Here is a 57305-nt window from a genome sequence, read left to right on the forward strand (position 1 = left end):
TTCGACGATCTGCCGGGGGCGTTGAGGCGGCTGGCCGACTTGCTGCGGCCGGGAGGCAGCCTGATCTTCTCGACCATGGGGCGGGGGAGTTTCGTCCGCTGGCGCGCGGCGCACGAAGCATGCGGGCTGATGGCGGGCATACCGGATTACCCGGATCTGGCCGCGTTGCGCGCCATCCTCGCCCCCTTCGGCGATGCTTTCGCCTTCGACGAGGATTATGCGCTGTCCTGCGGAGGCGCGAAGGGGCTGATCGCGCATCTCAAGGGGATCGGCGCGATCGTTCCCCATGAAGGAAGAAAACCCCTGGCTCCGAAGGATTTGCGGCGGGTGATGACGGCGTTCGAAGCGCAGGGCGGGAACGACGGCTATCAGGTGCTCTTCGGCAGGATCACGCGGCCCGAATAAAATCCCGCTCCATGGGGCGCATGGCGCGCCTTCTGCTGGCCCGCTCTTGCTACATCCCCCGCCAAGGGTGTATCATATTGATTATTGGTCATGAGGCGGCCCTCATGCCGGACTGCGCCAGAAGCAGAGGAATTTGCCGGACGCGGCCCGACGAAAATAGCAGAGGCCGATGCCTGCATGGCCGCCCTTCGGGAGAGCGACCATGGCTATAGTGCATCCAACTCCAATGGCGTCCGGCCGCGAGGATCATGAAATCCGCGACCTTGACCTCACCGACATCGGCATCGCGCTGAAACAGGGTTGGGAGGATTTTCAGGCCAAGCGGGGCGACCTGCTATTCGTCGGCTTCATCTATCCCATCGTGGTCCTGCTGGCGATCCTGTCGGTCGGCCGCGTGTCGACGCTGCCCTTCATCTTTCCGCTGGTGGCCGGATCGGTCATGCTGGGCCCCCTCTTCGCCAGCGGTTTCTATGAACTGGCGCGCCGCCGCGAAGCGGGCCTCGACATGCGCTGGCGGCATTTCCTGGATGTCGTGCGCGGCCCGTCCGCGCCTGCCTTGTTCGACCTTGCGAGCGTCACCGGCGCGCTGTTCCTGATATGGATCGGGGCGGCCTGGTTCATCTATCATGCGACCGTCGGGCAATTGGGACCGGATGCGGTCAGTTCGGTCGGCGCGTTCCTGAACTCGGTCTTCACGACCTCCGAAGGCTGGCGCATGATCCTCATCGGCAATCTGGTCGGCCTGTTCTTTGCCATCGCCACGCTGGCCGTCAGCGCGGTGTCCTTCCCGATGGTGGTCGACAAGCCGGTGAACTGGGGCGTGGCGCTGCGAACCTCCGTCCGCGTCGCCCGGCGCAATCCGGTGACGATGGCGATCTGGGGCCTGATCGTCGTCGCGCTGCTGGTGCTGGGCGCGCTGCCGGCGCTGGTCGGCCTGACCGTGGCGCTGCCGGTGCTCGGCTATGCGACCTGGCATCTCTATACCCGGGCGGTGGTGCGATAGGGATCAGGGCGCGAAAAAGCGGTTCTGCCCGGTTCAACGGGAACCGGGCAGCGACAGGAGGATAGGGCGCGCTTCCTCCAGCGCCCTCTGCCCATCGCCCGGATTGCCGTCGAACAGGGCCACTACCACATGCTTGCCGCGTTTCAGGACAATGGCGAAATTGCGCCTGAATAATCCGAAATGCGACAGGCCGTTGCGCGAAACTTTCCAGCCCAATCCATAATAGTTCGTGCCCGCATAGGATGGCTTTTCCAGGATATGCGGGTCGATGGGGCGGGCCGCGAAGCGCCAATAGGTCATCGCCGTCCCGGACCAGCCGCCCGCTGGCCCCAGCCATTCATCATAGCGCATGTCGCGCGTAGCCGGGATCAACCTGCGCGCCGCGGCGTCGAAGGGCATGCCGGTCCTCCGTTCGATCAGCGAACCCAATATGCAATAACCGATATTGGAATAAGCCTGCCGCGTGCCCGGCTCGAATTGCTTGGGCGGGGGCGGAATATCGACGCAGCGTTCGTCGGTCTTGCGCTGGGTCACGGGATCGCCCGCCACGGAACGGTCCCAACCGCCCGCATGATGCATCAGGTTCCGGGGTGACGTTCCCACCAACGGCTCGTCCAGCGACAATATGTGTCGGTCGGCCAGTTCCATGACCATCGCGGCGGTTATGGGCTTTGACAGGCTATAATAGGGATAAACTTTGGCGGGATCGGAATGGATGGTCAGCATGTGCGGCGTTGCGCCCCGGTCGCCATAAACGATGCTGGCCGATGTCAGTCCATGGCGGGCCATGAAAAGCTTTAGCCGTTCCTGCGTATCGAAGGCGCCGGAAAACAGAATGGCGGCATAGCAGAGCAGAACCAGCAACAGCGACAAGATGACGGGAAGGAATTTTCCGCCCGATTGTTCGCCCCCGCTTGTCATTGCTGCGGACAATCGGGATCGGGCGCTGCGAAGTCAAACGGAAAGAAGGAGGGCGCGACCTTGCAGCCACGCCCTCTATTGCCCGACAGCAATCACTTACGCCGGCAAACCCGTCAGACCGCCAGGAACATCTCCGGGTCCAGCGCCATCAGGCTGTCCGCGCCGCCTTCGATCTTGCGCCGCAGCGCGCCCGCGTCCGGCATGATCCGCTCGGCGAAGAAGCGCGCCGTCACCAGCTTGGCCTCCAGGAACCGCGCGTCCCCTTCGCCCGCGCCCAGCAATTCCGCCGCCGCCTTCGCCATGCGCAGCCACATGAGGCCGGTCGCCACGATCCCCAGGATGTGCATGTAATGATGCGCCGCCGCCCCTGCATTGTCGGGGTTCTTCATGGCGTTCTGCATCAGCCACATGGTCGCGGCCTGCAATTGCTGCACCGCTTTCTCCAGTGCCTCGGCAAAGCCCGCCAGCCTCTCATTCCCCTTGGCCTCCGCGATTTCGCCCGACACGATCTTGAGGAAAGCCTGCATTGCCCGCCCGCCGTTCATCGGCAGCTTGCGGCCCACGAGGTCCATCGCCTGTATGCCATTGGTGCCTTCGTAGATCTGGGCGATGCGGGCGTCGCGCACATATTGCTCGACGCCATTTTCCCAGATGTAGCCATGGCCGCCGAACACCTGTTGGCAGGCGACCGTCACGTCGAAGCCCTTGTCCGTGCCATAGCCCTTGATGACCGGCGTCAGCAGCCCGATCAGGTCGTCGGCCAGTTGCCGCTCCTCCTCGGTCGCCGCATGATGCGACAGGTCGACCTGCAAAGCGCCCCACAGGATCAGCGCGCGCAATCCTTCGGTCAGCGCCTTCGCCTCCATCAGCATCCGCCGCACATCGGGATGCACGAACAGCGTGTCGGCCTTCTCGTCCAGGTCCTTCGGTCCGGTGAGCGCGCGGCCCTGACGCCGTTCCCGCGCATAATGCACGGCGTTCTGGAAAGCGACCTCGCCCTGGCCCAGCCCTTGCAGGCCCACGCCCAGCCGCGCCGCGTTCATCATGATGAACATGGCGGCCAGGCCCTTATTCTCCTCGCCCACCAGCCATCCGGTCGCGCCGTCATAGTTCATGACGCAGGTGGCGTTGCCGTGGATGCCCATCTTGTGCTCGATGGAGCCGCAGGATACCGCATTGCGATCCCCCAGCGATCCGTCCTCCCGCACCATGAATTTCGGCACCACGAACAGAGAAATGCCCTTGGTCCCGTCCGGCGCGTCGGGCGTCTTGGCCAGCACCAGATGGATGATATTGTCCGACAGGTCATGCTCGCCCGCCGAAATGAAGATCTTGGTGCCGGTGATCGCATAGCTGCCGTCGCCATTGGGCACGGCCTTGGTCTTGATGAGGCCGAGGTCGGTGCCGCATTGCGGCTCCGTCAGGTTCATCGTGCCGGTCCAGCTGCCCGCGACCATGTTCGGCAGATAGGTCGCCTTCTGGGCGTCGCTCCCCTTGGCCATCAGCGCGGCGATCGCGCCCGCCGTCAGCCCATGATACATTTCGAAGGACTGGTTCGCCGACAGCACATATTCGTTGAAGGCCGTCGCCAGCACCGTCGGCATGCCCTGACCGCCGAACTCGACGGGGGCATGCAGCGTCGTCCAGCCGCCCTCGACGAACTGCGCATAGCCTTCCTTGAAACCGGTCGGCGTCGTCACGCTGCCGTCCGGGTGCCGCGTGCAGCCTTCCTTGTCGCCCACCATGTTGAGCGGGAACAGCACTTCGGCCGCCATCCTGCCGCCTTCGGTCAGGATCGCCTCGACCAGATCGGGCGTCGCACTCTCGAACCCCGGCAGATTGGCATAGCGATCCAGCCCCACGACATGATCGAGGACGAAACGGGTATCGCGGACGGGCGCGGAATAGCTGGGCATGATCTTCTCCGGACGGGTTCTGTTCTGTTGAGGGTAGGGGGTTCAGTCTCTGGCGATGGTGGCGATGAAGTCCGACAGTTCGGCGATGGCCGCGTCGATGTCGTCCTTCTGCCGGGTGAGCAGGTCGATGCGCGCCGTGCACTTGGCTATGGTGACGCGCCGCTGCGCTTCATGTTCCTCGTCGGCGTCATAAAGGTCGATCATCTCGCGAATGTCGGACAGGCTGAAGCCCACCCGCTTGCCGCGCAAGATCCACGCCAGCCGCGCGCGGTCGCGCCGTGAGTAGATGCGGGCCAGCCCCTGCCGCTCCGGCGAGATCAGCCCTTCATCCTCATAAAAGCGCAGCGCGCGCGCCGTGACGCCGAATTCTTCCGACAGATCGGTGATGCTGTATGTCTGCCGTTCGCTATGGTCCGGCAATTCGATGCCGGCGATAGTGGTGCGTTGATCCATGCCGGCTATCTAAAACTACTTTACGTTTACGTCAAGGTTAGTGCGTGGCGAACCTTGGGCAGTTTGTCCTGATGACAGGACGGCGCGTCTCCGCTAGGGCGCGGGCATGATGGGGGCGATCAGACAGTCGGACAATGCGCGGGGCCTGTTGGCTGCGCTGGGCCTGCTCGTCCTCGCTATCCAGTTGCTCGCGCCTTCGGGTTTCATGCCGGTGCGGACGGAAAAGGGCGTCATGGTGACGCTCTGTTCCGGAACCGGGCCGGTCAAGGTCATGGTCGACCGCGACGCCGTGGCGCAAGGCAGGATGAAGCAGAAGCACCAGCCCGCCGATGACGGCGCGATGCAGCAGCATTGCGCTTTCGCCGGAGCCAACGCCACGCCGACCGTCCCCCCGCTGCCGCTGGCGGACCTCCTGTTGCCCACATGGCAACGGGCTTTCGGCCCCATTGCCTTCGCGCTCAGGACGGGTTTCATCGCCCGTCTCGCCGCGCCGCCGCCGCCTTCTTCCGGACCCCCAGCCGCCTTCTGAAAATCCCTGCCGCCGCGCGTGAGGGCATGACCTTGCGCGCCGCTTCACGCACATGTTTTTCAGAAGGTTATCCTTTCCATGACTCCATATTTCGTCGCGCGCGGCGCGTCGCTCTGCGCCATGGCCTGCGCTCTTTCCGCTATTCCTGCCCTTGCCGATGAAGCCGATCCGCGCATCGTCGTCACCGCCAGCCCCATCATTCAGGAAGCCGCCGTCAAAGTCGCCCGCACCCCCGGCGGCGTCGATGTCGTCGCGGCGGAGGACTATGAGGACAGGCTCGCCGTCTCCCTGCGCGACACGCTCGCCTTTTCGCCCGGCGTCTATACCCAGCCGCGCTTCGGGCAGGAGGTCCGCATTTCCATTCGCGGTTCGGGTCTCTCGCGCGGCTATCATATGCGGGGCCTCACGCTGTTGCAGGATGGCATCCCGATCAACAGCGCCGACGATAATGGCGATTTTCAGGAACTCGACCCGCAGGTCTTTCAGCATATCGAGGTCTATCGCGGCGCCAACGCCCTGCGCTTCGGCGGATCGACGCTGGGCGGCGCGATCAATGCGGTGACGCCCACGGGCCGTAGCGCGCCGGGCGTCGACATGCGGATCGACGGCGGTTCCTTCGACACGGTGCGCGGCAAGCTGGCCTATGGCCATGCCGATGATCGCGCCGATGTCTGGGCGGCCGTCACGGCGGACAGCTCTGACGGTGGCCGCGACCATGGCCGCCGCAAGGCGGTCCATTTCAACGGCAATGCCGGTTTCCGGTTGAGCGACAGGGTCGAAACCCGCTTTTATGCCAGCGTCCAGAGCATCCGCCAGAAGCTGTCCGGTGCGCTCACGGAAAGCGATGCGCTCCATCACCCCGCCAAGGGCAATTTCATGGGCGATCAGGCGCGCGACATCGACTCGATCCGCCTCCAGAACCGGACGGCCATCCAGATCGGCGGCGGGCAGGTCGCTTTCGGGGCCTTCTACAACGCGAAGCAACTCTATCATCCCATCTATCAGGTGATCGACCAGAAGAGCGAGGATCGCGGCCTGTTCGCCAGCCTCGACTGGTCGGGCGATCTGGGGGGGATGCCCGTTGCGCTGACGCTGGGCAGTCAGGCGCGTTTCGGCCGGACCGCCGCCAGGCAGTTCGTCAACATTGCCGGCCATCGCGGCGCCCCCACCGCCTATGCGATCCAGAAAGCGGAGACGATCAACAGCTATGCCGAACTGCGCGCCGCTCCGTTGACCGGCCTCTGGCTTATCGCGGGCGGTCTCTACACCCATGGCGAGCGCAGGATCGACAACCGCTTCGCCCCGGAACGCAGCGGCAAGGCGACTTTCGACACTTTCGCCCCGAAAATCGGCCTGCTCTACGAACCGTCCGAAAGCCTGCAATTCTACGCCAACTATAGCCGCTCGGTCGAATTGCCCGGCTTCGGCGAACTCAGCCAGACCCCGGCGGGCGGCGCGCCTGGCTTCACGCCGGTGGGCGCGCAAAAGGCATGGACGGCGGAAATCGGCACGCGGGGCCGCATCGGCATCGCGGCATGGGACATCAGCCTCTACCGCGCCACGCTGAAGGGCGAGATGCTGCAATATAATGTGCTGGCCGGGGTCTATCCCGCCGCCACCTTCAACGCCGACCGCACTCGCCATCAGGGCATCGAAGCCGGGCTGGACCTGACGCTGACGCCATGGGCGACGCTACGCCAGATGTATCAATATAGCGACTTCCGCTTCCGCCATGACGCGACCTATGGCGACAATCGCCTGCCGGTGGTGCCGCGCCATTTCTATCGCGCCGAACTGAAACTCGGCACGGACCGCGCCAGCGTCTCGCCCTCGGTCGAATGGATGCCGCAGGGGGCGTGGGTGGACTATGCCAACAGCAAGAAAACCGGCGGCTACGCCATGCTGAACCTGGGCGCGCAGGCGCAGGTGCGGGAAGGCGTGACCCTGTTCCTCGACGCCCGCAACCTGACGCAGAAGCGGGCCATCGGCGACATCAGCGCCGTCGTCCGATATGGCGGGCAGGCCAGCTTCTATCCGATAGAGCGCCGCGCCATCTATGGCGGCCTGCGCGCCCGTTTCTGAAGGCAGAGCAGGGGCAGCCGGTTCCCTTTCCCGCGCGCATCCTTTAGGGGCCATCCCATGTTGCGCCTTTCGGGACTGAAGCTGCCCCTCGACCATCCGGACGAGGCGATGCCCGCCGCCATTTGCGAGCGCCTGGGTCTCGCCCCGCAGGAATTGCTGAGCCATGCCATCGTGCGCCGGGGCAATGATGCGCGGCGCAGGAACGCGATCCAGCTCGTCTACACGGTCGACATCGTGCTGACCGGCGAAGCGGCGGTGCTGGAACGCTTTGCCGGGGATCATGACGTCCGCCCGCGCCCCGACACCGACTATCAATTCGTGACGAAAGCGCCCGCGGGTTGGTCCGGCAAGCGGCCGGTCGTCATCGGCGCGGGGCCATGCGGCCTGTTCGCGGGCCTGATCCTCGCGCAGATGGGGTTCCGCCCGATCATCCTCGACCGGGGCAAGGTGGTGCGCGAACGCACGAAGGACACCTGGGGCCTGTGGCGGCGCGGCGATCTCAACCCCGACAGCAATGTCCAGTTCGGCGAGGGCGGGGCGGGCACTTTCTCCGACGGCAAGCTCTATTGCCGGGTGAAGGACCCCCGCTTCCTCGGCCGCAAGGTGCTGGAGGAATTCGTCGCGGCGGGCGCGCCGCAGGACATCCTCACCGAAGCGCATCCCCATATCGGCACCTTCCGCCTTGTCACCATGGTGGAGGCCATGCGCCGCCAGATCGAGGGGCTGGGCGGCGAATATCGCTGGCAGCACCGCGTAGAGGACATCGAACTGGAGCGGCAGGGCGATGGCGCGCATCGCCTGCGCGGCCTCCACCTCCATGACGGCAGCTTCCTCGAAGCCGATCATGTCGTCATGGCGGTCGGCCACAGCGCCCGCCCGACCTTCGAGGTGCTCCACCGTCGGGGCGTCCATATCGAGCCCAAGCCCTTTTCCATCGGCGTCCGCATCGAGCACCCCCAAAGCTGGATCGACCGCGCCCGCTTCGGCGCCTGCGCGGGCCATCCGATATTGGGAGCGGCGGCCTACAGCCTCGCCCATCACTGCGCCAATGGCCGCACCGTCTACAGTTTCTGCATGTGCCCCGGCGGCCGCGTGGTCGCCGCCACATCGGAGGAAGGCCGCGTCGTCACCAACGGCATGAGCCAATATAGCCGTGCCGAATTCAACGCCAATTCCGGCCTCGTCGTCGGCGTCGATCCGGAACGCGACTATCCCGAAGGGCCGCTGGCGGGCATCGACCTGCAACGCCGCCTGGAATCGCTGGCCTATGTCGCGGGCGGTTCCTCCTATCATGCGCCGGGCCAGACGGTCGGCGATTTCCTCGCGGGCCGTCCCTCGACGGCATTGGGAGAGGTCACCCCCTCCTATAAGCCCGGCGTGACCCTGACCGACCTGTCGCGCTGCCTGCCCGATTTCGTGCTGGAATCCTTCCGGGAGGCGCTTCCGGCGTTCGGCCGTCAGATCGCGAATTACGACCATCCCGACGCCATCATGACCGGCGTGGAGACCCGCACATCCTCCCCCATCCGCATCACGCGAGGCAAGGACTTCCAGAGCCTCAACGTCGCGGGCCTCTATCCGGCGGGCGAAGGCGCGGGCTATGCGGGCGGCATCCTTTCCGCCGCCATTGACGGGATCAAGGTCGCCGAAGCGGTCGCTCTCGCCATCGCCGCGGACTGATCCCGCGATGCCTCACCGGGGCAGCCGTCCCCCGGCGGCGCGATAGCGGGCCATCTCCGCCTCATAGGCGTCCTGCGCTGCTTTCACGCGCGCCGCCTCGGCTTCATAGGTTTCCCGTTCACGCTGATATTGTTCCCGCGCCCGCTGCGCTTCGGCCATCGCGGCGGCATAGCCATCCTTGTCCGCCTTGATCCGCTCAGCGTCGGACGCTGCCTTGGCGGCCATGTCGGCGTTCAGGCGCAACCGTTCCTCCCGGTCGGCATCAGGCGCGGGAGCGGGTGGCTTCGTCGTCGCGGCGGTCGCCGCCTTGCCCTTGCCCAGATCGTCGATGCCTTTCGCCTTGTCCCACAGCGCCTGCGGAATGGCGTCCGGGCATGGCGATGCATCGTCCACCGCGATCAGCCGAAGCATCTGCGCCACCTGCACGCCATAGGCGTCGGCCTCCTCCCCGCTGGCGAGGCTGCGCTTGAGCGCGGCGGCCGAACAGGCGGTCCAGCTTTGCCGATTGGCCTCGTCGCTGTTGGAAAGCGCCTGGTATTTGCGCGCGACCTCGGCATCGGTGCCTTCCGGCGGTGCGCCCGACGGGCCCGGATCGATCGCGCGGATCGGGCGCGCGGACGGCGGCCCGCCCAGTCTTTTCAGCCGCGTGGGGACATTGCCCTCCACATCCTTGAACGCCTCGATGGTCTGGCTGTCCACGCCCCGGATGCCATAGGTATAGCCGGTATTGTCATTGAAGAAGAGATAGGTGTTGGGCCGATCCGCCCCAGCGGGCCGATAGGGGGAATGCTTGTTCGGTTCATGTACCATGATGCCGCTGTCCGTCCGTTCGACGGAAATGCTGTAGCTCCCGCCCTCCAGCATATAGGTGCCGTCCTCCACAGGCGCGGATTGGCCCAGCGCGACGGAAATGCCGCCTGGCATGACGGTCATCATCATTCCGGCGATCATGCGGACAAATATTCTCATCGCTCCCCCTTCGCTCCAGCGCCAGCGAACCGTTGGGAAGCACATAGCATCCGGCGTTCGCTGCGTCAGTCCATGAAATAGAGCGATGCGCTTCCTTCTGCCCCCTCAATCCGCTCGTTCCGTGCCGCGCAGCTTGATCGCCTAGGATTTCAGGGCCTTGGCCATGTTGAGATGCTCCGTCACCACGGGCACAAGCTTGGCTGCGAACGCCTTGAGCGCCGGAACCTCGCCATTTTCGGCATAGGCTTTGAGCTTGTCGAGCGTTTCCTCATGGCCCTTGCGCTGCGCGGCAATATAGGCGGCGTCGAAGTCCGCGCCTTTCTTGTCCTTGAGCGAATCAAGGGCCTGCTGTTGTTCAGGGGTGAGCAACAGCTTGGGCACGATCGCGGGGGTGGCTTTGCCGGCGGCTTCCGTGAGTTCGGCGGTGGAATCCGTATGGGCCTTGATCATCGCTTCGGCGAACTTCTTCACCGACGCCGACTGGCTGTTGATTTCCGCCAGTCTGGAGCTTTCCACCTCGAACATATCGCTCGCCGCAGCCGCGTTGGCGAAGGCCTGGTCCGCATTTTCCGGGACGGGGGCGCTCTCGACGGCATTGAGGCCGTTCGTCGGGGCGGCCACGGTTTCATTGGGCACCGGTTCGCTTTTCTTGCCGCACCCTCCCAGAGCCAGGGCCGCCAATGCTATCGCGAATATGCTGGTTTGCGTCTTCATCCATCTTCTCCCGTTCACCAACCGTTCGGGAATCAACTCGCCTCGCCCAGGCTCGTTCCATGGAAGCCTCCCGATGATGGAGGCATCGCTCACCGAATTTCCTGTCTTTGTCGGCAGTTGGCCGCGAGGAACGCTTTCATCCCCTGTTGCAAATGACGCGCCCGTGACCCAGGAAGGGGGCATGACGGATGCCATCCCCCGACGCATACTCCTCGCCACCGATCTTAGTTGCCGGTGCGACCGCGCGCTGGACCGCGCCGTGCAACTGGCGCGGGAGTGGTCGGCGGAACTGATCGCGGCCACGGTGATCGAACCGGGGCCAGCCGATTTCCTGGAGCCGCGCGCCTCGTCTTGGCGGCGGCAGGCCAGCCCGGAAGAACGGATGCATCGGCGCCTGGCGCGCGATGTCGCCAGCGTCGCCGACAATATTCGCGTGGTGATTGAAACGGGCGACCCTGCCGCCAAGCTGATCGAGGTGGCGGAGCGGGAGAATTGCGACCTCATCGTCACAGGCATCGCGCGCGACGAAACGTTCGGGCGGATGATCCTGGGCAATACCGCCAGTCGGCTGGTTCGCGGCGCCGCCATTCCCGTGCTGGTGGTTCGCGATCGTCCGGCAGGTGCCTATCGCAAGATCGTGGTTGCGACCGATCTGTCCGAAACGGCGCTTCAGGCGACGCTCGCGGCGGGCGTTTTCTTCCCCACGGCGGCGCTCACGCTCTTCCACGGATATGACATTCCCTATGCCGGCTATCTCTCCGACCGCGATTTCGCGCCGGAATCGCATGCCAAGGCCGATGAAGTCAGGACGCAGCTTCGCCATGAAAGCCGCATCGGCGACGCCCTGTACGAAAGACTGGATGTCGTCGTGGAACATGGCGCGCCCGAAATCCTGATCGGCGATTATGTCGAGGACAATCATGCCGACCTGACCGTCGTGGGAAGCCGGGGCCGGGGCCTGTTGTTCGATGCGTTCATCGGCAGTATGGACAAGCGGCTCTCCGATGCGCTGGAGGGCGATCTTCTCATCGTTCCGGGCGTGGCGGAGAAAGGCTAGGCTGTCCCTGACCGCGAAGCCGTCCGTCGAAATATGCACGAAAAGGTCGGATGACGCCTTGCCCCGCCGCGCCAAGCTCTTCCATAAGGGGCGCGCGCCTTCGGGCAGCGCATCGGCCGATGGAGACTTTCCGCTAACTCATGCATGATCCCCGTTTCCTTCTGGCGGTTGTCGCCCTTCCATTTCTGGGGAGCGTGATCGCGGCGTTCCTGCCTGCGCGCAGCCGGAATCTCGCCTCGTCGCTGGCGGGCATGATCGCGCTCGTCGGGGCCGCGATCGTCGTGGCTTATTATCCGTTGATCGCGCAGGGCGAAATCGTGCGGCACACGCTGCCCTGGCTGCCATCGCTGGGGCTCGACCTGACATTCCGACTGGACGGCTTCACCTGGCTTTTTGCCGTGCTTGTCCTCGGCATCGGCGCGCTCGTCATCCTGTATGCGCGCTATTATATGTCGCCGGAAGACCCGGTGCCCCGCTTTTTCGCGTTTCTTCAGGCTTTCATGGGATCGATGGTCGGCATCGTCCTGTCCGGCAATCTGATCCAGATCGCCTTCTTCTGGGAACTGACCAGCCTCTTCTCCTTCCTGCTGATCGGATATTGGCACCATAATCAAAGCGCCCGCGATGGCGCGCGCATGGCGCTGATCGTCACCGCGGCGGGCGGGGTGTGCCTGCTCGTGGGCCTGCTGCTGCTCGGGCGGATGGCCGGCAGCTATGACCTGGACGCCGTGCTGGCCTCGCGCGCCGCAATTCAGGGCGATCCGGCCTATCTGCCCGCGCTCATCCTGATCCTGATCGGCGCCTTCACCAAAAGCGCGCAATTCCCGTTCCATTTCTGGTTGCCGCACGCGATGGCGGCGCCGACGCCCGTGTCGGCCTATCTGCATTCGGCGACCATGGTGAAGGCTGGGATTTTCCTGCTGACGCTGCTCTGGCCGGTCCTGGCGGGCACCGATAGCTGGTATCTCATCGTCACCACCACTGGCCTCGCAACGCTGCTGGTCGGCGCCTGGGCGGCGATCTTCCAGCAGGATATGAAGGGCCTGCTCGCCTATTCGACGATCAGCCATCTCGGCCTCATCACCTTGCTGCTGGGCCTCGGCAGTCCGCTCGCGGCGGTGGCGGCGATCTTCCACACGGTCAATCACGCCACCTTCAAGGCGTCGCTGTTCATGGCCACGGGCATCATCGACCATGAGACGGGAACGCGCGACCTGCGCCGCCTGAGCGGGCTTGCGCGCTTCATGCCCATCACCGCCACATTGGCCATGGTGGCGGCGGCGGCGATGGCGGGCGTGCCTCTGCTCAACGGCTTCCTTTCCAAGGAGATGTTCCTCGCCGAAGCGCTGGAGAGGCATGGCGGCACGATCATCGACGTGCTGTTGCCCTATCTGGCCACGCTCGCCAGCGCCTTCAGCGTCTTCTATTCGGTCCGCTTCATCCACCAGACCTTCTTCGGTCCGCCCCCGACCGGGCTTCCCCGTCAGCCCGCCGAAGCGCCGCCCTGGATGCGCCTGCCGATCGAGATACTGGTGCTGGCCTGCCTGCTCGTCGGCATCGTGCCCGCGCTCACCATCGGGCCGTTCCTCGCGAACGCCGTCGATTCGGTGCTGGGCGATCGGACGCCGATCTACAGTCTGGCGATCTGGCATGGCTTCACCATGCCCTTGCTGATGAGCGTGATCGCCCTGGTCGGCGGCACCACGCTGTATATCCTGTTCCGCGATCGATTGAACGCGGTGGAGCAATCGCCGCTCATCGGCCGGCTGAAAGGCCGCCGGACTTTCGAGGCGGTGCTGGCGATGATCGTCAATCTGGCGCGGGGCCTGCACGATCGTTTCGGCACCCGGCGCCTTCAGGTGCAGTTGCGCCTCATCATCGTCACCGCGCTGGCGCTTGGAACCGTGCCGTTCTGGCGATTGGGCTACAGCCGGGGACCGTTGCACGACACGCTGATCGATCCCGTCTTCGGACTCCTGTGGCTGCTGGGCGGCGCGTGCGCCGTCGTGGCGGCATGGCAGGCGAAATTCCATCGGCTGGTCGCGCTCGTGCTCGTGGGGGGAGCCGGGCTGGCCGTTTGCATCAGCTTCGTCTGGCTATCGGCGCCCGACCTCGGGCTGACGCAGTTGCTGGTGGAGATCGTCACCCTTATCCTGCTGCTCCTGGGCTTGCGCTGGCTGCCGAAACGTCTGCCCGAGATATGGCCTGATGGACGCACGCCGCCCATAGTCCATCTGCGGCGCGGCGGCGACCTGGCCATTGCCGTTGCGGGCGGGGCGGGGGTCGCGGCGCTGGCCTATGCGATGATGACGCGCCCTCTGCCGCACAGCATCTCGCGCTACTTCGTGGAAAATGCCTATGCGGGCGGCGGAGGGACCAATGTCGTCAACGTCATCCTCGTGGATTTCCGCGGGTTCGATACGCTGGGGGAAATCACGGTCCTCGCCATCGTCGCGCTGACCGTCTTCACCCTGCTGCGCCGCTTCCGTCCCGCGCCGGAAAGCATCGAACTGCCCGACCAGCAGCGGCGGCAGAACGCCTTTGACGAGGCGAGCGAGGATCATGCCATGGGCGACACGCTGGCCCATTATCTCCTCGTTCCGCGCGTCATCATGCAATGGCTGTTTCCCGTGATCCTGACCTTCGCGCTCTATTTGCTGATGCGGGGCCACGACCTGCCCGGCGGCGGCTTCGCGGCGGGCGTCGCCACCTCCATCGCCTTCGTGCTTCTCTACATGGCGAACGGCACGCGGCTGGTCGAGGCGAGCCTGAACGTCCAGCCGGTCCGCTGGATCAGCGCGGGCCTCGTCTGCGCCGTGGCGACCGGCATCGCCGCGTGGCTGTTCGGCTATCCTTTCCTGACCAGCCATTCGCGCTACCTGACCCTGCCGCTCATCGGGGATGTGCCGCTCGCCACGGCGCTTCTGTTCGACATCGGCGTGTTCGCGGTGGTTGTCGGAACGACCCTGCTGATGCTGATCGCCATAGCGCACCAGTCGATCCGTTCACCGCGAGCGAGGAAGCCCGCCCAGCCCGTTGCGTCCGAAGCGGAAGGACCGGCCTGATGGAACTGTTCCTCTCGCTCGCCATCGGGGTGCTGACGGCATCGGGTCTGTGGCTGCTGTTCCGGCCCCGGACTTTCCAGGTCATTCTCGGCCTGTCGCTGCTGTCCTATGCCGTCAATCTCTTCATCATCGCGGCCGGACGGCTGCGGAGCGATGCGCCTCCTATCATCGGCAAGGACCCCGCCTCCGCCGAGCCCGCGCTCTATGCGGACCCCCTGCCGCAAGCCCTGGTGCTGACGGCGATCGTCATCTCCTTCGCGACGACCGCCTTGCTGCTGGTGGTGCTGCTGGCTTCGCGAGGTCTCACCGGCACCGATCATGTCGACGGCGAGGATGGCGAAGCATGACCGGCTGGCTTCACCACCTGATCATCGCGCCGATCCTGCTTCCCCTGCTGGCCAGCGCGCTGATGCTGGCGTTCGACGAGCGCCGGCGTGTCCTGAAACGCTGGTTGAGCCTCGGCGCTTCCGCCCTGCTGATCGCCAATGCGGCGGCCTTGCTGTGGTTGACCAGCAATGCCGGTGCTGGCGTGGGCGTGGGCGGTCCTCATGTCTATCTGCTCGGCAACTGGGCCGCGCCCTTCGGCATCGTGCTGGTGGTCGATCGCCTGTCGGCGATGATGCTGCTTTTGACGAATGTCCTCGGCTTCACCTCGCTTTTCTACGCGCTGGCCCGATGGGATCGATCCGGGCCGCGTTTCCATGCGCTGTTCCTGCTGCTGCTGATGGGCGTCAACGGCGCTTTCCTGACCGGCGATATCTTCAATCTGTTCGTTTTCTTCGAGGTGCTGCTCGCGGCGTCCTACGGCCTGATCCTGCACGGCTCGGGCACCGAACGGACGAGCGCCAGCCTGCATTACATCACCATCAACATCGCCGCTTCGCTGCTCTTCCTGATCGGCGTGGCGCTGATCTATTCCGTGACGGGCACGCTCAACATGGCCGACCTGGCCAGCCGCATCGTCCGCACCGGGCCGGACGACCTCGCGCTGCTCGAAGCGGGGGCGGCGATCCTCGGCGTCGCCTTCCTGGTCAAGGCCGGCATCTGGCCGCTCAGCTTCTGGCTTCCCCGTACCTATGCCGCCGCGGCGCCGCCCGTTGCCGCCCTGTTCGCCATCATGACGAAGGTCGGCATCTACGTCATCCTCCGCCTGTCCTTCCTGCTGTTCGGCGAAGCGTCGGGCGCCGCGGCGGGTTTCGCCAATGACGGGCTGCTCTATGGCGGCCTTGCCACCATGGCCTTCGGCGTGCTGGGCATCCTTTCCGCCCGCCAGTTGACGCGCGTGGCGGGGAATTACGTGCTGGTATCCTCGGGGACGCTGCTCGCCGGGCTCGGCATAGGCGGGCAGGCGCTCATCGCCGCGCTGCTCTTCTATCTCGTCAGTTCGACGCTCGCCGTCAGCGCCCTCTACCTCATCATCGAGCCCGTCGAACGCAATGCCGACGAGGATGACATGATCGCGGGCGTGGCCGAACCCGTATTCGACGACGAATATGTCGGCGCGATCGAGAAGGATGAGGATGAGACGGGCGTCGTCATTCCGGGGACGATCGCCATATTGGGCGGCGGTTTCATCTTCTGCGCCCTGCTGCTCGCGGGCCTTCCGCCGCTGTCGGGCTTCATCGCCAAGTTCGCGATCATCGACGCGCTGCTGCTTGCGGGCGGCGTCGGCCCGATGAACTGGACCCTGATCGGCTTGATCATCCTGTCCGGCCTTGCGACCATGATCGTGATGACGCGCGCGGGTATCGACCTCCTCTGGACGCCGGGGGAGGAAGCGCCATCCCGCCTCAGCCTTGTCGAAGTCGTTCCCATCGGCCTGCTCCTGACGGTTTGTCTGGCGCTGATGCTCTGGGCAGGGCCGGTCATGGCCTATCTGGAGGCGACGTCATCGGCGTTGCACGATCCGGCCGACTATCTGGCGGCCGTGGCGCGTGCGGCCCCCGTGGGCGGAGGGCATCCATGAAGCGCTTCCTCCCCTTTCCGCTTCTGGCGACGGCCTTGTTCGCGATGTGGATATTGCTGACCGGCTTCTCGCCTGGCCATATCCTGCTGGGCGCGCTGGTGGCGCTGATCGTGTCGCGCACGATGCTGTCGCTCGCGCCCGAGCCGCCGCGCGTCCGGCTTGGCTGGGCCTTCGTCCGGCTCGCCGGACTGGTGGTGGTGGACATCATACGCTCCAACATCGCCGTGGCGAAGATCATCCTGTTCAATCCGCCCCACCGCCACTCGGATTTCATCGAACTGCCCACGGACCTGCGCAGTCCCTACGCTCTGGCCTCGCTTGCCCTGATCATCACCGCCACGCCGGGGTCGCTGTGGGTGCAGCATGACGCGAACCGGCACGTCATTCTGATCCATGTGCTCGATCTCGTCGATGAAACGGAATGGGTCACGCTGATCCGGGAGCGTTATGAACGCCTGCTGATGGAGATATTCGAATGACCTCCCTGCTTCTGGCGCTGGCGATCACCGCATCGCAGATATTGCTGGGCCTTGCGATGGGGTGCGCCGCCTTCCGCATGCTGCGCGGCCCGCGCGCGCAGGACCGGGTGCTGGGGCTCGACACGCTTTATCTGACGGGGATGCTGCTGCTGCTCACCTATGGCATCCAGACGGGGCGCACATTGTATTTCGAATCGGCGCTGGTCATCGCATTGCTGGGATTCGTGGGAACCGTCGCCCTGGGCAAGTTCCTGATGAGAGGAGAAGTCATCGAATGATGCAGGCGCCTGATCTGCCGACCTGGGCCGCGATCATGGTCGGCCTTCTGGTGCTCGGCGGCGCGATCCTGACGCTGGTGGGCGCGCTGGGCCTGTTGCGTCTGCCCAGCTTCTATGCGCGCGTCCACGCCACCACCTTGGGTGCGACGGCGGGCATGACGGCGATCCTTCTGGGTTCCATGCTCTGTTTTTCGATCCTGCAGACGCGGCCTGTCATCCATGAAATATTGATCGCCCTGTTCGTCACGCTGACCACGCCTGTCACGCTGATCCTGCTGGCCCGCGCGGCCATCTATCGCGATCGCAGCGAAAAGGCGCCCCAGGTGCCGTCCGATGGCCGGCCGCCGCGTCGGGAGAAGTGAGCGGGCTTCCCCGCTGAAGCACTCATCATCAAACTGGCCGCGTCCGCCCCGAGCGAGCCGCTCAGGGGCAGGACTCGTCGAACATATCTGCATCGGATCGTTCCGCCCACAAGGATGGGGTCCGGCTCAACCAGGCAAGTTGTGGGAAGGGCATGAGTATAGACTGGATGCCCGACGAGGATTCGAACCTCGATTGACGGAGTCAGAGTCCGTAGTCTTACCTTTAGACGATCGGGCACCAAGGGCGGGCATCGCCCGCATCGGAAGCGCGCAAATAGGCCCGCTTTCGCTATCGGTCAAGGGGATTTGACGCCGCTTTCCCAACGAACTTCCGTCCGGACCGAAAAAGAAAGCCCGCCGGAATGCATGGGCATCCGACGGGCTTTCCTGTCTCTTGAAGAGAAAAGGGGAGGGGCGCTCTACTCGGAAAAGCACCCCGCCTTCAATCGATCAGTCCATGTCCTGCGTGGTGAAGTCCTCACCCTGCACGACGGCCAGCGGGTCGTTGCCGATCGCGGCTTCCGGACCCTGCGCCAGTTCGGCGGCATGTTCCTCGGCCGCGGTCTTCGGCGCGATCAGGTCGACCTGGCTCGACGCGCGCAGGGCGGCCCGCATCGCCGCGTCGCGCGACGAGGCGGCGACGCGCATGCGGTTCATGCCCGCGCCCGTGCCCGCCGGGATCAGGCGGCCGACGATGACATTTTCCTTCAGGCCCACCAGCGTGTCCTTCTTGCCCTGAACCGCCGCTTCCGTGAGGACGCGGGTGGTTTCCTGGAAGGACGCCGCCGAGATGAACGAACGCGTCTGCAACGAAGCCTTGGTGATGCCCAGCAGCACCGGCTTGCCCTCGGCAGGCTGGAAGCCCGGCTGGAGCTTGCTGTTGATCTCGTCCATTTCCTCGCGGTCGACCTGCTCGCCCACCAGCAGCGTGGTGTCGCCGGACACGGTGATCTCGACCTTCTGCAGCATCTGACGAACGATCGTCTCGATATGCTTGTCGTTGATCTTCACGCCCTGCAAGCGATAGACTTCCTGGATTTCCGCCACCAGATATTCGGCCAGCGGCTCGATGCCGAGCACTTCCAGAATGTCGTGCGGGTCGGGCGAACCGCCGATCAGGTTGTCGCCGCGCTTCACGAAGTCGCCTTCCTGAACGTCGATCACCTTGCTCTTGGGGATCAGATATTCGACCGGCTCGCCGCCATCCTCGGGATTGATGGCGATCTTGCGCTTCGCCTTGTAATCCTTGAGGAACTGGACGCGGCCCGACACCTTGGCGATGATGGCGTTGTCCTTGGGCTTGCGCGCTTCGAACAGTTCGGCGACGCGCGGCAGACCGCCGGTGATGTCGCGGGTCTTCGCCGCTTCGCGAGAGACACGCGCCAGCACGTCGCCCGCCTGCACCTGAGCGCCATCGTCGACTGACAGCGTCGCGCCCACCGCCAGCATGTAGCGGGCAGCCTCGCCGGATTCATCGTCCAGCAGGGTCAGGCGCGGACGCAGATCCTCCTTCGTGCGGGCGGCGCCACGGAATTCCGTGACCACGCGCTGCGCGATGCCGGTGGCTTCGTCGGTCTGCTCGGTCAGCGTCTTGCCGTCGATCAGGTCCTGATACTTCACGATGCCCGGCTTTTCGGTGATGACCGGCATGGTGAAGGGGTCCCATTCGGCGAAGCGCTCGCCCTTCTTCACGGCGTCGCCATCCGCGAACAGGATGGTCGCGCCGTAAGGCAGGCGGTGCGTTTCGCGCTCGCGGCCTTCGCTGTCGATGATCGCGACTTCGCCGTTGCGGGCGAGGCTCAGGCGGCGGCCGTTCTTGTCGACGATGGTCGGCATGTCGCGCAGCTCGATCGTGCCGTCCGACATGGCTTCCAGGTTCGACGTTTCGTTGAAGTTCGCCGCGCCGCCGATATGGAAGGTCCGCATCGTAAGCTGCGTGCCCGGTTCGCCGATGGACTGCGCCGCGATGACGCCGACCGCTTCGCCGATATTGACCGGCGTACCACGGGCGAGGTCACGGCCGTAGCATTTGCCGCACACGCCCATCTTGCTTTCGCAGATGAGAGGCGAGCGGATCTTGACCGACTGGGTGCCGATGGCCTCGATCTGCGCCACCAGAGCTTCGTCGAGCAGCGTGCCGATCGGAACGATGACCGTGCCGTCCTTGCTGTCGACGATGTCCTGCGCCGTGGTGCGGCCCAGGATGCGCTCGCCCAGCGACGCGATGACCGAGCCGCCCTGCACGATGGCCTTCATCTCCAGCGCCTTTTCGGTGCCGCAATCCTCCTCGACGACCGTGCAGTCCTGCGACACGTCGACCAGACGGCGGGTCAGGTAACCCGAGTTCGCCGTCTTGAGCGCGGTGTCGGCCAGACCCTTGCGGGCGCCGTGGGTGGAGTTGAAATATTCAAGGACGGTCAGGCCTTCCTTGAAGTTCGAGATGATCGGCGTTTCAATGATCTCGCCCGAAGGCTTGGCCATCAGGCCGCGCATCCCCGCAAGCTGTTTCATCTGGGCCTGCGAGCCACGAGCGCCGGAGTGCGCCATCATGTAGATCGAGTTGATCGGCGCCATGCGGCCCGTGTTCGGGTCCTTCGGCTGGGCGCGGATCTCGTCCATCATGGCGTTCGCGACCTGATCGCCGCAGCGCGACCAGGCGTCGATCACCTTGTTGTACTTTTCCTGCTGGGTGATGAGGCCGTCCTGATATTGCTGCTCATAATCGGCCACCAGCGCCTTGGTCTCGTCGACCATCGTCACCTTGCTGTCGGGGATGACCATGTCGTCCTTGCCGAACGAGATGCCCGCCTGGAACGCGTGGCGGAAGCCCAGCGCCATGATGGCGTCGGCGAACAGCACCGTGTCCTTCTGGCCGGTGTGGCGATAGACCTGATCGATGACGTCGCCGATCTCCTTCTTGGTGAGAAGGCGGTTGACGACATCGAAGGGCACCTTGTGCGACTTGGGCAGGCATTCGCCCAGCAGCATGCGGCCCGGCGTCGTCTCGAACCGCTTCATATACTGGTTGCCGGCCTCGTCGGTCTGCGGCACGCGGCTGACGATCTTGGAGTGCAGCGTCACGGCCTTGGCATAGAGCGCCTGATGCACTTCCTGCATGTCGGCCAGCAACATGCCTTCGCCCGGCTCGCCTTCGCGCTCCATGGACAGGTAATAGATACCCAGAACCATGTCCTGCGAGGGGACGATGATCGGCTTGCCGTTCGCGGGGCTGAGGATGTTGTTGGTCGACATCATCAGCACGCGCGCTTCCAGCTGCGCCTCAAGGCTCAGCGGAACGTGCACGGCCATCTGGTCGCCGTCGAAGTCCGCGTTGAACGCCGAGCAGACCAGCGGGTGAAGCTGGATCGCCTTGCCTTCAATGAGGACCGGCTCGAACGCCTGGATGCCCAGGCGGTGGAGCGTCGGCGCGCGGTTCAGCATCACCGGATGCTCGCGGATCACCTCGTCCAGAATGTCCCAGACTTCCTTGCGCTCCTTCTCGACCCACTTCTTCGCCTGCTTGAGGGTCATGGACAGACCCTTGGCGTCGAGGCGGGCGTAGATGAAGGGCTTGAACAGTTCGAGCGCCATCTTCTTGGGCAGGCCGCACTGGTGCAGCTTGAGTTCCGGCCCGGTCACGATGACCGAACGGCCCGAATAGTCGACGCGCTTGCCGAGCAGGTTCTGGCGGAAGCGGCCCTGCTTGCCCTTGAGCATATCGGACAGCGACTTCAGCGGACGCTTGTTCGCACCGGTGATGACGCGGCCGCGGCGGCCATTGTCGAATAGCGCGTCGACGGCTTCCTGCAACATGCGCTTTTCGTTGCGGACGATGATGTCCGGCGCGCGCAGTTCCATCAGCCGCTTCAGGCGGTTGTTGCGGTTGATGACGCGGCGATAGAGGTCATTGAGGTCCGACGTCGCGAAGCGGCCGCCGTCCAGCGGCACCAGCGGGCGCAGTTCCGGCGGGATGACCGGCACCACGTCCAGGATCATCCATTCCGGACGGTTGCCCGATTCCAGGAAGCTCTCCACGACCTTCAGCCGCTTGATGATCTTCTTGGGCTTGAGTTCCGACTTGGTGGTGGCCAGTTCGTCGAGTAGCGCGACCTTCTCGCCCTCAAGGTCGAGGTCCATCAGCATCTGCTTGACCGCTTCCGCGCCGATTCCGGCGGAGAAGGCGTCCTCGCCATATTCGTCCTGCGCGTCGAGCAGTTCGTCTTCGGTCAGAAGCTGGAACTTCTCCAGCGGGGTCAGGCCCGGCTCGGTGACGATGTAGGATTCGAAGTAAAGGACGCGCTCAAGCTGCTTCAACTGCATGTCGAGCAGCAGGCCGATGCGGCTGGGCAGCGACTTCAGGAACCAGATGTGCGCCACGGGCGCTGCCAGTTCGATATGGCCCATCCGCTCGCGGCGGACCTTCGACACCGTGACTTCGACACCGCACTTCTCGCAGACGATGCCCTTATACTTCATGCGCTTATACTTGCCGCACAGGCATTCATAGTCCTTGATCGGACCGAAGATGCGCGCGCAGAACAGGCCGTCGCGTTCGGGCTTGAACGTGCGATAGTTGATGGTTTCCGGCTTCTTGATCTCGCCGAAGGACCAGCTGCGGATGCGCTCCGGGGAGGCCAGGCCGATCTGGATCTGGTCGAAAGTCTCCGCCTTCTGGACGGGGTTCGCGAAGTTCGTCAGTTCATTCATCTTTTCATTCCCTCATGAGGGCAAATGTCGTGGGGCGAAGGGGAAGGGAGCACCGCCTTGCGGAAACAGTGCTCCGAACCTCCCTTATTCCGCCGCCTGCGCGAAGCCGTCGTCGTCCTCGGCGACTTCGTCCATCGCGGCGAGTTCGACGTTGAGGCCCAGCGAGCGCATTTCCTTGACCAGCACGTTGAAGCTTTCGGGGATGCCGGCTTCGAACGTGTCGTCGCCCTTGACGATCGCCTCATAGACCTTGGTGCGGCCCACCACGTCGTCCGACTTCACCGTCAGCATTTCCTGCAAGGTATAGGCGGCGCCATAGGCCTGAAGCGCCCACACCTCCATTTCACCGAAGCGCTGGCCGCCGAACTGCGCCTTGCCGCCCAGCGGCTGCTGGGTGACGAGCGAGTAGGGGCCGATGGAACGGGCGTGGATCTTGTCGTCGACCAGGTGGTGGAGCTTGAGCATGTAGATGATGCCCACCGTCACCTTGCGGTCGAACTTGTCGCCCGTGCGGCCGTCATAGAGGTCGCTCTGGCCGGACGAGTCCAGCCCCGCCAGTTCCAGCATCGCCGAAACGTCGGCTTCCCGCGCACCGTCGAACACCGGCGTCGCCATCGGCACGCCGCGTTCCAGATGCTGCGCCAGATCGACGATCTGGTCGGCGCTGCGCCCTTCGATCTGGTCCGCATATTGCGGGCCATAGGTTTCGAGCAGCCGCGTCTTCACCGCATCGGGCATCTCGCCGCCTTGCGCGTTCGGATTGGCGTCCCGCCATTCCTCCAGCGCGTGCTTGAGCTGCTGGCCAAGGCCACGCGCGGCCCAGCCCAGATGCGTCTCGAAAATCTGCCCGACGTTCATGCGCGACGGCACGCCCAGCGGGTTGAGCACGATGTCGACATGCGTGCCGTCCTCCAGGAACGGCATGTCCTCGATCGGCAGGATGCGGCTGATGACGCCCTTGTTGCCGTGACGGCCCGCCATCTTGTCGCCCGGCTGCAGCTTGCGCTTCACCGCGACGAAGACCTTGACCATCTTGAGCACGCCCGGCGGCAGCTCGTCGCCGCGCTGGAGCTTGTCGACCCGATCCTCGAACTTGTCGACGATGGAGCGGACGGCTTCGTCATATTGCGCCTTGACCGCTTCCAGATCGCTCTGGACCTTGTCGTCCTCGACCGCGAACTTCCACCATTCGTGGCGCTCGACTTCGCTCAGCAGAGCCTCGTCGATGGCCACGCCCTTCTTGATGCCCTTGGGCGCCGCCGCGGCGGTCTGGCCCAGCAGCATCTCGCGCAGGCGGTTGAAGGTCGCGCGGTTGAGGATCGCGCGCTCGTCCTCGCGGTCCTTCGCCAGACGATCGATTTCCTCGCGCTCGATCGCCATGGCGCGCTCGTCCTTGTCGATGCCATGGCGGTTGAACACGCGCACCTCGACGACCGTGCCCGCGACGCCCGGCGGCAGACGCAGCGACGTATCACGCACATCGCTCGCCTTTTCGCCGAAGATCGCGCGAAGCAGCTTTTCTTCCGGCGTCATCGGGCTTTCGCCCTTGGGGGTGATCTTACCGACCAGAATGTCGCCCGGCTCCACCTCGGCGCCGATATAGACGATGCCCGCTTCGTCGAGGTTGCGCAGCGCTTCCTCGCCGACATTGGGAATGTCGCGGGTGATGTCTTCCGGCCCCAGCTTGGTGTCGCGGGCCATGACCTCGAATTCCTCGATATGGATCGAGGTGAAGACGTCATCCTTCACGATGCGTTCGCTGATGAGGATGGAGTCCTCATAGTTGTAGCCGTTCCACGGCATGAACGCGACCAGCGTGTTGCGGCCCAGCGCCAGCTCGCCGAACTCGGTCGAGGGACCGTCGGCGATCACGTCGCCCGCCTCGATCAGGTCGCCCACCTTCACCAGCGGACGCTGGTTGATGCAGGTGTCCTGGTTCGACCGCTGGAACTTCTGGAGCGTGTAGATGTCGACGCCCGACTGTCCGGCGGCGATGTCGCCGGTCACGCGGATGACGATACGGGCCGCATCCACCTGATCGACGATGCCCGCGCGCTTGGCGGCGATGGCAGCGCCCGAATCGCGCGCCACCGTGCCTTCCATGCCGGTGCCCACGAACGGGGCTTCGGCACGCACCAGCGGCACCGCCTGGCGCTGCATGTTGGATCCCATGAGGGCGCGGTTGGCGTCGTCATTTTCCAGGAAGGGGATGAGCGAGGCCGCGACCGACACCAGCTGCTTGGGGCTGACGTCCATCAGCGTGATGTGGTCCTTGGGCGCCATCAGGAATTCGCCCGCTTCCCGCGCGGAGATCAGGTCTTCCGTCAGCGCGCCGCTGGCGTCCACCTCGGCGTTGGCCTGCGCGATGGTGTGCTTGGCCTCTTCCATGGCGGACAGGTAGACGACGTCGTTCGTCACCTTGCCGTCCACGACCTTGCGATAGGGCGTTTCGATGAAGCCATATTTGTTCACGCGGCTGAAGGTGGCCAGCGAGTTGATAAGGCCGATGTTCGGGCCTTCCGGCGTCTCGATCGGGCAGATGCGGCCATAGTGCGTCGGGTGAACGTCGCGCACTTCGAAGCCCGCGCGCTCACGGGTCAGGCCGCCCGGCCCAAGCGCCGACACGCGGCGCTTGTGGGTGACTTCCGACAGCGGGTTGGTCTGGTCCATGAACTGCGAAAGCTGGCTGGAGCCGAAGAACTCACGCACAGCGGCCACGGCGGGCTTCGCGTTGATGAGGTCGTTGGGCATCACGGTCGACACGTCGACGCTCGACATGCGTTCCTTGACCGCGCGCTCCATGCGCAGCAGGCCGACGCGATACTGGTTCTCCAGCAATTCGCCGACCGAACGGACGCGGCGGTTGCCGAGATTGTCGATATCGTCGATCTCGCCCTTGCCGTCCTTCAGGTTCACCAGTTCCTTGACCACGGCGAGGATATCCTCGACCCGCAGCGTCGTCACCGTGTCCTCGGCGTCGAGGTCGAGGCGCATGTTGAGCTTCACGCGGCCCACGGCCGACAGGTCATAGCGTTCCGGGTCGAAGAACAGCCCGGCGAACAGCGCCTCGGCGGTTTCCTTCGTCGGCGGCTCGCCGGGGCGCATGACGCGATAGATGTCGGACAGCGCCTGGTCGCGCTCCTCCGCCTTGTCGGCCTTCAGCGTGTTGCGGATCCACGGACCCGTGGTCACATGGTCGATGTCCAGCAGTTCGAGGCGGTCGATGCCCGCCTTGTCCAGCTTTTCGAGGTTCTCCGGCGACACTTCGTCACCGGCCTCGATATAGATTTCGCCCGTCTTCTCGTTGATGAGGTCATAGGCCGAATAGCGGCCATAGACTTCCTCGGTCGGGATCAGCAGCGTCTCAAGCCCGTCCTTTTCCGCCTTGTTGGCGGCGCGGGGGCTGATCTTGTGACCGGCGGCGAACACGACTTCGCCCGACTTCGCGTCCACGATGTCGAAAGCGGGCTTCTGGCCGCGCCATGCCTCGGCGACATAGGGGATCTGCCAGCCGCCTTCGCCCCGGACGAAAACGACCTTGTTGTAGAAATAGCCGAGGATTTCCTCCGCCGTCAGGCCCAGCGCATAGAGCAGCGCGGTGACCGGCAGCTTGCGCTTGCGGTCGATGCGGACGTTGACGATATCCTTGGCGTCGAACTCGAAGTCCAGCCACGACCCGCGATAGGGGATGACGCGCGCGGCGAAGAGATATTTGCCCGACGAGTGGGTCTTGCCCCGGTCATGGTCGAACAGCACGCCCGGCGAGCGGTGCATCTGCGACACGATGACCCGCTCGGTTCCGTTGACGATGAAGGTGCCGTTCTGCGTCATGAGCGGCATGTCGCCCATATACACGTCCTGCTCCTTGATGTCCAAAACGGAGCGGGTTTCGGTGTCCTGGTCCACCTCGAACACGATCAGGCGCAGCGTAACGCGCATCGGCGCGGCGTAGGTGATGCCGCGCTGACGGCATTCCTCGACGTCGTACTTGGGGTCTTCCAGCTCGTAATGGACGAAGTCCATTTCCGCCGTGCCCGCAAAGTCGCGGATCGGGAAGACGGAGCGCAGCGTCTTTTCGAGGCCGGAGACATAGCCGATCTTGGGATCGGAGCGCAGGAACTGTTCGTAGCTCTCCCTCTGGACCTCGATCAGGTTCGGCATCTGCACCACTTCGTGGATGTCGCCGAACACCTTGCGGATGCGCTTCTTCGCGCCGGTGTTGCTGATGGGGGGAAGAGCTTTGGTCGCCATGCGTATCCTGCCTTTTGTTCGTCGCATTTTTTCGCATCGCAGCGAAAATTCAGCCTGGCGAGGCGAGTTTTCGAGCCGGATTCAACTCGATTCGCCACGCAAAAAAGTGCGGGCCGGGACTGTCCGATCCGCACTGCCAGCGTCTTGTGCACCCGCCAAACTCACCCAATTCCGCCGAAAACCGTGCGCCACGCGATTTCGGACCCCGGTGAGGCCGTGGGCCGATCCTCTCGCCTGACATGGCGGGACGACCGGATTTCCAAAAAGCCATATAGGACCGCCGACCCCGCTTGTGAAGGGGGGCGACTCTCTTTCAGGGATGAACGGTGGGAGCGACCTTCACCGGCGGGGGAGGGGCGATCTTCACCGTCTCGAACCGCTCCTTGCGCCTGACGCCTTCAAGGCCGCCGGCGGCCTCCGCCCTGGCCGGGGCCACCGGCACGCGCTGCACCATGCATTCGGCCGCATTGGCGCGCGGCGACTGCGCGCAGTTCCACCGCGCCCGCTGCAACCCCGTGGCGGCATTGTGGATATAGGCGAAGGTCATGCTTTCCATCTGGTCGCCCGTCAGCGGAAGGGCACTGGGACCAGTCCCCGCGCGCCAGCCCATGATCCGGCATTCCGGTCGCCCGGCGCAGAAAGTCCGCGCCATGGCGGGCCAGCTGTCCGGCGCGCTGTCCCGCGCCATTTCGACCAATATGCTCCTGCCGCCCGGCGCGACCAGCACCACCCTGATACCCGGCATCCCCTTGTCGTCTATCGCCTGCTGCGGTTGCGCGGCGAGTTCCGCCACCGTCCCGCCCGCGAGCTGAAGGGGCGGCGCGCTTGCCAGCTCCTCTCCCGTCCCGCCCCGGTGCGCGGTGGACAGGCGGGCGATCCGGGCGATCAGGGGTTCTCCCGTTTCGCCCGGCTTGCGAAAGGCGGGCGGCGTGCCCCACCATCCCTTCCAACGGAAGAACAGATGCGTGCCCACCGCCGTCACCTTGTCCAGGCTGCCGCTCCAATAGGGCACCACCCAGTCGGTATGATAGTGGGTGGCATAGCCCACCGGCTTGAACACCTGGCCCGCCAGCGCCCGTTTCGCGATCTCCCGCGCCCGTTCCCATGCCGCCGGGCTATAGGTGCGGGCGAGCGCCCCGTCGCAGGTGAAGGTGAACTGGCATCCCGTCGCCCGTTCCTGACCCTGAAAGACGACGCCGCAGACGGTCTTGGGGAAGGCGGGATGCCGCACCCGGTTGAGCACCACCTGCGCGACCGCCCGTTCGCCCACCGCATCGTTGCCCGCCTCATAAAGCTGCGCGGCGGCAAGGCAGTCCGTCGCCCGCGCCAGATCGTCTTGCGATCCTTGAAAGACGAAGGGCCGCGCCGCCGGATTGGGCGCGCGGGAAAAGGGCACGGCGGCATTGAGCGCCCGCGCCTGACCCGCGTCGAGGTCGTAGATTTCCACCGGCTCGACCGGCGGGGGAGGGCTGGGGGGCCGGATCGCCTGGCCCGCAGGCGCGGCGGCGGCCGGGCGCGGGGCCGCCGGAAGCCGTTCCCGCGCTTCCCAGTTCGCGACCGCCACCGGCAGGCCGACGAACAGCATGAACCAGAGGAGCCACATCGCGGGATGCGGCTCCTGGCGATGGAGGTTTTCCGTCATGCCGCTACCGGCTGCTCTTATTCCGGCAGGAAGTCGGGGACGGACAGATAGCGTTCGCCGGTGTCATAGTTGAAGCCCAGAACGCGGCTCCCGGCGGGCAGTTCCTTGATCTTCTGCGCAATCGCCGCCAGCGTCGCGCCGGAGGAGATGCCCACCAGCATCCCTTCCTCGCTCGCCGCGCGGCGGGCATAGTCCTTGGCGTCGGCGGGATCGACCTGGATCACGCCGTCCAGAAGCTGCGTGTGCAGGTTCGCCGGGATGAAGCCCGCGCCGATGCCCTGGATGGAGTGCGGCCCCGGCTGCCCGCCGCTGATGACGGGGGAGAGGGTGGGCTCGACCGCATAGACCTTGAGGTCGGGCCACAGCTTCTTGAGCACCTCGGCCACGCCCGTGATATGCCCGCCGGTGCCCACGCCGGTGACGATGGCGTCGATCGGCGTGTCGGCGAAGTCGTTCGCGATCTCCTGCGCGGTGGTGCGGACATGCACGTCGATATTGGCGGGGTTCTCGAACTGCTGGGGCATCCACGCGCCCGGCGTCTGGTCGATCAGCTCCAGCGCGCGTTCGATGGCGCCCTTCATCCCCTTCTCGCGCGGGGTCAGGTCGAAGCTGGCGCCATAGGCGAGCATCAGCCGCCGCCGCTCGATCGACATGCTTTCGGGCATGACGAGGATCAGCTTGTAGCCCTTGACCGCCGCGACCATGGCCAGGCCGACGCCGGTATTGCCCGACGTGGGCTCGATGATGGTGCCGCCGGGCTTCAGTTCGCCCGACGCCTCCGCCGCCTCGATCATGGCGAGGGCGATGCGGTCCTTGATCGACCCGGCGGGGTTGGCGCGTTCCGACTTGATCCACACCTCCGCGTCGCCGAACAGCTTGTTGACGCGGATATGCGGCGTGTTGCCGATGGTTTCGAGGATATTCGCAGCTTTCATGAGGACTTCTCCTGGCTGATGTCCGCCTCCCTTATGTCGGGTGGGTCGAATGTGCGTGCAAGGCGCAGTTCGGGAAAGAGCCGCGCCCAGGCAAGGGTGATGACGATAGCGCCGATTCCGCCGCCGATCACGGCCGCAATCGGCCCGACCAGCGCGGCGAGGAAACCGGACTCCGCTTCCCCCAGTTCGTTGGAGGCGGAGATGGTGAGTTGCGACAGGCTCGACACGCGGCCGCGCATGGCGTCGGGCGTGTGAAGCTGGATCAGCGATTGCCGGACATAGACCGATATCATGTCCACGCTGCCCAGCCCGATCAGGGCGGCGATCCCCACCTCCATCGCGATGCTGCGCGGCATGAAGGCGGTGCAGCCGAAGAGGATGGTGGCAAGCCCGAACAGGATCACCGATCCCAGCATTTTCAGGCCCACTTCCTTCTTCATCGGCCGGAAGGAGAAGTATAGCGCCGTGATGCCCGCGCCGATACCGGGCGCCGCGGCCAGATGGCCCAGTCCCTTCGATCCCACATGCAGGATGTCGCGCGCATAGATCGGCAGCAGCGCGGTCGCGCCTGCCAGCAGCACCGCGAACAGGTCCAGCGTGATCGTGGCCAGCACCAGCCGGTTGGTGCGGACATAGGCGAAACCGTCGACCATTTGCCGGATCGGATGGCGCGTGGTGTCGCGCGGCGGCTGCGGCACCGGCCCGATCAGCATCATGCACACGAGCGCGACGGCGAACAGCGCCGCCGCCAGCGCATAGGCGCCCCACGGCTCCATCGCATAGGCATAGCCGCCCAGGGCCGGCCCCGCGATCATGCCGGTCTGCCAGACCACGCTGGAAATGGCGATGGCGTTGGGCAGGACTTCGCGCGGCACCAGATTGGGGGCTAGCGCGCTATAGGCCGGGCCGTTGAAGGCGCGCGCGATGCCGACGACGGCGGCGATGCTGAAGATCAGCGGCAGGCTGACCCACCCCTCCCATGTCGCGACCGCCAGCAGCCCGGCGGAAAGCGCCAGCAGCAACAGGGTGATCCGCACGATCATGCGCCGGTCGAAATGATCGGCGACCCATCCGCTCACCGGCGTCAGGAAGAACAGCGGCACGAACTGGGCGAGCCCGATCAACCCCAGTTGCGCCGCCGCGCCCGATGTGCTCATCGTCTCGCGCGCGACATTATAGGCCTGCCATCCCAGCACGATCATCATGCTGTACTGGGCCAGCACCGCCGCGAAACGGCCCGCCAGATACGCACGGAAATCGCGAAAGCGCAGCGGATGCCGGGACGGGGCGGGGGACGTCATGCGCTCTCCTTAGCCGGGCTGCGTTGCAAACGGCAACCATAGCGCGCGCAAAGGCAGGCAGTTATTCTTGCCGCTTCCATGCTCCGGCTATGGCGCCGGCGAAAACCGCCCGCACAGCGCGCCGCCGAGCGGTCCGGCGAGGCGGTTTTGGGTGGATAGCGGACGGTCTGCTTTCCTGACTCCGTTCGCCCTGAGCAAAGTCGAAGGGCACGGCCGACCGTAGGGAGGCCACTTCGCTCCGCTGAGTGGAGGGCTTCGACAAGCTCAGCCCGAACGGGGTGAAGGAACGGCAACAACTGCCCGATTTTGACCCCTTGGCCGAACCCAGCCTCTTCGCCCGGCCCGAACGGAGGAAGGGACGATCCTCCAGGCCGCTATTCCCCGCGCCGCAACAGGATGCCGGTCACCGAACCGTTGCGTACCGAGCAGACGAACGGGACGGAATCGGACGTAGACCCCACCATGCCTTCCACTTCCCAGCCGGTCGACATGGTGCTTGCGCTGGGCGTGCCGAGTATCCGCGCGCCCATGCCCGCTTGCGCGAGTGCCTTTTCCGAACAGGCGTCGCGCGCGGCCCCCGCCGTCGCGATGGAGCCATAGCCGCCGGGCGAGGCATAGGGCTGGCGTTTCGCCTCCCGCTCCGCCTGCCGGTCGGCGGCCACGTCGCTCAGGATCGCGGCGTCCACGGCGCGGTGCAGGTCGCCATGGCTTTGCGCGAAGGCGCCCGGACCGGCCATCAGCCCGACTGTCAAAGCCGTTATCGTGAAAATCCCGCGCCGTGCCGACATGCTGCCGTCCTCCCTGTCTGAACCATTATGATACCGTCATCATCGGCGCGGGGGAAGGGACCATTCGCCGCCATGGGCAGCTATTTGAAGAGTCCCCCCAATATGCCCCGCACCAGCTTGCCCGCGATGCCGCCGGACGATTTGCGGCTCGACCCGCCGAAGACGGCGCGGCCCAGTTCATTGGCGACCTGCCGCCCGACCGAGGAAGCGGCGGAGCGGGTGGCGGACTGTACCGCCTTGTCGAGCGCGGACGGCTTGGCCGCTTCCCGCGCGGCGGCGGCGTCCCGGCGCGCCTGCTCCTTCAACTCCTGCTCGCGCTGCTTCGCCTCGACCTTGGCCTGCGCGGCGGCGGCCTTGTCGGCTTCCGCCTGCGCCTTGGCCGCTTCGGCGGCGGCGGCCGCCGCCTGTCCGCGCGCGGCGAGGATTTCCTGCGCCGATTCCCGATTGACCGCCGTGTCATATTTGCCGGTACAGGGCGAGATGGACTGGATGATCGCCCGTTCCTTGGCATCCACCGGACCCAGCCGAGAGCGGGGCGGGGCGATCAAGGTGCGCTGCACGATGCCGGGCGACCCATCCTCCTGAAGCAGCGAGACCAGCGCCTCGCCCACCTTCAGTTCCGTGATGGCGGTTTCGACGTTTAGGTCGGGATTGATGCGGAAGGTGTCCGCCGCCGCCTTGATCGCCTTCTGGTCGCGCGGCGTGAAGGCGCGCAACGCATGCTGCACCCGGTTGCCAAGCTGTCCCGCCACCGCTTCGGGAATGTCGATGGGGTTCTGCGTCACGAAATAGACGCCCACGCCCTTGGATCGGATCAGGCGCACGACCTGCTCGATCTTGTCCTCCAGGGCGGGGGGCACGTCGTCGAACAGCAGATGCGCCTCGTCGAAGAAGAAGACCAGCACCGGCTTGTCCGGATCGCCCACTTCGGGAAGCGTCTCGAACAGTTCGGACAGCAGCCACAGCAGGAAAGTCGCATAGAGCTTCGGGCTCTGCATCAGCCTGTCGGCGGCCAGGATGTTGATATAGCCCCGGCCCTTGTCGTCCACCTTCAGGAAGTCGTGGATGTCGAGCGCAGGCTCGCCGAAGAAATGCGCGCCGCCCTGGCTTTCCAGCTGGAGCAATTGCCGCTGGATCGCCCCCACGCTGGCCTTGGTGACATTGCCGTAGCGGGCCGACAGGCTGTCCGCATTCTCCGCGCAATAGGCGAGCATGGATTGCAGGTCGCCCAGATCGAGCAGCAGCAGCCCTTCCTCATCGGCATATTTGAAGGCGATGGACAGCACGCCTTCCTGCGTGTCGTTGAGGCCCATCAGGCGGGAAAGCAGCAGCGGCCCCATCTCGCTGACGGTGGTGCGGATCGGATGGCCCTGCTCGCCATAGAGATCCCAGAAGATCGCCGGATTGTCGGCATAGCTGTAATTTTCGAGGCCGATTTCCCTGGCCCGCTCGACCAGCTTGTCCGCATTCTTCGCGGTGGGCGATCCGGCCATGGAGATGCCCGACAGGTCGCCCTTCACGTCGGAAAGGAACACCGGCACGCCCAGCGCCGAAAAGCTTTCCGCTATGCCCTGCAACGTCACCGTCTTGCCCGTGCCGGTCGCCCCGGCGATCAGGCCGTGGCGGTTGGCCCGCCGCAGATTCAGATATTGGGGCAAGCCGCCGTCCTTTTCCGGCGCGCCCAATCCGATGAAAATGCCGTCGCTCATTGCCCCATGCTCCTACAAAAGCATTGGGCCGCGCTTATCGGTCAGTCCGCAACAGACCTCCCGATAAGCGCGGCCCATCATGATCCGCTTATCCTATCCCGCCTTATTTGTCGCGCAACCGCACCGGCAGGAAGATCGGCGGCTGTCCGCGCCGCAATACCTGCAACAGGATCGCGGCCCGGCCCTGCGACGATACCTGCTTCACCGCCGCGTCCAGTTCGGCCTGGCTGGCGACCGGGCGGTTATTGGCGCTGATGATGACATCCCCGCGGCGCAGGCCCTTCGCGCCCGCATCGGTGGAGGCGTCGACCGCCGTGATGGCGATGCCGCGCGTATCGGCCGGAATGCCAAGCTGGCGGATGATGCCGGGGGTCAGCGGGATGGCGGAGATGCCGAGCGACTTCTGCGCCGCCTGTCCGTTGTCGGGCTGGCTGTTCTGCTGGCCCAGTTCGTCATCGTCCTGCGGCGCGAAGCTGTTGAGCTGGTCCTCGGGTGGCCGCTCACCGACGATGGCGGTCACATTCTGCCGCTGGCCGTTGCGGATGATGACGATCGGCACGCGCGCGCCGATGGCCTGGTTGGCGACGATGGATGACAGATTCTGGTCCGGCGTCACTTCCTGGCCCGCCACGCTGACGATCACGTCGCCCGCCTTGATCCCGGCCTTGTCGGCGCCCTTGCCCGGTTCCACGCCCTGCACGAACTCGCCGCGATTCTTGGCGAGACCGAGCGAATCGGCCATGTCCTCGCCCAGCGGCGTGATCTGGATGCCCAGATAGCCGCGCTTGACCGACTGCCCCTTGCGCAGCGTGTCGACGATGGGGGCTGCCTGTTCCGACGGAATGGCGAAGCCGATGCCGACATTGCCGCCCGAAGGCGACAGGATCTGGCTGTTGATGCCGATCACATTGCCGTTCATGTCGAACATGGGACCGCCGCTATTGCCCTGGTTGATCGACGCGTCGGTCTGGATGAACTTGTCGTAGGTGCCGCCAGTCCCGCGATGCAGGGCGGAGATGATGCCCGCCGTCACCGTGCCCGAAAGGGCGAAGGGGTTGCCGATCGCCACCACCCAGTCGCCCACGCGGGCGCGGGTGCTGTCGCCGAACTTGACGAAGGGCAGCGCCTTTTTGGCGTCGATCTTCAGCACCGCGATGTCGGTCGCGGGATCGCGGCCCACCAGCTTCGCGGAATATTCCTCCCGGTTGGTGAGCGTCACCGTGATCGAATCGACGCTCGCGCCTTCCGCGCCCGCCGACACCACATGGTTGTTGGTGACGATATAGCCGTCGGGCGAGATGATGAAGCCCGAACCCAGCGACTGCGCCTGCCGCGTTTGCGGCTGGCCGCCGCCGCCGCCCTGCCCGAAACCGAACAGGTCGCCGAAGGGCGTGCCGGCGAAGGGGTTCTGCACCTGCACCCGCTGCTTGGTCGAGATGTTGACCACGGCGGGTTGCAGTTTTTCCACCATGTCGGCGAGGCTGGCGGGCGCGCCCGCCGGGGCGGCGGCCTGCATCCCTTCATTCTGCGCGGTCTGCGCGCCGACATTGGAGCTTGAGGTGACGGCGATGGCGGTGCCGCCAAGCAGCAGGGCGCCGGTAATGGCATAAGCGTAACGCACTCGTGACGGTCCTCTCATGATCTTCGAGAATGGAAGGGCGGGACTCTTGGGGAATCCTCGATGCGCCGCCCCGCCTTAACCCATATTGAATGGCACTGGTTCCGTAATGACCTCATCGACCCTGGAATTGCCGCAGGAATTCGTTGTCTCGTGACAGGATCATGTTGGTCTGCCCCTGCCGATCCGTCGCGAAGGTATAGCGGTAGGACTGCATCGCCCGATAGAAATCGTAGAACTGCGGGTCCTTGCCGAAGCTTTCGGCATAGATGCGCGCCGCATTCGCGTCGGCTTCGGCGCGGATGATCTGCGCCTGCTTGGCGCCCTGCGCGCGGATAGTGAGCGCTTCCTGCTCGCGCGCGGTGCGCATCCGGGTAAAGGCGCTTTCCAGCGGCGTGCCGTCGGGCAGGTCGGCGCGCTTGATGCGGACATCGACGATCTCCGCGCCATATTGCCGCGCCACGCGGTCCAGCCCCGCCTCGATATTCTGCATCACCTGGCCGCGCTCGGGACTGAGCAGCGCCGCGAAGGGCCGCTTGCCCAGTTCGTTGCGCAGCGCCGATCCCAGGATCGGGCGCAGCGCGTCGGACACGCGCTCCTCGCTCCCCGCCGCGATATACATGCGCAGCGGATCGACGATGCGGTAACGGGCGAAGGCGTCCACCTGCAAGCGGAGCTGGTCGGTCGACAGCACCTGCTGCCGCTCCATCTCGACGGACAGGACGCGCTTGTCGATCCACACGATCTGGTCGATGAACGGCCAGCGCAGGATGATGCCCGCCCCGGTCTTGCCGAAGCTTTCGTTGGGCCGGAAACGGTTGATGATCGCCTTGGGATCGCCGAAGCGGACGACGACGCCCTGCTTGGTTTCCGGCACGATGGCGACGGTGCTGCCGATTAGCAGCAGCGCCGCGATGACGATCAGCGCGATGGCGATGGGGTGGCGTTGGAACGCGGGCATCAGCGGTTCCCCTCGGCCTGCGTCGTGTCGCCCTGCGTCGGCGCGGCGGCCTGCGCCCGTTTCTTCAGTTCCGGCAAAGGCAGATAGGGGGTGACGTTGCCGCCCTCCACGATCGTCTTGTCGACGTTGGACAGAACGCCCTCCATGGTTTCATAATACATGCGTCGGCGGGTCACTTCGGGCGAGAGCCGGTATTGCTCGTACACCTTGTCGAAGGCCGCGGCCTCGCCCTGCGCCTTGGCCGTCACCTGCTGCGCGGCCGCGCGCGCTTCGTTGAGATAGGTCTGCGCGGTCTGCTGCGCGGCGGACACGGCCTTGAACGCGTCGTTGACGGCGGTCGGCGGATCGGCCTGCTTGATCGCGACGCCCTGCACCCGGATGCCGGACTTATAGCCGTCCAGTATCTCCTGCATCCGCAGTTCGACCTGCTGCTCGATCTCCGTGCGCCCCGCGCCCAGCGCATCGTCCAGGCTGACGCTGGCGACCACCGAACGCATCGCGCTTTCGGCGACTTCGCGGACGGACGTGTCGGGATCGGCCAGCTGGAACAGATAGAGTTCCGGATTGCGGATGTTCCAGCGCACCGAATAGGCGAGGTCGATGATGTTCTGGTCGCCCGTCAGCACCAGATTCTCGCTTTCCGCGCTCGCCGATCCGATGTCGATGGTGCGGATTTCCTCGACATCGACGGTCTTCACGCTTTCGAACGGCGCGGGCAGCGTCAGGCTGATGCCCGGCGACAGCGTACGGCTATATTTGCCCAGCAGCGTGACGACGCCGCGCTCCTGCGGGCCGACGCGATGGAAGCAGGTCAGCGCCAGCCACAGCAGGATCAGGATGCCGATGGCAAGCGGCCAGAGCGCCTTGCCGTTGGGCCGCTGCGGCAGGTTGCCGAAGCCGCCGCCCCCGCCGCCGCCAAAGCTCTCTCGGCTGCGGCGCAGCAATTCCTCGATCGCGGAGGGGCCTTTCTGCCCTCCCGATCTGCCCGGCTGCGTCCAGGGATTGCGCGGGCCGCCATCGCCCCCGTCGCCGCCCTTGCCCGGTCCGTCCTTGCCATCCGGCCCGTCGCTTTTCCCGCCCCATGGCCCCTGAGCCATGCCGCTCGCGATGCCGGGCATCCACCCGAAAATTCTCTTCATGCCCACTCTATAGGAAGGCTTAGCGACGAAAAACAGTGCCCTTTGTCGGTTATATTGTTTGAAAGCGTTTCCGGCGAAATCGAAGCCGCCGGGCAAAAGGGCCTTTCCGCCCCCCGTCCAAAGGTTCTAGGACGGCGGCCATGACCGATCTCGACAGCTTCGCCGCCCGGCTCCGGGCCCTGACCGATGGACGCGCCAGCGCGCCGCGCGTCAAGGACGGCGTCATGACCCTCGTTCTGGAAGTAGGCGGCCTGACCGCCGACCGGCGCGACGCCGTTTCCGCCGCCATCCGCGAAGGCGCGCTGACCGTGGAGGGGGTGAACGACGTGCGCATCGCCCTGACATCCGAACGCAAGGGGCGCAGGATCATTGCCGTCGCCTCGGGCAAGGGAGGGGTAGGCAAATCCACGCTCTCGGCCAATCTGGCGGTGGCGTTGAAGCGCCTCGGCCATCGCATCGGGCTGGTCGACGCGGACATATACGGCCCTTCGCAGGCGCGCCTGATGGCGAGCGAGGACCAGAAGCCGCAGGCCCGCGACAAGCATCTGATCCCCGTGCAGGGTCCGCTGGGCATCCCGATGCTCTCCATGGCGCATCTGGTGGAGCCGGGCCGCGCGCTGGCATGGCGCGGGCCGATGGTCAGCAATGCGCTGGGGCAGCTCATCGACGCCGATTGGGGCGATGTGGACACATTGATCGTCGACATGCCGCCGGGCACCGGCGACATCCAGCTTTCGATGATCCAGAAGCACAAGCCCGCGGGCGTGGTGATCGTCTCCACGCCGCAGGACCTGGCGCTGATCGACGCGACCCGCGCGGTCAATCTGTTCGAGCAGGCGCATGTGCCCCTGATCGGCCTTGTCGAGAATATGGCGGGCTATGCCTGCCCCCATTGCGGCGAGGTTTCCGATCCCTTCGGCGCGGGCGGCGCGGAAGCGGCGGCGAAGGAGATGGGCATGGCCTTCCTCGGCCGCATCCCCCTCGCCATCGACATCCGCCGCCGCTCCGACGCGGGCGACCCCCCGGCGGCGGGCGACGACGCCTTCGGGCAGTCGTTCCGCGCCATTGCGCAGAAGGTGGCGGAGGGGATCGCCGCGAAGGGTTGATGGCGGTTGGGGGTGGCTTATGTGCCCTCCAGCCGAAACCCGCTATTACATGACTCCGAACCGTAACAACCCCGGCCGTACTGTCACCCCTCCAGCAAAGCGTCGATCGCCGCCGCCATGTCGGTGTCGCGGCGGGACAGGCCGCCTGCGTCATGGGTGGTGAGCGTGATGTCGACGCGATTATAGACGTTCGACCATTCGGGATGATGATCCGCCTTGTCCGCCAGCAGGGCGACGCGGGTCATGAAACCGAAGGCTTCGTTGAAATCGGCGAAGGCGAAGCGGCGCCGGATGCCGTCCGGATCGCTGACCGGCGTCCATCGGGGGAGCGCCTCCAGCGCCCGTGCCCGCTCTTCGCCATCGAGTTTACCAACCATTTGACTATCCTCGCAATCTGCTTTCGCTTATGTCGCAGCCATGTCCGACACCCGTCAACCGCCGCGTTTCGCGCCGTCGAAGGAAGAGATCGAAACGCTGGCGCTCGAAGCCCTGAGCCGCCTGCCCGATCCCTTCGCCGCGCATCTGTCCCATGTCGTGCTGTTCGTCGAGGATTTCGCCGACGAACAGCTGCTCAAGGAGATGGAGATCGACGACCCCTTTGGCCTCACCGGCCTTTATAGCGGACGGCCCGTCGGCCATGAAGCGCAGACCGGGGACGCGCCGCCCACCGTCCACCTGTTCCGCCGTCCGCTGCTGGACGAATGGGTGGAAACGGGCGTGGCGCTGGATGCGCTCATCACCCATGTCGTCGTGCATGAGATCGGCCATCATTTCGGCCTGTCCGACCTCGACATGCATGTGCTGGAGGACATGGTCGCGCCATGAGGGACGCGGCGCTGCGCCTGTCGGACGTGGCCTGCCTGCGCGGCGGGCGGATGCTGTTCCGTGGCGTATCGCTCGATCTGGCAGCAGGGGGGAGCGCGCTTCTCACTGGTCCCAACGGCATCGGCAAATCGAGTTTGCTGCGGATTTGCGCGGGGCTGCTGCCCGCCCTTGCCGGAACGGTCGAGCGGCGCGGCGGCCTGGCGCTGGCCGATGAGCGGCTGGCGCTGGACATGGAGCGGCCCTTGCGCAAGGCGCTGGGCTTCTGGGCGCGGCTGGACGAGGTGGACGGCGGAGCGGTGGAAGGCGCGCTGGAGGCGATGGCGCTGCGGCCGCTCGCCGACTTGCCGGTGCGGATGCTGTCCACCGGGCAGCGCAAGCGGGCGATGCTGGCGCGCGTGATCGCGTCGGGCGCGGCGGTGTGGCTGCTGGACGAGCCGGGCAACGGGCTGGACGATGCCTCGCTCGGCCTTCTGGGCGCGGCGGTGGCCCGGCATCTGGAGACGGGCGGCATCGTGCTGGCGGCGTCGCACCAGTCCCTGCCGCTGGCCGATGATGTGCGGATCGACCTGCGCGCCCACGCGGCGGAGGCGGAGAGCGCATGAGGACCCTATGGCTGCTCGCCCGCCGCGACCTGGGGCAGGCATGGCGTTCGGCGGGGCTGTGGCTGCCGGTTGCCTTCCTGCTGCTGGTGGCGAGCCTCTATCCCTTTGCCGTGGGGCCTGACGCGGCGCTGCTGCGGCGGACCGGCGGCGGCATGTTGTGGATCGCGGCGCTGCTTGCCAGCCTGTTGCCGGTCGACCGGCTGGTGACGCCGGACAGGGAGGCGGGCGTGCTGGACCAGATCGCATTGCGCGGCATTGGCGAGGAGATGATCGTGCTGGCGCGGCTGGTCGCGCATTGGCTGGGATTCGGGCCGCCGCTGATGATCGCGACGCTGCCCGCCGCCGCGCTGCTGAAACTGGATGGGGTGACGGTGCTGTTGCTGGAGGCGGGGCTGCTGATCGGGACGCCCGCGCTGGCGGCGCTGGGGCTGCTGGTGGCGACGCTGACCGCCGGGCTGCGGTCGAGTGGGGCGCTGGCGGGGCTGCTGGCCCTGCCGCTGGCGGTGCCGCTGCTGATCTTCGGCGCGGGGACGCTGGGGGACGGGAGCGGCGCGGCGCTCAAATTCCTGGGCGCGGCCTCCCTGATGCTGGTGGCGATCACGCCCTTTGCGGGGGGCGCGGCGATCCGGGCGGGGCGGGAATAGCGGCTTCGTTCGGGATGGCGGTTTTGGGTGAGGAGCGGACATAAGCCGCTCCCTTCAGGGGGGAGGAAGAAAGAATGTCTGAAAATGGTCTAAATCCGTCATCCCACCCAAATCTCCGCTAGCTTGTAGTGACGATTTATTCATTTGATCCATAGCCTGCTGCTGGCGAGCTTGTCGTAACGGGTTGTGACATGGCGCCATTGCTTGAGCTTGGCGAGAGAGCCTTCGACGCCCCATCGCTGCTTGTAGGCGATGCGATCATGGCGATGATGATATTTGCGATGGCGGCGGGGCAGGATAACCGGCCCGCCACCTTGCTCGTGGATGAGGTGATGTGAGCTGTCGGCGTCATAGGCGCGATCGGCAAGAAGCTTGCCCGCCGGGATGCCGCGGATCAGGTTGCAGGCAGGCGCCATGTCGTGCTGCTGGCCGGGAGTCGAATCACATGCGTCAAGGGAGGTCGCGTCGGGTAATTGTTGCAACGGAAGAGAAGAGCATCATCTCCCTTGTCTGCACGGCATGATCTGCCCCCTTCCGAGTGGTCCAAAACTGATGATATTTTGGATTACGAAAGGGATTATGAATGCCGGCCAAGAAGTATTGCCCGGAAGAGCTTATCGGCAAGCTGCGTGAAGCGCTATTATGGCCTATATCGAGGAAGCAGAATGACGATCATACACGGTGAAGAGCATCTAATCGGGGTTATACGCCAATGAGCCTTCCCATCATCATTGGGATCAGCGGTGCCTCGGGGGCTGTCTATGCCGTTCGCCTGCTGGAGGTTCTCGCTGAACTGGGGCGGGAGACGTTTCTGGTCGTCAGCAAGGCCGGCCAGCGGACAATCGAGGAAGAATTGGGCATGGATATCAAGGAAATCCGTGACCGGGCCACGCGCTGGTTCCCGATCGCGGATATCGGCGCATCCATTGCCAGTGGCTCGGTGCGCACCGCTGGCATGATCGTCGCCCCCTGTTCCATTCGGACCGCTGCCGAAATCGCGACCGGCAATACCTCAACCTTGCTCACCCGAGCGGCCGATGTCGTGCTCAAGGAGCGGAGGCGCCTGGTGCTGATGGTGCGGGAAACGCCGTTGCATACCGGTCATTTGCGAACATTGACCCAGCTTTCGGAAATGAACGCGATCATCGCGCCGCCTGTCCCCGCATTTTACGCGAAGCCTGCCTCGCTGGATGATGTCGTCGACCATGGCGTTGGCCGCATTCTCGATTTGTTCGACATCGATAGCGGTAAGGTCCGGCGGTGGAAAGAGGGGGACGGCGGGAACGAGGTATCGCCGCCGGCATGATTGGGGTCAGCGTAACGGTCTCCCGGTTCGGTATGCCCCGTTTCTGAAGCATGTCGGCCGACTGCGGCGGACCAACGACGGAGGCGGTGGCACCTGTTTGCGGTGACACCGCATTTAGGTTCAGGCTTCATTGATGAGAGCCGGAAGATGACGGTAGGGAGAGAGCGATGGCTGGGAAGAAGGCCATGGGGCACCTTTCGTAGCGCGTAGCGACCCACGGCCAGTCCTTGATCCTTCCGAACATGATCTTGATGTGGTTGCGTCGTTTGTAGCGGCGATTGTCGTATTTGACGGTCTTGTTCGGGGATTTCCATGCCTCCTTTGGTGCGTCCGATCAGTCGCCCAAGGTCCGCTTTTTTACCCGCAGGCTCGAGGCCGTGCGGTGCGCTTTCAAATAGGTCGCATCCATCATGACGGTCTTTGGATCGGATACCGCGCAAGCCGCGCCATCTGCTCGTCCCTCGGCCAGAACAAATCACTCATCCTTCAAAGGCCCCCAAGAGGACTTCAATCACGCTATCTCCACGAAATCAATGGGCCCTGACCCTGGTCATCTGGAACTGAAGTAAGCTGCATTGCATATGTTTTTTGCGATGGCAGGAGGCATGGCTGGTCGTCGGCGGACGTTTTGGCATTGAGTGTCGCTGATCAACGGCGGAACTCGCCGATATCGCCGCCTGCAACGAGAAACCCAAGCCCTGCAAATGGGTCAAACCCGCCGATGATATCCTCGCAGCTGTCAAACGATTCTGTCGGAAAATAATGAGCCGAACTGCGGATCCAAGTAATTAGAACCATCGGAACGTCTTGTCTTCCGCCGCGTCTCTCCCATCTGGGGGACAGCAACCAAGGAGGCCGCTTATGCCGCTGACCGCGCCGCAGGACATCGCCGATCTGCTCAACGAAACCCGCACCATCGCGCTGGTGGGCATTTCCGACCGTCCCGACCGCCCCAGCTATGGCGTCATGAAGGCGCTTCAGGACCATGGCTATCGCGTCCTGCCCGTGAACCCGCAGATCCCGGGCGAGCATGTGCATGGCGAGTTCGTCTGGGACCGGCTGTCCGACATCGGCGTGCCCATCGACATGGTGGACATCTTCCGCCGCAGCGATGCGGTGGGCGAGGTGGTGGACGACGCCATCGCCGCCGGGGCGAAGGCGATCTGGATGCAGATCGGCGTCGTCAACGATGAAGCGGCCGCGCGGGCGGAAGCCGCCGGCCTCAAGGTCGTGATGGACCGCTGCCCGGCGATCGAAATCCCGCGCCTCGGCCTGGCCCCCATCGCCTCCGAATAAGGCTATGCAGCGCCTGTGCCGCTCTCTATCAGTCGGGATATGGGGCGCACACCGCTAAGGCAGAAAGGCAGGGGCAGGCAGGGGATCGACCGCCGCACCCTGCTCGTCGGCGGAGGGGCCGGGGCGGGCCTGCTGCTCGCATGGGCGGTCTGGCCGCGCAGCTACAAGCCCAATCTCAACGCCGCGCCGGGCGAAACGGTCTTCAACGCCTTCCTCAAGATCGACCGGGCCGGGCAGGTGATCGTCATCGTGCCGCAACTGGAGATGGGGCAGGGGGTGACGACCCTGCTGCCGCAGATACTGGCGGACGAACTGGGCGCGGACTGGCGCACCGTCGCCGTGCAGGGCGCGCCGGAAAGCCCGCTTTACGCGAACACGCTGCTGGCCCGCGACTGGCTGGCGAGCGACTGGACCCGCCTGGGCGGAGGCGCGGGCGACTGGGCGCTCGATCAATATGCGACGCGCAGGGCGCTGATGCTGACGGGCGGAGGAACGTCCGTGTCGATGTTTCACGACGCCTATCGCGATGCGGGCGCGGCCGCGCGCGTCCTGCTGTGCAAGGCGGCGGGCCAGCGCTGGAACGTGCCGTGGGAAAGCTGCGACATCCAGGAGGGCCTGATCTCCGACGGAGGGCAGCGCACGCTCCGCCTGGGCGATGTGGTCGAGCAAGCGGCCGCCTTCGACCTCCCCGAAATCCTGCCCTTGCGGCAGGGGATGGAAGGACGGCTCGCGGGGCAGGACCTGCCCCGGCTCGACACGCCCTCCAAGCTCGACGGCAGCCATAATTTCGCCGCCGACATCCGCCTGCCCGACATGGTCTTCGCGTCGATCCGCCAAGGCCCGATCGGCGATGCGCGGCTGGAAAGCCTGAACGAGGCCGCCGCGAAAAGCGTCACCGGCTTCCTCAGGCTGGTCCGCACGGAAAGATGGGTCGCGGCCGTCGGAACGAACTGGTGGGCGGCGAACAAGGCGCTCGACCTCGCCGATCCCGTCTTCATGCTGGATGGCCCGCAGGTCGGCGACGAAAGCATCGACGCCGCGCTGGAAAAGGCTTTCGACGGCTCCCATGGCCGCCGTCTCCATGCGCGGGGCGATCTTCTGCCCGTGTTCGAAGGCGCGACGATCCTGGCCAGCGAATATCGGGTGGACGCCGGATTGCATCTCGCGCTGGAGCCGATGTGCGCCACGGCCCGCGTGACGGACGCCGGGGCAGAGGTCTGGCTCGCCACGCAGGCCCCCGGACTGGCCCGCACCGCCATCGCCGGCGCGCTGGGCATCGGCCGGGCCTCGGTGACGGTTTACCCCCTCCACGCGGGCGGCTCCTTCGGACGCAGGATGGATGTCGACGCGGGCGTGCAGGCCGCCCTCGTCGCGCGCGACATGGGTCGGCCCGTGCAGCTCCTCTGGTCCCGGCTGGAGGATGTCATACAGGACCGCCCCGGCGCGCCCGCCCACGCCCGGATGGCGGGCAAGCTCGGCCGCAGCGGCGCGATAGAAGGCTGGCTGGCCAAGGTCGCCGCGCCCTGTGCCATGGGCCAGACCTGGGCCCGCATCGCGGACGGCGCCCTTCCCCACGAAGCGGCGGCGCGCACGGCGGACAAGGCATCCAGGCTTGCCGTGGCGGGCATGGAACTGCCCTATGCCGTCGCCAACTGGGCCGTCGACCATTACCCGTCGGATGTCGGCCTGCCCGTGGGTTTCACCCGGAGCAACGCCCATCTCCACAGCGCCTTCTTCACCGAAAGCTTCATGGACGAACTCGCCCATCTGGCGCGGATGGAGGCCATGTCCTTCCGCATCCAGATGCTGGGCGGCAATCCGCGCCTCGCCCATTGCCTGTCCACCGCCGCCGCCATGGGCGGATGGCAGGGCGGCATAGCGGGCAGCGGGCAGGGCATCGCCGCGCACCGCATCGGCGATGCCTTCGGCGCGGTGCTGGTGGAGGCGGGGATCGCCGGCGGCAGGCTGACCGTCGGCCGGATGGTCGCGGCGGTCGATTGCGGCGACCAGGTCAATCCCGACATCGCCCGGCAGCAGGTGGAAAGCGGCCTGGTCTACGGCCTCGCCTATGCCATGGGCGCGTCGGTCCCCTATGACAAGGCGATGCCCGCCCGCGCCATGTTGGGCCGCATGAACCTGCCCCGGCTGGCCGACATAGGGGAAGTCACGGTGGAACTCATCCGCTCGACCGCGCCGCCCGCCGGCGCGACGGAAATCGCCGCGCCGCTGGTGGCGCCCGCTATCGCCAACGCCCTGTTCACCGTCACCGGCCAGCGTTTTCGCAGCCTGCCGCTTCTTTCCCAGGATTGATCCATGTCCCGCGCCGCCGTCCTCCTCATCAATCTGGGCACGCCCGACGCGCCGGACGCCGCTTCGGTCCGGCGCTATCTGGCCGAATTCCTGTCCGATCCGCGCGTCGTGGAAATCCCGCAGCTCTTGTGGCAGCCGATCCTGCGCGGGCCGATCCTGCTCACGCGCCCGCGCAAGTCCGCCCACGCCTATGCGCAGGTCTGGACGGAGGAGGGCTCCCCGCTCGCGGTCAACACCCGCGCCGCCGCCGCCGCGCTGGCGGGACGGTTCGGGGGGCGGGTGACGGTCGACTGGGCCATGCGCTATGGCCGTCCGTCGATCGCCGCGCGGCTCGCGGCGCTGGGGGAGGCGGGGTGCGATCGCATCCTGCTCGCGCCGCTCTATCCGCAATATTGCGCGGCGACCACGGCGACCGCCTTCGATTGCGCGGCGGAGGCCCTGGGCAGGATGCGCGCCCAGCCCGCCATCCGCACCCTGCCGCCCTATTTCGACGATCCGGCCTATATCGCGGCGCTCGAGGCTTCGACCCGGCGCCAGTTGGCGGCGCTCGATTTCGAACCCGACCTGCTGATCGCCAGCTTCCACGGCATGCCGGAGCGGACGCGGGATCTGGGAGACCCCTATCATGCCCAGTCCCTTGAAACCGCGCGCCTGATGGAAGAGGCGCTGGGAAGGGAGGTCCGGGTCACTTTCCAGTCGCGTTTCGGGCGCGCCAAATGGCTGGGGCCGGCCACCGACGACGTGCTCAAAAGCCTGCCTTCGCAGGGCATCCGCAAGGTCGCTGTGATGACCCCCGGCTTTTCGGCCGATTGCCTCGAAACGATCGAGGAGATCGGCATTCGCGGACGGGATGATTTTATCGCCGGAGGGGGGCAAAAATTCGCTCGTCTGGCTTGTTTGAACGCCTCTGAGGAGGCTATCAAACTGTATGAGAATCTGATCCGCCGGGAACTGGCGGGATGGATGGAGTGAGTGAGGGTTTCCGGTTGAATTTTTAGGAGGGTTTTATGAGCAAGGTTGCTGTCGTCACGGGCGGAACGCGCGGTATCGGTGAAGCGATCAGTCTGGCCCTCAGGGAAATGGGTTATACGGTGGCCGCCAACTATGCGGGCAATGACGAAAAGGCGCGCGCCTTTTCCGACAGGACCGGCATAGAGGCCTTCCGATGGGATGTGGGCGATCATCAGGCCTGCCTCGACGGGTGCGCGGCCATCGCGGAAAAACTGGGCCCGATCGATATCGTCATCAACAATGCGGGCATCACGCGCGACGGCGTGCTGGCGCGGATGAGCTTCGACGACTGGAATGAAGTGATGCGCATCAACCTGGGCGGCTGCTTCAACATGGCGAAGGCGACCTTCGGCGGCATGCGGGAACGGGGCTGGGGCCGCATCGTCAATATCGGTTCGGTCAATGGGCAGGCCGGTCAATATGGGCAGGTGAACTATGCCGCGGCCAAATCCGGCATCCACGGCTTTACCAAGGCGCTGGCGCAGGAAGGCGCGAAATACGGCATCACCGTGAACGCCATCGCGCCCGGCTATATCGACACCGACATGGTCGCCGCCGTTCCGCCCGCCGTTCTGGAAAAGATCGTGGCGAAGATTCCGGTCGGCCGTCTCGGCCATGCCAGCGAGATCGCGCGCGGCGTCGCTTTCCTGTGCAGCGAGGAAGCCGGTTTCGTCACCGGCAGCACATTGTCCATCAATGGCGGGCAGCACATGTATTGATGGGGGAGGATGAGGCTCCGCCGGCCCGGTCCGCCGGGGCCTCTCCCTTCGCGCCGCCCGCCAAGCGGAGCGTGACGATCGCTGGTCATCAGACCGCGATCAGCCTTGAACCGATTTTCTGGGAAGCGCTGCGCGCGCGGGCGGGGGAAGAGGGGATACCGCTCAACGCCCTGATCGCCCGCATCGATGCGGCGCGCCTGGCCGCGCCGCGCCCGCCCAATCTGGGCAGCGCCATCCGCTGCTGGCTGTTTTCTGTGACAATTGGATGACAGCACATAAGAATTATTCTCAATAGCATTGACTCTGAGAACAACTCGCAATAGCAGGCCCTCGACAACAAAAGGGGGCTTCTGTTCATGTCCATATCCACACATATCCCGTCTTTCCTGGCGCTTAGCTGCGTCGGTGCGATCGCGATCGCAACCGGCGCGCACGCGCAGGATGACGCCCAGGCGCCGAAGCTGGGGGGCGTCACCGTCACCGACACCGCGATCGACGAATCCGAGGTGAAGGTCGATCGCGCCGACTCGCCCAAATATGTCCGCCCGCTGGTGGACATGCCGCAGACCATCACCGTCATCAGCAAGGCGAGCATCCAGCAGCAGAATCTGCTGACCCTGCGCGACGTGCTCCAGACGGTGCCCGGCATCACCTTCGGCGCGGGCGAGGGCGGCTTTGGCTATGGCGACCGCATCATCCTGCGCGGTCAGGATGCGAAGAACGACGTGACCGTGGACGGCGTGCGGTCCGGCGCCTTCCTCAACCGCAACGAAGTCTATAATATCGAACAGGTCGAAGTCACCAACGGCGCCAATTCGGTGTATAGCGGCGGCGGTTCGGTCGCGGGCACGATCAACCTGGTGACCAAGCGTCCGCTGGCCGACGACCGGACCGTGCTGAACGCCGGCATCGGCACCGACAATTATTATCGCGCCACCGTCGACGCGAACAAGCGGCTGGGCGATCTGGTCGCCGTCCGCATCAACGCGGTCTATCACGAAAACGACGTGCCCGGCCGCGATGTGGAGGATTACAAGCGCTGGGGCATCGCGCCCGCCATCACCATCGGCATCGACGGTCCGACCAGCCTGACGATCCAGGCCGAACATCTGGATGACAAGGCGATGCCGCAATATGGCATCCGCTATTATGCGAACAATGGCGGCTTCCTGCCCGAATTCGACCGCAGCGGCTATTACGGGTTCGCCAATCTCGACCAGCAGAACAGCAAGACCGATTCCCTTCAGGCGATCTTCAGCCATGCCTTCAGCGACCGGGTGAAGATCCGCAACCTCACCCGCTATGAACATGTGCGCCAGAACACGATCACCAGCCAGCCGAACGGCCTGTTCTGCCTGGCGTCCACCGGCCGGCAGCCCATGAACATCGACGGGGTGGAGGCGCCCTGCACGGCCACGGTGTCGGGCGCGACGGTCACCGCTCCGCCGGGCTATTACCTGCCGACCGGCGGCCGCGGCACGCAGCGCCTCATTTCCAACGAAACCGCCTATAACCAGTTCGACATCATCGGCGAATTCGCGACGGGCGGCATCGAGCACAGCCTGACGCTCGGCGTGTCGGCGCTGTGGGAGAAATATCGCCAGACGCAGGGCAGCCTGCCGCGCAATCCGGACGGCACCACGCCTTCCTTCCCGCTCGTCAACATCTCCAACCCCGGTCAGGTGATCCAGGGGCCGGCGGGCTATGTCTACGGCAACAACGACTATAATGGCCCGATCAACTTCATCCTGTCCAGCAAGAATATCGGCGTGCAGACCAGCTATGCCGCCTATCTGTTCGACGCGATGAAGTTCACCGACTGGTTCGAACTCAACGGCGGCATCCGCTATGAGAAGGTGAAGGGCCGCAACAGCACGTTCAGCTACCAGACCACCGGTCCCGACATCGGCGAGCTGGTCGAATATGTGCCGGGTGTCAGCACCAGCTACAACCCGAACTATACGCGCCTTAGCGACAACCTGTTTTCCTATCGCATCGGCGCGGTCGTCAAGCCGATGCCGGAGATGAGCATCTATGCCGCCTTCGGCAATTCCAGGCTGCCGTCCAAGGCATCGGTCGACGGCGGCTGTTCCCTGCCCAATCCCATCACGGGCCTCAATGGCAACTGCAACCTCAAGCCGGAAACCACGCGCAATTATGAGATCGGCGTCAAGGCGGAGCTGTTCGACAGGCAGTTGCTGCTGACCGCCGCCTTGTTCCGCAACGACCGCAATTCGATCAAGCTCGCGTCCGGCGATCCGGCGCTGCCCGACCAGACGCTGGACGGCAAGCAGCGGGTGGAGGGCCTGTCGCTCGGCGCTTCGGGCAACATCACGCCCAACTGGACGATTTCGGCCAATTACATGTATCTGAAATCGAAGGTCCGGCAGGGCGTTTCCAACTACTGCCTCGCCCATCCCGGCCCGGACTGCGGCAACAGCGCGGCCTTCCCCGATCCGACGGCCGGCAGCCTGTTGCAGAACACGCCCAAACATTCGGGCAGCCTGTTCACCACCTATCGCCTGCCCTTCGGCCTGGAACTGGGCTACGGCCTGACCTATCAGGGCCGCTTCCTGCTCAACTATCCCAACAATAGCCAGCTTCAGGCCGGGGCCTACGTGCCCTATCGGGTGCCCAGCTACACGATCCACCGGTTCATGGCGTCCTACCCGGTCACGGAAAATCTGACCGCGCAGGTCAACGTCCAGAATTTCACCAACAAGAAATATGTGACGACGGTGCGCAACGCGGTGGGCGGCAGCTGGGCCCAGCCCGCGCCGACGCGTTCGGCCGTGTTCAGCCTGAACTACAGCTTCTGACCCGCAAGTCCCCGGCGTGTCCCGGCCGGGGAAAAAGGGGCGGGCGGCGGTACTCTCCCACCTCCTCGGACCGCTGCCCGCCCCATCCTTTTGCGCTGGATCAAGGATCGGTTTCGCGAAATCTGCAATTGATTCGCATTAATGTTCGCGATATGGGCTTTCCGGCCCAGGGATGAAAGAAGGCGGGATCATGCTGTCGGTAGCAGAAGACCGGATCGACGAGATGGTGGAGGGCTCCACGGCGCAGCCGCCCTCCGCCCTTCGCCGTGCCGCCCTGGTCCTGCCCGGAACGCCGGCGAACGTCCGGAACGACGCGAGCCGTTTCGGACAGGGGCGCAGGCTCAATCTCCCGGCCATAACCGCCATCATCCTCGTCCATGCGGCGCTTCTCTATGCGCTGGTTCAGGTGCGGCAGCATGTCATCGAAGCGCGCGAGGCGAAGCTCACCGTTATCAACCTGACGCCACCGCCGCCGCCGCCGCCGGCCGAAAGCCCTCCACCGCCGCCCTCCCGGCCGGAAATCGTCGCGCCGCCGCCTCTGGTGCAGGTGCCGGCGCCGCCCGTCCCGCTGGTGGCGACGACTCCCGACCCGGTGCCTGTCCCGATCCCCATGCCCGTCATGTCGCCGCCGGGGCCTCCCGCGCCGCCGGCCCCGCCCAGCATCGTTCAGGCCGGGGATCTGGGCACGCAGATGGTGGCGGGCAAGCCGCCGCGCTATCCCGTCGAAAGCCGCCGCAAGCATGAGCAGGGCACGGTCGTTCTGTCCCTGACGCTGGGCGCGGACGGAAGCGTCGAAAGCATCGCCATCGCGCAAAGCAGCGGCTTCAAGCGGCTGGACGACGCGGCGCGCGATGCCGTCCGGGGCTGGCGCTGGAAGCCGACCATCCGCGACGGTCGGCCCACGCGCGTCAGGGGCGTGGTGGAAATCCCCTTCGTCCTGCGGACCGGCGCGGCCTGAAAAGCGCCCGCCTTTCGCTAATCACCAGTCCGTTTCGAGTGACAGGCCCATGTTGATCGCCATTCCCCGATTGCTCGACGCGCAGGCCCTGCGCGCCGTCCGCGACCTGATCGACCGGGCGCAATGGGTCGATGGCAATGTCACCTCCGGCCATCAGTCGGCGCTCGCCAAGCGCAATCTGCAACTGCCCGAAACCGCGCCCGAAGCCCGGCAGGCGGGGCAGATGGTGCTGGATGCGCTCGGCCAGTCCCCCCTGTTCATCGCGGCGGCGCTGCCGCTCAGGATATTCCCGCCCCTGTTCAACAGCTATGCGGGCGGGCAGGCGTTCGGCACCCATGTCGACAATGCGGTGCGGATTCAGGCGGGGACCGGCTTTCGCGTCCGCTCCGATCTGTCGATGACGGTCTTTCTGGAAGAACCGGAAGCCTATGACGGCGGCGAACTCACCATCGAAACCCATTTCGGCGTGCAGCAGGTCAAGCTCGCGGCGGGCGACGCGGTGCTCTACCCCTCATCCTCGCTGCATCGGGTGGAGCCGGTCACGCGCGGGCGGCGCGTGGCGAGCTTCTTCTGGTTGCAATCCATGATCCGCGACGATGCCGCGCGCCAGATGCTGTTCGATCTCGACAGCAGCATCCAGGCGCTGGCCGCCGATCTCGGCCATGGCGACGCGCAGGTGATCCGCCTGACGGGCGTCTATCACAATCTTCTCCGCCGATGGTCCGACGCATGATCCGCCGTTCCCCTTTGGCCTGGGCGGCGATCGCGCTATAAGCGGCCGGGGCGCCCGCCGCCCTTCCCGCCAGACGAAAGAACCGTCCCGAATGCCGCCATCCCATCGCCCGGTGCCTATCAGCCGGATTGCCGCTCCCCTCGTCGCCGCCGCCATCGAGGCCGGGCAGGCGATCATGACGATTTACGATGCCGGTTTTTCGGTCGAGATCAAATCGGACAACAGCCCCGTGACGCAGGCCGACGCCGCCGGGGAAAAGATCATCCTCGCGGCGCTGGCGCAGGTGGCGGGCGACATTCCCGTGATCGCGGAGGAGGAAGTGGCCGCTGGCCGCATCCCGCGGACGGACGGCACCTTCTTCCTCGTCGATCCGCTCGACGGCACCAGGGAATTTGTCCAGCGGCGCGGCGACTTCACCGTCAACATCGCCCTTGTCGAAGACCGGCAGCCGGTTTTCGGCATCGTCTATGCCCCGGCAAAGGGCCGCATCTTCGTGGGCGACGTGCGGGGCAACGCCGCATGGAGCGCGCCGGTCTCCCGCGAAGGCGCGATCGGACGGCGCGCGCCCATCCATGTCCGCGACCGGCCCCGCGACGGCCTGTCCGTGGTGGCGTCCCAATCCCACAATACGCCGGAAACTGACGCCTATCTCGATCAGTTCGACGTGGCCGAGCGGCTGTCCTTCGGCTCCTCGCTCAAGATCTGCGTGGTCGCCGCGGGGGAGGCGGACCTGTATCCGCGCCTCGCCCCGACCTGCGAATGGGACATCGGCGCGGGCGACGCCATATTGCGCGCCGCCGGGGGGAAGCTGCTGGCGCCCGACGGCGCGCCCATGCGCTATGGCAAGGATCGTTTCTTCAATCCCGGCTTCGTCGCGGCGGGCGACATCGACCCGCCGCCCATCGCGCCCTTCATGGCGGCATAAGGCGGCGGTCTTCCTGCCCCCGCGCCTCGCTTAGGGGAGGCGGGCATGATCCGGCGCCAGCCTTTCGCTTCGGCCCGAAGCCAGCGTGACCTGCTGCTGCAACCATGCCCCGACCGCCGCGATGCGGGCGACCTTGCGCAGGTCTTCATGCGTCACCAGCCAGAAATGGCGCACGATCTCCACCTTGTCGGCCATCAGTTCGATCAGGTCCGGATCGCGATGCGCGATGAAGTCGGGCAGGACGCCGATGCCGCTGCCGTCGCGGACCATGCGATATTGCATGTTGATGCTGGTGGCTCGCAGATGCGCCTCCAGCCCCGTCTCCACCTCGTCCAGATAGTCGAGTTCGGGCGAGAAGATGAACTCCGGCACATAGCCGACCAGCATATGGTCGCGCAGTTGGGATGGCCGCTCCGGGCGTCCCGCCCGCGCCAGATAATCCGCCGACGCATAAAGGTGCAGCCGATATTCGCCCAGCCGCTTGACCGACAGCCGCCCGCGCTGCGGCCGCGCCAGCATCAGCGCCATGTCCGCTTCCCGCTTCGACGGGTTGAGGAAACCGGACGCGGTGATGAGGTCCAGCCTGATGCCCGGATGCCGCCGCGAGAATTGGGCGAGGCTCGGCGCGAGCAGCCATGTCCCGAAACCCTCCGCCACCGACAGCCGCACCTGTCCGGCCAGCTGCTGCTCCTGTCCCGCCACGTCCTCGATCGCGGAGAAGGCCGCGCTTTCGATGGCTTCGGCATGGCCCAGCAAAGCCTGCCCTCGCGCCGTCAGCGCCCGCTCGCCCGATGCCATCTCGAACAGATCGGCCCCCAGCGCTTTTTCCAGCCGCGCCAGCCGCCGCATGATCGTGGTCGCGTCGATCCCCAGCTCCCGCGCCGCCGGAGCGATCTTGCGCGCCCGCGCCACCGCCAGAAAGACGCGCAGGTCGTCCCAGTCGAACATCCCTTTCCCCTGACTGCATTTTTGCAGTATCAACATGCGAAACTTCGCCGTTGATTGCAAATACACGCTATGGCTAGTGCTGCGTCAACATAAGGGAAAGGACCGTCCATGCGTGAGATTTCGCATCAGCTCGCTTTCGCCCATGATGCCGCGTCCGCGCGCCATGGCGAAGTCTTCGATCCCAATAACGGCGTGGTGCAGGCGCGGGTGGCGCTGGGCGACGCGGCCCTGCTCGACCGGGTGGTCGAAGCCGCGCGCAAGGCGCAGCCCGGCTGGGCCGCCACCAATCCGCAGCGCCGCGCCCGCGTCATGTTCCGCTTCAAGGAACTGGTGGAGCGGAACATGGACGAGCTTGCCCATCTGCTCAGCTCCGAACATGGCAAGGTGATCGCCGATTCGAAGGGCGACATCCAGCGCGGCCTGGAGGTCGTGGAATTCGCCTGCGGCATCCCCCACGCGCTGAAGGGCGAATATACGCAGGGCGCGGGCCCCGGCATCGACGTCTTCTCCATGCGCCAGCCGATCGGCGTGGGCGCGGGCATCACGCCCTTCAACTTCCCGGCGATGATCCCGCTCTGGATGTCGGCCGTCGCCATCGCCACCGGCAACGCCTTCATCTTGAAGCCTTCGGAGCGCGACCCGTCCGTCCCCGTGCGGCTGGGCGAGCTCTTCCAGGAGGCGGGCCTGCCCGAAGGCATTTTCCAGGTCGTCCATGGCGACAAGGAAATGGTGGACGCGATCCTCGACCATCCCGGCATCGGCGCGGTGAGCTTCGTCGGCTCGTCCGACATCGCCCATCATGTCTACCGGCGCGGCGTCGCGGCCGGCAAGCGCGTGCAGGCCATGGGCGGCGCGAAGAACCATGGCATCGTCATGCCCGACGCGGATCTCGACCAGGTGGTGAACGACCTCAGCGGCGCGGCCTTCGGCTCGGCGGGCGAGCGCTGCATGGCGCTTCCCGTCGTGGTGCCGGTGGGCGAGAAGACCGCGCTCGCCCTGCGCGAGAAGCTGATCCCCGCCATCGACGCGCTGCGCGTCGGCGTCTCCACCGATGCGGAGGCGCATTACGGCCCCGTCGTCACCGCCCAGCACAAGGCGAAGATCGAACAGTGGATCCAGACCGGCGTCGACGAAGGCGCGGAGCTGGTCGTCGACGGGCGCGGCTTCACGCTTCAGGGGCATGAGAAGGGCTTCTTCGTCGGCCCGACCCTGTTCGACCATGTGACGCCGGACATGTCCGCCTATAAGGAGGAGATTTTCGGCCCCGTCCTCCAGATCGTCCGCGCCGAAAGCTTCGAGGAGGCGCTCGCGCTCCCCAGCCGGCACCAATATGGCAATGGCGTGGCCTTCTTCACCCGCAACGGCCATGCCGCGCGCGAATTCGCGGCCCGCGTCGATGTCGGCATGGTCGGCATCAACGTGCCGATCCCGGTGCCGGTCGCCTATCATAGCTTCGGCGGCTGGAAGCGCTCGGCCTTTGGCGACACCAACCAGCACGGCATGGAAGGCGTCAGATTCTGGACCAAGGTCAAGACCGTCACGCAACGCTGGCCCGACGGCGGCGGGAGCGGGGACAGCGCCTTCGTCATTCCGACCATGGGTTGATCCGTCATGAGCCAGTTCGACCTCACCGACGACCAGCGCCAGATCCAGGATCTCGCGCGCCGCTTCACCGCCGACGCGATCACGCCCCATGCGGCGGAATGGGACGAAAAGCACATCTTCCCCCGCGACACGATCCGCGCCGCGGCGGAACTGGGCTTCGGCGGCATCTACGTCTCCGAAGCGTCGGGCGGCATCGGCCTTGGCCGTCTGGAAGCCGCGCTCATCATGGAGGCGATGGCCTATGGCTGTCCCTCCACCAGCGCCTTCCTGTCGATCCACAACATGGCGTCGTGGATAATCGACCGCTTCGGTTCCCCGGCGCTCAAGGACAAATATCTCCCCTCCATGGTGCCGATGGACCGCATGGGCAGCTATTGCCTGACCGAAGCGGGATCGGGTTCCGACGCCGCCGCGCTCAAGACCCGTGCGGTGAAGGATGGCGACCATTATGTCGTCACCGGCTCCAAGCAGTTCATCTCCGGCGGCGGCGAGAATGACATCTACGTCACCATGGTCCGCACCGGCGATGACGGCGCCAGGGGCATAAGCTGCCTCGTCATCGAAAAGGACATGGAAGGCGTCGGCTTCGGCGCGCCGGAGCGCAAGCTGGGCTGGCATTCCCAGCCCACCGCGCAGGTCCATTTCGACAATGTGCGCGTGCCCGCCGAAAATCTGGTCGGCGGCGAAGGGGAGGGGTTCCGCATCGCGATGATGGGCCTCGACGGCGGGCGCCTCAACATCGGTGCCTGTTCGCTGGGCGGGGCGCAGCGCTGCATCGACGAAGCGGTCGCCTATACCAAGGATCGCAAGCAGTTCGGCCAGGCCATCGCCGATTTCCAGAATACGCAATTCACGCTGGCGGACATGGAGACGGAGCTTCAGGCGGCCCGAACCCTGCTCTACGCCGCCGCCGTCAAGGTGACGGAAAATGCGCCGGACAAGACCCGCTTCGCCGCCATGGCCAAGCGGTTCGCGACCGACACCGGCTCCTCGGTCGTCGACCGCGCGCTGCAACTGCACGGCGGCTACGGCTATCTGATGGACTATCCGATCGAGCGCTTCTGGCGCGACCTGCGCGTCCATTCCATCCTGGAGGGCACCAACCAGGTCATGCGGATGATCGTCGCGCGCGACATGCTGCGGCCGTAGGAAGGGGAGCGGGGATCATCGTGACCGATCAAGTCCTGACCTTCATCGAAAACGGCGTCGGGCGCATCCGGCTCAACCGGCCAAAGGCGCTCCATGCCCTGACGCCGGAGATGTGCGAAGCGATCAACGCCGCCCTGCTGGCGTGGCGCGCGGACGATGCCGTCGTCGCGGTGATGATCGACCATGGCGAAGGTCGCGGCTTCTGCGCGGGCGGCGACATCGCCCTCATCGCCAACAGCGCGAAGGCCGATTGCGTCGAGGCGGAGCATTTCTTCTTCGTCGAATATCGGATGAACCATCTGCTGTTCGTTTATGAAAAGCCCATCGTCGCCTTCCTCGACGGCATCGTCATGGGCGGGGGCGTGGGCATTTCCCTCCCGGCGCGCTATCGCGTCGCGACGGAACGCACGCTGTTCGCCATGCCCGAAACCGGCATCGGCCTGTTTCCCGATGTGGGCGGCGGCTGGTTCCTGCCGCGCCTGCCCGGACGGGTGGGGGCATGGCTCGCCGCGACCGGCGCGCGGATCGACGGAGCCGACTGCTTCGCCATCGGGATCGCCACCCATTATATGCCCTCGGACCGGCTGGAAGCGGTCAAGGCGGCGATCCTTTCCGATCCGCACCACCTCTCCGGCGTTCTCGACGACAATGCCGAAGCGCCGCCGCCCTCGAAGCTGGAGGCGATGCGGCCCGACATCGACCGCCTGTTCGCCTCCGACCGGCTGGAGGACATCCTGGCCGCCCTCGACGCGGACGGCGGCGAATGGGCCGCGAAGCAGCGCGCCATCCTCGACACCAAATCGCCCCAGACGATCAAGGTCGCCTTGCGCCAGCTTGTCGAAGGCGCGGCAAAGACGGATTTCGCCGACAATATGCGGATGGAATATGCCATCGCCTGCCATGTGTTGCGCCGTCCCGATCTGGTCGAAGGGGTGCGCGCCGTCATCTTCGACAAGGATAATGCGCCCCGCTGGAACCCGGCCAGCCCCGGCGGGGTGACAGACGCCATGATCGACGCGATCTTCGTACCGCTGCCGCCGGACCGGCAATGGACCCCCTTGCCGGAACTGCAACAGATAGGGAAAGGAGCCTGATATGAGCCTCACCATCGCCTTCATCGGTCTTGGCAATATGGGCGGAGGAATGGCCGCCAACCTGTTGAAGAACGGCTATGCCGTCCGCGCCTTCGACCTTTCCGAAGAGGCGCTGGCCCGGGCCGGGGCGGCCGGCGCCGTCCGTGCCGCCAGCGTGGCGGATGCCGTGACCGGCGCGGACGCCGTCGTCACCATGCTGCCTGCCGGTCAGCATGTCGAAAGCGTCTATACCGGCGAAGTCTTCGGCGCGGCCAAGCCGGGCATGCTGTTCCTCGACTGCTCCACCATCGACGTGGCGACGGCGCGGCGCGTGGTCGAAGCGGCG

General features: G+C 65.5%; 47 protein-coding genes, 1 tRNA gene and 2 pseudogenes (2 of these 50 cut by a window edge). 30 read left to right on the forward strand and 20 right to left on the reverse strand.

What is annotated here, in order from left to right; genetic code table 11:
* Both SCLO_RS17515 and SCLO_RS17520 read left to right on the forward strand, forming a co-directional pair.
* A protein-coding gene (locus SCLO_RS17515; RefSeq protein WP_066514541.1) for a methyltransferase domain-containing protein crosses the window boundary here: on the forward strand, nucleotides 1-405 show its 3' portion. 363 nt of this gene lie to the left of the window's left edge; only the last 405 of its 768 coding nucleotides appear in the window; its start codon lies beyond the left edge, outside the window; the stop codon is at nucleotides 403-405.
* 202 nt (nucleotides 406-607) lie between these two features.
* Nucleotides 608-1408: a DUF2189 domain-containing protein gene (locus SCLO_RS17520; RefSeq protein ID WP_066514543.1), complete on the forward strand. Its 801-nt coding sequence runs from the start codon at nucleotides 608-610 to the stop codon at nucleotides 1406-1408.
* Nucleotides 1409-1441: 33 nt separating this feature from the next.
* Here the strand turns inward: SCLO_RS17520 and SCLO_RS17525 are convergent, their stop codons facing one another.
* The 3 genes from SCLO_RS17525 to SCLO_RS17535 all read right to left on the reverse strand — a co-directional run bounded on the left by SCLO_RS17525 (nucleotide 1442) and on the right by SCLO_RS17535 (nucleotide 4698).
* Nucleotides 1442-2329 (reverse strand): serine hydrolase domain-containing protein, encoded by an 888-nt coding sequence (locus SCLO_RS17525; protein WP_066514547.1) that lies wholly within the window; start codon nucleotides 2327-2329, stop codon nucleotides 1442-1444.
* Between the two features lie 113 nt (nucleotides 2330-2442).
* Entirely contained in the window at nucleotides 2443-4245 is a 1803-nt protein-coding gene (locus SCLO_RS17530; protein WP_066514549.1) for an acyl-CoA dehydrogenase C-terminal domain-containing protein, read from the reverse strand.
* Nucleotides 4246-4287: 42 nt separating this feature from the next.
* A complete protein-coding gene (locus tag SCLO_RS17535) occupies nucleotides 4288-4698 on the reverse strand; it encodes a MerR family transcriptional regulator (protein ID WP_066514551.1) in 411 nt (136 codons plus the stop codon).
* A gap of 106 nt (nucleotides 4699-4804) precedes the next feature.
* Here SCLO_RS17535 and SCLO_RS17540 point away from each other — a divergent pair, with 106 nt between their 5' ends.
* From SCLO_RS17540 to SCLO_RS17550, 3 genes are all read left to right on the forward strand, one after another.
* Nucleotides 4805-5227, forward strand: coding sequence for a DUF2946 family protein (locus tag SCLO_RS17540; RefSeq protein ID WP_066514553.1), 423 nt, complete (start codon nucleotides 4805-4807; stop codon nucleotides 5225-5227).
* A gap of 78 nt (nucleotides 5228-5305) precedes the next feature.
* Nucleotides 5306-7309: a TonB-dependent receptor family protein gene (locus SCLO_RS17545; protein ID WP_096362179.1), complete on the forward strand. Its 2004-nt coding sequence runs from the start codon at nucleotides 5306-5308 to the stop codon at nucleotides 7307-7309.
* Nucleotides 7310-7366: 57 nt separating this feature from the next.
* Nucleotides 7367-8989, forward strand: a complete 1623-nt coding sequence (locus tag SCLO_RS17550) for an NAD(P)/FAD-dependent oxidoreductase (RefSeq protein ID WP_066514558.1) — start codon at nucleotides 7367-7369, stop codon at nucleotides 8987-8989.
* Between the two features lie 12 nt (nucleotides 8990-9001).
* On the opposite strand, the gene SCLO_RS17555 is transcribed toward SCLO_RS17550, so the two are convergent.
* Nucleotides 9002-9958 (reverse strand): hypothetical protein, encoded by a 957-nt coding sequence (locus SCLO_RS17555; protein ID WP_123905535.1) that lies wholly within the window; start codon nucleotides 9956-9958, stop codon nucleotides 9002-9004.
* A gap of 141 nt (nucleotides 9959-10099) precedes the next feature.
* Nucleotides 10100-10672, reverse strand: a complete 573-nt coding sequence (locus SCLO_RS17560) for a DUF4142 domain-containing protein (RefSeq protein WP_066514564.1) — start codon at nucleotides 10670-10672, stop codon at nucleotides 10100-10102.
* A 181-nt stretch (nucleotides 10673-10853) separates the two neighbouring features.
* On the opposite strand from SCLO_RS17560, the gene SCLO_RS17565 reads away from it, so the two are divergent.
* The 7 genes from SCLO_RS17565 (at nucleotide 10854) to mnhG (ending at nucleotide 17879) form a co-directional block, all read left to right on the forward strand.
* On the forward strand, nucleotides 10854-11729 hold the full coding sequence (locus SCLO_RS17565; protein WP_169800535.1) for a universal stress protein: 876 nt from the start codon (nucleotides 10854-10856) through the stop codon (nucleotides 11727-11729).
* A 140-nt stretch (nucleotides 11730-11869) separates the two neighbouring features.
* Complete coding sequence (locus SCLO_RS17570; protein WP_066514569.1) at nucleotides 11870-14794, forward strand: monovalent cation/H+ antiporter subunit A; 2925 nt, start codon at nucleotides 11870-11872, stop codon at nucleotides 14792-14794.
* On the forward strand, nucleotides 14794-15141 hold the full coding sequence (locus tag SCLO_RS17575) for a Na+/H+ antiporter subunit C (protein WP_066514571.1): 348 nt from the start codon (nucleotides 14794-14796) through the stop codon (nucleotides 15139-15141). Before SCLO_RS17570 ends, SCLO_RS17575 begins: the two co-directional genes overlap by 1 nt.
* Nucleotides 15138-16760, forward strand: coding sequence for a monovalent cation/H+ antiporter subunit D (locus SCLO_RS17580; protein ID WP_066514572.1), 1623 nt, complete (start codon nucleotides 15138-15140; stop codon nucleotides 16758-16760). The genes SCLO_RS17575 and SCLO_RS17580 overlap by 4 nt, the downstream gene beginning before the upstream one ends.
* Nucleotides 16757-17239, forward strand: a complete 483-nt coding sequence (locus tag SCLO_RS17585) for a Na+/H+ antiporter subunit E (protein ID WP_066514579.1) — start codon at nucleotides 16757-16759, stop codon at nucleotides 17237-17239. The genes SCLO_RS17580 and SCLO_RS17585 overlap by 4 nt, the downstream gene beginning before the upstream one ends.
* A complete protein-coding gene (locus SCLO_RS17590) occupies nucleotides 17236-17517 on the forward strand; it encodes a K+/H+ antiporter subunit F (protein ID WP_066514580.1) in 282 nt (93 codons plus the stop codon). The genes SCLO_RS17585 and SCLO_RS17590 overlap by 4 nt, the downstream gene beginning before the upstream one ends.
* Entirely contained in the window at nucleotides 17514-17879 is a 366-nt protein-coding gene (gene mnhG, locus SCLO_RS17595) for a monovalent cation/H(+) antiporter subunit G (RefSeq protein ID WP_174521939.1), read from the forward strand. The genes SCLO_RS17590 and mnhG overlap by 4 nt, the downstream gene beginning before the upstream one ends.
* Nucleotides 17880-18043: 164 nt before the next feature.
* Here the strand turns inward: mnhG and SCLO_RS17600 are convergent.
* From SCLO_RS17600 to hflK, 11 genes are all read right to left on the reverse strand, one after another.
* Nucleotides 18044-18117, reverse strand: a tRNA-Gln gene (locus SCLO_RS17600).
* Between the two features lie 212 nt (nucleotides 18118-18329).
* Nucleotides 18330-22586: a DNA-directed RNA polymerase subunit beta' gene (gene rpoC, locus SCLO_RS17605; protein ID WP_066514587.1), complete on the reverse strand. Its 4257-nt coding sequence runs from the start codon at nucleotides 22584-22586 to the stop codon at nucleotides 18330-18332.
* Nucleotides 22587-22670: 84 nt separating this feature from the next.
* Complete coding sequence (rpoB, locus tag SCLO_RS17610; protein ID WP_066514590.1) at nucleotides 22671-26837, reverse strand: DNA-directed RNA polymerase subunit beta; 4167 nt, start codon at nucleotides 26835-26837, stop codon at nucleotides 22671-22673.
* Between the two features lie 313 nt (nucleotides 26838-27150).
* Nucleotides 27151-28479 carry a cell wall hydrolase gene (locus SCLO_RS17615; RefSeq protein ID WP_066514592.1) on the reverse strand — a complete coding sequence of 443 codons (1329 nt, stop codon included), beginning with the start codon at nucleotides 28477-28479 and terminating at the stop codon, nucleotides 27151-27153.
* Nucleotides 28480-28496: 17 nt separating this feature from the next.
* Complete coding sequence (gene cysK / locus SCLO_RS17620; protein ID WP_066514595.1) at nucleotides 28497-29414, reverse strand: cysteine synthase A; 918 nt, start codon at nucleotides 29412-29414, stop codon at nucleotides 28497-28499.
* Nucleotides 29411-30715: an MFS transporter gene (locus tag SCLO_RS17625; protein ID WP_066514596.1), complete on the reverse strand. Its 1305-nt coding sequence runs from the start codon at nucleotides 30713-30715 to the stop codon at nucleotides 29411-29413. The genes cysK and SCLO_RS17625 overlap by 4 nt, the downstream gene beginning before the upstream one ends.
* A gap of 374 nt (nucleotides 30716-31089) precedes the next feature.
* Nucleotides 31090-31503, reverse strand: a complete 414-nt coding sequence (locus SCLO_RS17630; protein WP_066514597.1) for a hypothetical protein — start codon at nucleotides 31501-31503, stop codon at nucleotides 31090-31092.
* 80 nt (nucleotides 31504-31583) lie between these two features.
* The gene (locus SCLO_RS17635; RefSeq protein WP_066514598.1) at nucleotides 31584-33212 is read right to left on the reverse strand and encodes a helicase HerA-like domain-containing protein; all 1629 of its coding nucleotides are present in this window, start codon (nucleotides 33210-33212) and stop codon (nucleotides 31584-31586) included.
* A gap of 103 nt (nucleotides 33213-33315) precedes the next feature.
* Entirely contained in the window at nucleotides 33316-34833 is a 1518-nt protein-coding gene (locus SCLO_RS17640) for a Do family serine endopeptidase (RefSeq protein ID WP_066514599.1), read from the reverse strand.
* A gap of 112 nt (nucleotides 34834-34945) precedes the next feature.
* Entirely contained in the window at nucleotides 34946-35791 is an 846-nt protein-coding gene (hflC, locus tag SCLO_RS17645) for a protease modulator HflC (RefSeq protein WP_066514602.1), read from the reverse strand.
* Nucleotides 35791-36930, reverse strand: coding sequence for an FtsH protease activity modulator HflK (gene hflK, locus SCLO_RS17650; protein ID WP_174521940.1), 1140 nt, complete (start codon nucleotides 36928-36930; stop codon nucleotides 35791-35793). Before hflK ends, hflC begins: the two co-directional genes overlap by 1 nt.
* Nucleotides 36931-37070: 140 nt before the next feature.
* Here hflK and SCLO_RS17655 point away from each other — a divergent pair, with 140 nt between their 5' ends.
* The gene (locus SCLO_RS17655) at nucleotides 37071-38036 is read left to right on the forward strand and encodes an Mrp/NBP35 family ATP-binding protein (protein WP_066514606.1); all 966 of its coding nucleotides are present in this window, start codon (nucleotides 37071-37073) and stop codon (nucleotides 38034-38036) included.
* Nucleotides 38037-38119: 83 nt separating this feature from the next.
* Here the strand turns inward: SCLO_RS17655 and SCLO_RS17660 are convergent, their stop codons facing one another.
* The gene (locus SCLO_RS17660) at nucleotides 38120-38413 is read right to left on the reverse strand and encodes a 4a-hydroxytetrahydrobiopterin dehydratase (protein WP_066514608.1); all 294 of its coding nucleotides are present in this window, start codon (nucleotides 38411-38413) and stop codon (nucleotides 38120-38122) included.
* 40 nt (nucleotides 38414-38453) lie between these two features.
* Here SCLO_RS17660 and SCLO_RS17665 point away from each other — a divergent pair, with 40 nt between their 5' ends.
* From SCLO_RS17665 to SCLO_RS17675, 3 genes are read left to right on the forward strand one after another with little or no spacing between them, the layout of a single operon-like run.
* A complete protein-coding gene (locus SCLO_RS17665) occupies nucleotides 38454-38861 on the forward strand; it encodes a metallopeptidase family protein (RefSeq protein ID WP_066514612.1) in 408 nt (135 codons plus the stop codon).
* Nucleotides 38858-39463 (forward strand): heme ABC exporter ATP-binding protein CcmA, encoded by a 606-nt coding sequence (gene ccmA / locus SCLO_RS17670; RefSeq protein ID WP_066514614.1) that lies wholly within the window; start codon nucleotides 38858-38860, stop codon nucleotides 39461-39463. The genes SCLO_RS17665 and ccmA overlap by 4 nt, the downstream gene beginning before the upstream one ends.
* Complete coding sequence (locus tag SCLO_RS17675) at nucleotides 39460-40107, forward strand: heme exporter protein CcmB (RefSeq protein ID WP_066514617.1); 648 nt, start codon at nucleotides 39460-39462, stop codon at nucleotides 40105-40107. The genes ccmA and SCLO_RS17675 overlap by 4 nt, the downstream gene beginning before the upstream one ends.
* 140 nt (nucleotides 40108-40247) lie before the next feature.
* On the opposite strand, the pseudogene SCLO_RS17680 reads toward SCLO_RS17675, so the two are convergent.
* A pseudogene (locus tag SCLO_RS17680) lies at nucleotides 40248-40541 on the reverse strand (transposase); the annotation flags it as partial.
* 278 nt (nucleotides 40542-40819) lie between these two features.
* On the opposite strand from SCLO_RS17680, the gene SCLO_RS17685 reads away from it, so the two are divergent.
* Entirely contained in the window at nucleotides 40820-41413 is a 594-nt protein-coding gene (locus SCLO_RS17685; protein WP_066514623.1) for a UbiX family flavin prenyltransferase, read from the forward strand.
* A gap of 157 nt (nucleotides 41414-41570) precedes the next feature.
* On the opposite strand, the pseudogene SCLO_RS17690 reads toward SCLO_RS17685, so the two are convergent.
* Nucleotides 41571-41861: pseudogene (locus tag SCLO_RS17690) on the reverse strand (IS5/IS1182 family transposase); the annotation flags it as partial.
* Nucleotides 41862-42274: 413 nt separating this feature from the next.
* Between SCLO_RS17690 and SCLO_RS17700 the strand changes: the two are divergent.
* The 9 genes from SCLO_RS17700 to cysQ all read left to right on the forward strand — a co-directional run bounded on the left by SCLO_RS17700 (nucleotide 42275) and on the right by cysQ (nucleotide 52184).
* Nucleotides 42275-42709, forward strand: a complete 435-nt coding sequence (locus SCLO_RS17700; protein ID WP_066514626.1) for a CoA-binding protein — start codon at nucleotides 42275-42277, stop codon at nucleotides 42707-42709.
* 39 nt (nucleotides 42710-42748) lie between these two features.
* Nucleotides 42749-45019, forward strand: coding sequence for a xanthine dehydrogenase family protein molybdopterin-binding subunit (locus SCLO_RS17705; RefSeq protein WP_066514628.1), 2271 nt, complete (start codon nucleotides 42749-42751; stop codon nucleotides 45017-45019).
* A 3-nt stretch (nucleotides 45020-45022) separates the two neighbouring features.
* Nucleotides 45023-45991, forward strand: a complete 969-nt coding sequence (gene hemH / locus SCLO_RS17710) for a ferrochelatase (RefSeq protein WP_066514630.1) — start codon at nucleotides 45023-45025, stop codon at nucleotides 45989-45991.
* Nucleotides 45992-46026: 35 nt separating this feature from the next.
* Nucleotides 46027-46749, forward strand: a complete 723-nt coding sequence (gene phbB / locus SCLO_RS17715; RefSeq protein WP_066514633.1) for an acetoacetyl-CoA reductase — start codon at nucleotides 46027-46029, stop codon at nucleotides 46747-46749.
* Complete coding sequence (locus SCLO_RS17720; protein ID WP_066514634.1) at nucleotides 46749-47018, forward strand: ribbon-helix-helix domain-containing protein; 270 nt, start codon at nucleotides 46749-46751, stop codon at nucleotides 47016-47018. Before phbB ends, SCLO_RS17720 begins: the two co-directional genes overlap by 1 nt.
* An 87-nt stretch (nucleotides 47019-47105) precedes the next feature.
* Complete coding sequence (locus tag SCLO_RS17725) at nucleotides 47106-49568, forward strand: TonB-dependent receptor (RefSeq protein ID WP_066514636.1); 2463 nt, start codon at nucleotides 47106-47108, stop codon at nucleotides 49566-49568.
* Nucleotides 49569-49758: 190 nt separating this feature from the next.
* Nucleotides 49759-50526, forward strand: a complete 768-nt coding sequence (locus SCLO_RS17730; protein WP_066514765.1) for an energy transducer TonB — start codon at nucleotides 49759-49761, stop codon at nucleotides 50524-50526.
* Nucleotides 50527-50575: 49 nt separating this feature from the next.
* A complete protein-coding gene (locus SCLO_RS17735) occupies nucleotides 50576-51259 on the forward strand; it encodes a Fe2+-dependent dioxygenase (RefSeq protein WP_066514638.1) in 684 nt (227 codons plus the stop codon).
* A gap of 112 nt (nucleotides 51260-51371) precedes the next feature.
* Nucleotides 51372-52184 (forward strand): 3'(2'),5'-bisphosphate nucleotidase CysQ, encoded by an 813-nt coding sequence (gene cysQ, locus SCLO_RS17740; protein WP_231923273.1) that lies wholly within the window; start codon nucleotides 51372-51374, stop codon nucleotides 52182-52184.
* A gap of 30 nt (nucleotides 52185-52214) precedes the next feature.
* Here the strand turns inward: cysQ and SCLO_RS17745 are convergent, their stop codons facing one another.
* Nucleotides 52215-53132: a LysR family transcriptional regulator gene (locus SCLO_RS17745; RefSeq protein ID WP_066514641.1), complete on the reverse strand. Its 918-nt coding sequence runs from the start codon at nucleotides 53130-53132 to the stop codon at nucleotides 52215-52217.
* Between the two features lie 108 nt (nucleotides 53133-53240).
* Here SCLO_RS17745 and SCLO_RS17750 point away from each other — a divergent pair, with 108 nt between their 5' ends.
* The 4 genes in view from SCLO_RS17750 to mmsB are tightly spaced (at most 20 nt apart) and all read left to right on the forward strand, a layout consistent with a single transcriptional unit that may run on beyond the window.
* Nucleotides 53241-54737: a CoA-acylating methylmalonate-semialdehyde dehydrogenase gene (locus tag SCLO_RS17750; RefSeq protein WP_066514643.1), complete on the forward strand. Its 1497-nt coding sequence runs from the start codon at nucleotides 53241-53243 to the stop codon at nucleotides 54735-54737.
* Nucleotides 54738-54743: 6 nt separating this feature from the next.
* Complete coding sequence (locus SCLO_RS17755) at nucleotides 54744-55886, forward strand: acyl-CoA dehydrogenase family protein (RefSeq protein WP_066514645.1); 1143 nt, start codon at nucleotides 54744-54746, stop codon at nucleotides 55884-55886.
* Nucleotides 55887-55906: 20 nt separating this feature from the next.
* The gene (locus SCLO_RS17760) at nucleotides 55907-56980 is read left to right on the forward strand and encodes an enoyl-CoA hydratase/isomerase family protein (protein ID WP_083948981.1); all 1074 of its coding nucleotides are present in this window, start codon (nucleotides 55907-55909) and stop codon (nucleotides 56978-56980) included.
* Between the two features lies 1 nt (nucleotide 56981).
* Nucleotides 56982-57305, forward strand: partial view of a 3-hydroxyisobutyrate dehydrogenase gene (gene mmsB, locus SCLO_RS17765; RefSeq protein ID WP_066514651.1) — the 5' portion only. It continues 561 nt past the right edge of the window; only the first 324 of its 885 coding nucleotides appear in the window; the start codon lies at nucleotides 56982-56984; its stop codon lies beyond the right edge, outside the window.

This window comes from Sphingobium cloacae (assembly GCF_002355855.1).
GTDB classification, from domain to species: domain Bacteria; phylum Pseudomonadota; class Alphaproteobacteria; order Sphingomonadales; family Sphingomonadaceae; genus Sphingobium; species Sphingobium cloacae.

Excerpts from the sequence above, each read along its gene's own strand:
- SCLO_RS17550 (WP_066514558.1), top strand. The coding sequence starts at position 7,367 with ATGTTGCGCCTTTCGGGACTGAAGCTGCCCCTCGACCATCCGGACGAG.
- SCLO_RS17665 (WP_066514612.1), top strand. The coding sequence starts at position 38,454 with ATGTCCGACACCCGTCAACCGCCGCGTTTCGCGCCGTCGAAGGAAGAG.
- SCLO_RS17745 (WP_066514641.1), bottom strand. The coding sequence starts at position 53,132 with ATGTTCGACTGGGACGACCTGCGCGTCTTTCTGGCGGTGGCGCGGGCG.
- SCLO_RS17525 (WP_066514547.1), bottom strand. The coding sequence starts at position 2,329 with ATGACAAGCGGGGGCGAACAATCGGGCGGAAAATTCCTTCCCGTCATC.
- SCLO_RS17635 (WP_066514598.1), bottom strand. The coding sequence starts at position 33,212 with ATGAGCGACGGCATTTTCATCGGATTGGGCGCGCCGGAAAAGGACGGC.
- SCLO_RS17700 (WP_066514626.1), top strand. The coding sequence starts at position 42,275 with ATGCCGCTGACCGCGCCGCAGGACATCGCCGATCTGCTCAACGAAACC.
- phbB (WP_066514633.1), top strand. The coding sequence starts at position 46,027 with ATGAGCAAGGTTGCTGTCGTCACGGGCGGAACGCGCGGTATCGGTGAA.
- SCLO_RS17730 (WP_066514765.1), top strand. The coding sequence starts at position 49,759 with ATGCTGTCGGTAGCAGAAGACCGGATCGACGAGATGGTGGAGGGCTCC.
- SCLO_RS17530 (WP_066514549.1), bottom strand. The coding sequence starts at position 4,245 with ATGCCCAGCTATTCCGCGCCCGTCCGCGATACCCGTTTCGTCCTCGAT.
- SCLO_RS17585 (WP_066514579.1), top strand. The coding sequence starts at position 16,757 with ATGAAGCGCTTCCTCCCCTTTCCGCTTCTGGCGACGGCCTTGTTCGCG.
- SCLO_RS17580 (WP_066514572.1), top strand. The coding sequence starts at position 15,138 with ATGACCGGCTGGCTTCACCACCTGATCATCGCGCCGATCCTGCTTCCC.
- SCLO_RS17675 (WP_066514617.1), top strand. The coding sequence starts at position 39,460 with ATGAGGACCCTATGGCTGCTCGCCCGCCGCGACCTGGGGCAGGCATGG.
- SCLO_RS17660 (WP_066514608.1), bottom strand. The coding sequence starts at position 38,413 with ATGGTTGGTAAACTCGATGGCGAAGAGCGGGCACGGGCGCTGGAGGCG.
- SCLO_RS17560 (WP_066514564.1), bottom strand. The coding sequence starts at position 10,672 with ATGAAGACGCAAACCAGCATATTCGCGATAGCATTGGCGGCCCTGGCT.
- hflC (WP_066514602.1), bottom strand. The coding sequence starts at position 35,791 with ATGCCCGCGTTCCAACGCCACCCCATCGCCATCGCGCTGATCGTCATC.
- SCLO_RS17545 (WP_096362179.1), top strand. The coding sequence starts at position 5,306 with ATGACTCCATATTTCGTCGCGCGCGGCGCGTCGCTCTGCGCCATGGCC.
- SCLO_RS17590 (WP_066514580.1), top strand. The coding sequence starts at position 17,236 with ATGACCTCCCTGCTTCTGGCGCTGGCGATCACCGCATCGCAGATATTG.
- SCLO_RS17615 (WP_066514592.1), bottom strand. The coding sequence starts at position 28,479 with ATGACGGAAAACCTCCATCGCCAGGAGCCGCATCCCGCGATGTGGCTC.
- SCLO_RS17720 (WP_066514634.1), top strand. The coding sequence starts at position 46,749 with ATGGGGGAGGATGAGGCTCCGCCGGCCCGGTCCGCCGGGGCCTCTCCC.
- SCLO_RS17570 (WP_066514569.1), top strand. The coding sequence starts at position 11,870 with ATGCATGATCCCCGTTTCCTTCTGGCGGTTGTCGCCCTTCCATTTCTG.
- ccmA (WP_066514614.1), top strand. The coding sequence starts at position 38,858 with ATGAGGGACGCGGCGCTGCGCCTGTCGGACGTGGCCTGCCTGCGCGGC.
- SCLO_RS17735 (WP_066514638.1), top strand. The coding sequence starts at position 50,576 with ATGTTGATCGCCATTCCCCGATTGCTCGACGCGCAGGCCCTGCGCGCC.
- SCLO_RS17630 (WP_066514597.1), bottom strand. The coding sequence starts at position 31,503 with ATGTCGGCACGGCGCGGGATTTTCACGATAACGGCTTTGACAGTCGGG.
- SCLO_RS17750 (WP_066514643.1), top strand. The coding sequence starts at position 53,241 with ATGCGTGAGATTTCGCATCAGCTCGCTTTCGCCCATGATGCCGCGTCC.
- SCLO_RS17625 (WP_066514596.1), bottom strand. The coding sequence starts at position 30,715 with ATGACGTCCCCCGCCCCGTCCCGGCATCCGCTGCGCTTTCGCGATTTC.
- mnhG (WP_174521939.1), top strand. The coding sequence starts at position 17,514 with ATGATGCAGGCGCCTGATCTGCCGACCTGGGCCGCGATCATGGTCGGC.
- SCLO_RS17555 (WP_123905535.1), bottom strand. The coding sequence starts at position 9,958 with ATGAGAATATTTGTCCGCATGATCGCCGGAATGATGATGACCGTCATG.
- cysK (WP_066514595.1), bottom strand. The coding sequence starts at position 29,414 with ATGAAAGCTGCGAATATCCTCGAAACCATCGGCAACACGCCGCATATC.
- rpoC (WP_066514587.1), bottom strand. The coding sequence starts at position 22,586 with ATGAATGAACTGACGAACTTCGCGAACCCCGTCCAGAAGGCGGAGACT.
- SCLO_RS17685 (WP_066514623.1), top strand. The coding sequence starts at position 40,820 with ATGAGCCTTCCCATCATCATTGGGATCAGCGGTGCCTCGGGGGCTGTC.
- hemH (WP_066514630.1), top strand. The coding sequence starts at position 45,023 with ATGTCCCGCGCCGCCGTCCTCCTCATCAATCTGGGCACGCCCGACGCG.
- SCLO_RS17655 (WP_066514606.1), top strand. The coding sequence starts at position 37,071 with ATGACCGATCTCGACAGCTTCGCCGCCCGGCTCCGGGCCCTGACCGAT.
- hflK (WP_174521940.1), bottom strand. The coding sequence starts at position 36,930 with ATGAAGAGAATTTTCGGGTGGATGCCCGGCATCGCGAGCGGCATGGCT.
- rpoB (WP_066514590.1), bottom strand. The coding sequence starts at position 26,837 with ATGGCGACCAAAGCTCTTCCCCCCATCAGCAACACCGGCGCGAAGAAG.
- SCLO_RS17565 (WP_169800535.1), top strand. The coding sequence starts at position 10,854 with ATGACGGATGCCATCCCCCGACGCATACTCCTCGCCACCGATCTTAGT.
- SCLO_RS17575 (WP_066514571.1), top strand. The coding sequence starts at position 14,794 with ATGGAACTGTTCCTCTCGCTCGCCATCGGGGTGCTGACGGCATCGGGT.
- SCLO_RS17535 (WP_066514551.1), bottom strand. The coding sequence starts at position 4,698 with ATGGATCAACGCACCACTATCGCCGGCATCGAATTGCCGGACCATAGC.
- SCLO_RS17705 (WP_066514628.1), top strand. The coding sequence starts at position 42,749 with ATGGGGCGCACACCGCTAAGGCAGAAAGGCAGGGGCAGGCAGGGGATC.
- SCLO_RS17725 (WP_066514636.1), top strand. The coding sequence starts at position 47,106 with ATGTCCATATCCACACATATCCCGTCTTTCCTGGCGCTTAGCTGCGTC.
- SCLO_RS17520 (WP_066514543.1), top strand. The coding sequence starts at position 608 with ATGGCTATAGTGCATCCAACTCCAATGGCGTCCGGCCGCGAGGATCAT.
- SCLO_RS17540 (WP_066514553.1), top strand. The coding sequence starts at position 4,805 with ATGATGGGGGCGATCAGACAGTCGGACAATGCGCGGGGCCTGTTGGCT.
- SCLO_RS17755 (WP_066514645.1), top strand. The coding sequence starts at position 54,744 with ATGAGCCAGTTCGACCTCACCGACGACCAGCGCCAGATCCAGGATCTC.